This is a genomic window from Pseudomonas sp. BMS12 (assembly GCF_001592875.1).
Taxonomy (GTDB): Bacteria; Pseudomonadota; Gammaproteobacteria; order Pseudomonadales; family Pseudomonadaceae; genus Aquipseudomonas.
In genome coordinates this window covers 1-50106 of the sequence record NZ_LSOF01000008.1, presented here as the reverse complement: position 1 = coordinate 50106, position 50106 = coordinate 1, and the positions used below count along the sequence as shown (strand labels likewise).

Sequence of the window (50106 nt, the reverse complement as noted above, 5' to 3'; positions counted from 1 at the left end):
AAAAAAAAGCCCGGCCATACGGCCGGGCGAGGCACTACTCCGCGGGAGCGAAGGGGATCAGGCAATCTCTGCCAAAACTTGAATCTGTTGTTGCGCCGCCACTTCACCGATCACCAGAATCGCCGGGCTTTTCAGCTGAAAGTCCTGGGCATCCTGCTGCACGGCGGCCAGGCTGCTGCGGCACTCGCGCTGTTGTGGCAGCGAGGCGTTCTCGATCATCGCCACCGGCATGTCGGCGCGCATGCCGCCCGCCAGCAGGCTCTCGCGGATTTCCGGCAGCTTGGCCACGCCCATATACACCACCAGGGTGGTACCACCCTGGGCCAGGGCCTGCCAGTTGAGGCTGCTGTCGTCCTGGGTGTGGGCGGTGACCAGGGTCACGCCGCGAGCCACGCCGCGCAGGGTCAGGGGAATGCCGCAATTGGTGGCGCCGGCCAGGCCGGCGGTGATGCCGTTGACCATTTCCACTTCGATGCCGTGCGCGGCCAGCCAGTCGGCTTCCTCACTGCCACGCCCGAAGATGCACGGGTCGCCGCCTTTCAGGCGCACCACACATTTGCCCTGGCGGGCGTAGCGCAGCATAAGGCGATGGATGAAGGCCTGCGGGGTGGAGCGGCAGCCGCCGCGTTTGCCTACCGGTACCACTCGGGCGGAGGGGCAGTGCTCCAGCACGGCCGGGTTGACCAGGTCGTCGATCATCACGATCTCGGCCTGGTTGAGGGCTTTCACCGCCTTGAGGGTCAGCAGTTCCGGGTCGCCGGGGCCTGCGCCTACCAGCCAGACTTTTGCGCTCATGTCGTTCTCCTCAGGCTTCCACGGCGACGGCCGCCGTATGGCTGTTCAGCAGTCGTTTGATTTCCGGTACGCACGAGCCGCAGCTGGTGCCGCACTTCAGTTCGCTCTTCAGACCGTTCAGGTCAAGGCCACGAGCAATGCCTGCGCAGACGGCGTCCTGGCTGACGTTCATGCAGTTGCACAGGGTTTTGCTGGCCTTGATGCCGCCGCCGGGCGGGGTGGCCAGAGGTGCCAGCAGCCAGCGGCGCAGGTCGGTCTCGGCCTTGCCTTCCTGCCAGAGGCCCTTGAGCCAGTCGCGGGCGGCGGTTTCGCCGGCCAGGCGGATGGCGACGATGCGCCCGTCCTCGATGCGCACGCGCTTGCCTACGGCACGGCGCGGATCGTCGTAGCTCAGCACCGGGCCTTGGTCGACCTTGAGCAGGGCATCGATCAGCGCCAGCTGGGTGGCGTCCGGGGCGCTGGTATTGGCAGCGCGAATCAGCAGCGCCGGGCGTTCTTCGCGGCCGGTCGGCGTCAGGCTGGCGTAGGCGAAGCCTTCGAGCAGCGGGCGCAGAGCGGTGAGGCGGCGCTGTACGTCGCCTTCCACCAGGGCGAAGAGCTGCCAGGGCAGCTCGGCTTTCTCGACCTGCACGCCGCTGAGTTTCAGCTCCGGCTGCTTGGACAGCGGGTCGAAGGCCGGTTGGGTCAGTACGTTGGTGCCCAGTCCCTTGAGGAAGCGGTCGCCCCAGTGCATCGGCAGGTAGGCATGGCCGGGTTGCAGGCTGTCGTCGGCCTGTACCGGCAGGGTTAGGCTGCCACGCCGGCTGCGCAGCTGGACCAGTTCGCCCAGCTGCAGGTCGCGGCTGCGCAGCTCGTCCGGGTGCAGGCCGAGGACAGCCTCCGGTGCATGGCCGAACAACCGTGCGGCGGTGCCGGTGCGGCTCATACCATGCCACTGATCGCGCAGGCGGCCGGTGTTGAGCAGCAGCGGGAAGTCCCGTTCCTGCCGTTCTCTCGCTGGCACGTAGGCATCGGCAACGAACTGAGCACGGCCACTGGCGGTGGGAAAGCGGCCATCCCCGTACAGGCGTGCGGTGCCCTGCTGGGCGCCAGCCGGGAAGGGCCATTGTTGCGGACCTTGGTTATCCAGAATCGCGTAGCTCAGACCGGACAGGTCCAGGTCGCGACCGCTGGTGAGGTGCTTGTACTCCTCGAACAGCATTTCGGCGCTGAGGAAGTTGAACAGGCTTGGCAGGCCGGGGCGGAGCAGTTGTTCGAGGCGACGGGCGAAGTCGGTGGTGATCGCCCAATCCGGCCGCGCCTCTGCGGGCGCTGGCACGGCGCGGCGCACGTGGGTCACGCGCCGCTCGGAGTTGGTCACGCTGCCTTCCTTTTCGCCCCAGCTGGCGGCCGGGAGCAGGAGGTCGGCGTACTTGCAGGTTTCGGTGGTGAAGAAGGCTTCCTGCACCACCACGAAGGGGCACAGGGTCAGGGCCTCGTGGATCTTCTGCTGATCCGGCAGGGACTGGGCCGGGTTGGTGCAGGCGATCCATAGGGCCTTGATCTTGCCGGCACGCACGGCCTCGAACAGTTCCACGGCAGTCAGCCCCGGTCGTTCTGGCAGCTCATCGACGCCCCAGTAGCGGGCGACTTCGCTGCGGTGCTCGGCGTTGCCAGCCTCGCGGTGGCCCGGCAGCAGGTTGCTCAGGCTACCGGTCTCGCGGCCACCCATGGCGTTGGGCTGACCGGTGAGGGAGAAGGGCCCGGCGCCGACCTTGCCGATCTGCCCGGTGGCCAGATGCAGGTTGATCAGTGCGCTGTTCTTGGCCGAACCCGCGCTGGACTGGTTGAGGCCCATGCACCACAGCGACAGGAAGGCGGGCGACCGGCCGATCAGCTCGGCGGTGCGGCGCAGATCGTTCTCGCTGATGCCGCACACTTGCGCCACTTCGCTGGGCGGGTAGTCGGCGACCAGGTTGCGCAGTGCCTCGAAGCCCTCGGTGTGGGCGTCGATATAGGCCGGGTCGTAGTCACCGCCTGCCAGCAGCAGATGCAGCAGGCCGTGGAACAGCGCCACGTCGGTGCCGGGGGCGATGGCCAGATGCAGATCGGCCAGGTCGCAGGTGTCGGTGCGCCGCGGGTCGACCACGATGATCTTCATCTCGGGCCGCGCAGCCTTGGCTGCTTCCAGGCGGCGGAACAGGATCGGGTGGGCGAAGGCCATGTTGCTGCCGGCGATCAGCAGGCAGTCGGCCTGCTCGATGTCCTCGTAGCTGCACGGCGGCGCGTCGGCGCCCAGGCTGCGCTTGTAGCCGACCACGGCCGAACTCATGCACAGGCGTGAGTTGGAGTCGATGTTGTTGGTGCCGACCAGGGCACGGGCCAGCTTGTTGAAGGCGTAGTAGTCCTCGGTTAGCAACTGGCCGGAGATGTAGAAGGCCACGCTGTCCGGGCCGTGTTCGAGGATGGTCTCGGCGAAAATGTTCGCGGCGTGATCCAGGGCGTTGTCCCAGCTGGTGTGGCTCCGGGCCAGCCCCTTGCCCAGGCGCAACTCGGGGTAGAGGGCACGGGCATCGAGGTCGCCGGTCAGGTGCAGGGTCGACCCCTTGCTGCACAGCTTGCCAAAGTTGGCCGGGTGCTCGGGGTCGCCGCGCACGCCGCTGATGCGTTCGCCATCGTGGTCGATCAGTACGCCGCAGCCGACACCGCAGTAGCAGCAAGTCGCGGCGGTGGTGCGCAGGGCGGGATTGGGGGCGGGCAGGGTCATCGGTTCAGACACCCACGCCGCTGGCGGCGCCGAACATCAGGTGGTCGCGGATCGGGCCGATGTTGGCGTTGTCGCGGATCTGCTGGAAGTACCAGCCGCCGTCGAGGGTGTCGCCATACAGGCAGCCGCCGACCAGCACGTCATCCTTGATCACCAGCTTTTTGTAGATGTTGTCGATGGGGTCGTTGAGGGTGATGGTTTCAGTGCCTTCCGCGCCCATGAAATCACCGGCGGAAAACAGCTCGATACCCGTGACCTTGAGCTTGGTGGAAACCACCGAGCCCTTGTAGCGGGCGGTGCCGAGCATGGCCAGGTGGTTGGCGCAGACCTGCGCCTGCTCGAACAGCGGGGCGACCAGGCCGTAAGCGATGCCGCGGTGGTTGGCGCATTCGCCAATGGCGTAGACGCGTGGATCGTAGGTTTGCAGGCAGTCGTCGACCAGGATGCCGCGGTTGCAGGGAATGCCGGCCTTTTCCGCCAGCTCGGTGCAGGGGCGGATGCCGGCGGCCATCACCACCAGGTCGGCGGGAATCACGTCGCCGCTCTTGAACTGCACGGCGCAAACGCGCTCGCTGCCATAGTCCAACAGCTCCTCGGTCTGCTCGTTGAGGCGGAAGCGGATGCCGCGAGCTTCCAGGGCGCTCTGCAGCAGCTTGCCGGCGGTTCTGTCCAGTTGCCGTTCCAGCAGCCAGTCGGCGAGGTGTACCACGGTCACTTCCATGCCGCGCTGGCGCAGGCCGTTTGCGGCCTCCAGACCGAGCAGGCCGCCGCCGATGACTACGGCATGGCTGTGGCTGGCCGCAGCTTCGATCATGCGTTGGGCATCGGCGATGTCGCGGTAGGCGATCACGCCCTTAAGGCGGTTACCGGGGATCGGCAGCATGAAGGGCGTGGAACCGGTGGCCAGCAGCAGGCGGTCGTATTCGGCGGTGCTGCCGTCGTCGGCGGTGACGACGCGCTTCTTGCGGTCGATGCTGACGACCTTGCGGCCCAGGCGCAGGTCGATGTGGTTGTTGCGATACCAGGCCAGGTCGTTGAGCACGATGTCATCGAAGCTCTGCTCGCCGGCCAGCACGGGAGACAGCAGGATGCGGTTGTAGTTGGGGTGCGGCTCGGCACCGAACACGGTGATGTCGTAGAGGTCGGGGGCGAGCTTGAGCAGCTCCTCCAGGGTGCGTACCCCGGCCATGCCGTTGCCTACCAGTACCAGCTTGAGTTTTTTCATGCCGGCCATCTCCTGCATCTCAAATCGCGAAAAACAAAAAAGGCGTCCCGCTAGCTCACTAGCGAGGACGCCTTTGTCCTGGTCCCGATCTGTCGGGAAGCTCGACCCTCTACGTTGAGGGTTGGGCTTTATGTAATGTCAAAACCGATAATGCAGGCAGCGTGCCAATTGTGAGAGAGCCTGATCAGCCCCGAATTAGAGGCATCAAGGAGGCTTTCTGTGGCTTCTGGTGCACTCGTTTAAAGCGGCTCGCGCTGTTGTGGTGCGGTTGGCTTGCGCAGCAGTGGCCGGATCGCTGCCGTTGCGCGGAGCGTTGCTTGCTCGCACTTAGAGCAGGGTGACCAGCAGCACCAGATTGAGCAGCAGCGATATCAGCGCCACGCCACGCCAGACCTTCAGCGGTTCGCCTTCGAGCAGCGGGCGCGCGCGCAGGGTCAAGGCCTGGCGTTCGCCGTGTTCGAGCAGCAGCAACCATTCCTCGGCGGTCTCGAAGCGCTCCTGCGGGTTGCTGGCCACGGCGCGGAGCAGGCATTCGTCGAGCCAGGCGGGCAGGTCGGGGCGGTAGCGACTGGGCGGTGTTGGCTTGCCGAAGCGCGGGTGCTGGAAGGCCTCGATCTCGCCGTAGGGGTAGTGGCCGGTGAGCAGGCGATAGAGGGTAACGCCGGCGGCGTAGAGGTCCTGGCTTCGATCCGGGCTGGCTCCGGCAAAGGCTTCCGGAGCGATGTAGCTGGGAGTGCCGGGCAGGCTGTGTTGTTCATCGCGGGACAGGCCGGGGCAGTAGGCCAGGCCGAAATCGAGCAGGCGCAGCTCGCCGTCGTCACCCCACAGCAGGTTCTCCGGCTTGATGTCGCGGTGCAGGATGTTGCGCCGATGCAGCATGCCCACGGCCTTGAGCAGGCGTGGTGCCAGATCCAGCCATTCCGGCAGGCCCAGCTGACCGCTCAGCCGCAGGTGTTCTTCCAGGGTCTGCCCGGCGTATTCGCGCTGCACGTAATACAGGTGCTGACGCTGCGGCAGCGGGTGCAGCTCGGGGAAGTGGCGGCCGGCGACGCGGCGTAGGAACCATTCCTCCAGTAGCAGCGCGGGCGCGGCCTGTTCTTCGTCATGGCGACTGGCGGGCAGGGTCTTCAGCAGCCAGCGCCGTGATTGGACGTCGCGGACCCGATAGACCAGCGACTGGCGTGACTCGGCCAGCAGGCGTTCGATCTGCCAGCCCTCGAACTCCTGGCCGTCACGCAGTTTGGGCGGCAGAGGCCAGTGACGCAGCTGCGCCAGGGTGTCGGCCAGGTCGTTGTCGGGCAGCGCTTCGACGCAGACCAGTGCTGCGCTGGCGTTGTCCTGGCTGCCGGCCAGGTGGGCGGCCGCAACCAGGGCACGGCAGGCGGCGTTCGGGTCCGCTTCGTCGGCCAGCAGGTTGCGGATGGTACTGTCGCCCAGGGCCGACCAGACGCCGTCGCTGACCAGCAGGTAGCGCTCGCCTTCACGCAACTCGCCCTCCAGATAGTCCACCACCAGGTGCTGATCCAGGCCCATGGCGCGCTTGAGTACGTGCTGCATGCCGGGCTGTTCCCAGACATGGTCCTCGCTCATGCGCTCCAGCTGGCCCTGGTAGCAGCGGTAGACGCGGCAATCGCCGACATGGGCCAGGGTGAAGCGGCGCCCGCGCAAGACCAGGGCGGAGAGGGTGGTGAGCAGCGGCTGGCCGCCACCGTTGGCCTGCAGCCAGCGGTTATGGGCCACCAGCAGGCGATCAAGGGATTGCGCCACGGCCCAGGTCTCCGGCGTGGCGTAGTAGTCCAGGGCCAGCGCCTGCAAGGTGGCTCGGGCCGCCAGGCCGCCATCGGCGCACTGGCTGACGCCGTCGGCCAGGGCGAGCAGGAAGCCTTTGCTGGCCGCCAGGCCGGGGGCCGGGGTGACCACTCGCACGGCATCCTGGTTCTCCGTGCGCGGGCCGGTGGCGGTGGCTTCACCAAAACTCAGTTGCAGGGCCATCTGGACTCTCTACGAGCAAAAGGCGCCCATAGGCGCCCGAAGAAAAACAAGTCGGTTGAGACAAAGGCTGGGTCGGTACGCTATCCCGGCGTGTCGCCACGCCACCTTTCCTGACCAGTGCTTGGGAGTGTGTAGTCGCCCCCGCCTTTGTCGCAACCGACCTGGAACAGGGCCGGATTGGAATCCGGCCCCGTCGCAGGCTTATACGCGGGCGGCGGTTACGGCGGCGCTGCCCCAGGTGGTACGCCAGCGCAGCTTGACGCCATGCAGGCCGAACCAGGCCAGCACGCCGAGGCTGGCGAACAGCCACAGGCCCAACTGGTAGTCGCCGGTGGCCTGCTTGATGGCACCGAGACCGGCGGTGAGGCAGAAACCGCCGATGCCGCCGGCCATGCCGACCAGACCGGTCATCACGCCGATTTCCTTGCGGAAGCGCTGCGGCACCAGTTGGAACACCGCGCCGTTGCCGGCACCCAGGCTGAGCATGGCGGCCACGAACAGGGCCAGGGCGGCATAGGCGCTGGGCAGGTTGAAGCCGACAGCGGCGATGCACAGCGAGGCGCAGGTATACATCATCAGCAGCGAGCGGATGCCACCGATGCGGTCGGCCAGGGCGCCGCCCAGCGGGCGCATCATGCTGCCGGCAAAGACGCAGGCGGCGGTGTACAGGCCGGCTTTCACCGGATCGAAGCCGTACTGGTCGTGGAAGTAGCCGGGCAGGGTGCTGGCCAGGCCGAGGAAGCCGCCGAAGGTGATGCTGTAGAAGAACATGAACCACCAGCTGTCGCGGTCGCCCAGGGCTTTCAGGTAGTCGGCCATGGACTTGGGCGCCGGGCGTTCGGGGGCGTTCTTGGCCACGCTGGCGAAGATGATCAGGGTCAGCACCAGCGGGATCAACGCCAGACCGAACACATTGCCCCAGCCGAACGTGGCGGCGAGAACCGGGGCGAACAATGCAGCCAGCACGGTGCCGGAGTTGCCAGCCCCGGCGATGCCCATGGCCTTGCCCTGGTGCTGCGGCGGATACCACTGCGAAGCCAGCGGCAGGGCCACGGCGAAGGAAGCACCGGCGAAGCCGAGGAACAGGCCGAGCAGCAGGGCCTGCTCGTAGCTGTGGATGCCATGCAGCCAGGCGGCGGCGAGTGCGCCGATAACGACCAGTTGACCGAGCAGGCCGGCGGTTTTCGGGGAAGTACGGTCGGCCAGGGCGCCCATGAACAGGCGCAGTACGGCGCCCGCCAGGATCGGCGTGGCGACCATCATGGCGCGTTGCTGGGTGCTCAGGCCCAGGTCGCTGGCGATCTGTACGCCCAGCGGGCCGAGTACGTACCAGACCATGAAACTCAGATCGAAATAGAGGAAGGCGGCGAACAGCGTCGGTGCGTGGCCGGCTTTCCAGAAACTTGTATTCATCCAACACCTCGTCAGGAGAAAGTCCCGGTGGACGGGCGGCGCCGAGTTCGTGGGCACGTCGCCGGCCGTCTGCCGGGGTGGCCCCGGCTTTTGGCCAGGACCGTGTGGCCTAGGCCACAACCGTTATGAAGAGAGTACTGGTCGACGCCCGGATCACGGCTCGTCCACCCACCCCGATCGCTGGGGCCAAAACGCAAAAGGCGTCGCGCCACCCTGAGGGTGTCGCGACGCCTTTGTCGTATGTGGGGCAACCGCCGTTGGATGCCGATGCTTAGCCTTAAGCAAAGCCTGGGCCAGCTTTGTACAGGCCACTAAATGCGTGGGGAGGGCAGGTGAGTATCGAGTGTTCTGGCTTGCAATGGTGCGCTGCTGGTTGCGAGCGCACTCTATTGAGGCGGCTTACAGCCAGTTGACCTCTGGAAATTTGGTGCGAAAGTCGTCCGGCATTTCTGTCACCTTGCCTGCCAGATAGTCGAAGAATACGAAGCCAGACTTCGCCAGGGCGATCAGGGTGTCGTCTGCCGGGCGGGTGATGCGGAAGATGATGTCGCCGCCATAGCGGTTGAAGTCCATCACCCCGACCTCGAACAGCAACTGGTCACGTGAATGCGATTCGGCGCGATACATGGTGGCCAGGTCCGTGACTATGATGCCGTGCTGCTGGTCGGCCTCACGGATGCCGAAGTCATACAGAAAACGTGCCCTGGCCTCGGAAATCATCGAGATCATGGCGTCGTTGCCCAGGTGATTGCTGGCGTTGATGTCGGTGCTGCGCACGGTCATGTGGGTGCTGTAGCAGAATTGCTGTAGCGAGAAGTCGAGCTGGAGACGGGCCATTACTGCTGCCTGAATTGAAAGCGGGCCGCCAGTCTAACTCCGGCGTATTGGTACGGAAGCATTAGCGCGACGAATAAGAACCTAAGGAGTACGCATGAATTGGGGAATGGTGCTGCAGGCCGGGCTGTGGGGCTGGCTGGCGGCCAGCAGCCTGTTGCTGGGGGCGGCGATCGGGGTGATGTTCAGGCTGCCGCGCAAGGCAGTGGCCTCCATCATGGCTTATGGCAGCGGCGTGCTGATCGCCGCGATCTGCTTCGATCAGTTGCCGGATGCGCTGAAACTGGGCGGCCATCTGCCGACGCTGGGCGGGATGTTCTGCGGCGGTCTGGCGTTCGTGCTGGCTGACCGCTGGCTGGATGGTCTGCAGAGCAGCGGACGGGGCGCCCTGGTCGGCCTGCTGATCGCTGCAGGGGCGTTTCTCGACGGTATCCCCGAATCCCTGGGGCTTGGCCTGGGTCTGCTGCAGGGCGGTCAGGTCAGCCTGGTGATGCTGGTGGCGATCTTCCTCTCCAACCTGCCGGAAGGGTTGGCCAGTGCCGCCAGCCTGCGTGACGAGGGGCGCAGCCGGGCCTGGGTGTTTGGCCTGTGGGGCGTGATCGTGCTGCTCTCGGGCCTGGCGGCCATGGCCGGCCCAGCGTTGTTCACCGGGCTGCCGGACACCTGGCTGGCGTTTGTCCTCGGCTTCTCCGCCGGTGCCGTGCTGTGCATGCTGGTCGACAGCATGATTCCCGAGGCCTTCGCCGAAACCCATGCGCTGACCGGCCTGATCACCCTGGGTGGGTTCATGACCGCGCTGGCACTGGACAAGGTGTTCTGACCGGCGCGAGCGGTTCCGCTACAATGCGCGGCGTTTTCGACTTGCCTGTGAGCCTGCCATGTCCTGCCAGACCCCGATCATCGTTGCCCTCGACTTTCCTTCCCGTGACGCTGCCCTGGCGCTGGCCGAGCGGCTCGACCCCGCGCTGTGCCGGGTCAAGGTCGGCAAGGAGCTGTTTACCCGCAGCGGCCCGGCGGTGGTGGAAACCCTGCAAGCCAAGGGCTTCGAGGTATTCCTCGACCTGAAATTCCACGATATCCCCAATACCACGGCGATGGCGGTCAAGGCCGCTGCCGAGCTGGGCGTGTGGATGGTCAACGTGCACTGCTCCGGTGGCCTGCGCATGATGGCCGCCTGCCGCAACGAGCTGGACAAGCTGAGTGGCGCCAAACCGCTGCTGATCGGCGTGACCGTGCTGACCAGCATGGAGCAGGACGATCTGGCCGGCATCGGCCTGGATATCGCCCCGCAGGAGCAGGTGCTGCGCCTGGCGGGTCTGGCTGCGCAAGCCGGCATGGATGGCCTGGTGTGCTCGGCTCAGGAGGCTCCAGCACTGAAGTCCGCGCAACCGGCCCTGCAGCTGGTCACCCCGGGGATTCGTCCGGCCGGCAGCGCCGCCGACGACCAGCGCCGCATCCTCACCCCGGCCGACGCGATGAAGGCGGGTTCCGACTACCTGGTGATCGGTCGCCCGATCAGCCAGGCCGCCGACCCGGCGCAAGCCCTGGCGGCGATGGTTGCCGAGCTGAGCTGAGATTGGTCATTCCCGCGTAGGCGGGAATCCGGGGTTTGTGCCCCTGGGCTCACGCCTTCGTGGGACCGGAGCTAGATCAGTGAAGTGGCTGGGTGCGCCAGGAACTGGCGCACCGCGTGGCGTTTTTCAGCGAACCTTGAGCACCAGCTTGCCGAAGTTCTCCCCGCTGAACAGCTTGCCCAGGGTCTCCGGGAAGGTTTCCAGGCCTTCGACGATGTCTTCCTTGCTCTTCAGCTTACCTTCGGCCATCCAGCCGCCCATTTCCTTGGCTGCGTCGGCGAACTGCGCGGCGTAGTCCATTACCACGAAGCCTTCCATGCGAGCACGGTTGACCAGCAGCGACAGGTAGTTGGCCGGGCCTTTGACGTTTTCCTTGTTGTTGTACTGGCTGATGGCGCCGCAGATGACGATGCGGGCCTTGGGCGCGATGCGAGTCAGCACGGCATCGAGGATCTCGCCACCGACGTTGTCGAAATACACATCCACGCCTTTCGGGCATTCGCGCTTGAGGCCTGCGTGCAGGTCTTCGTTCTTGTAGTCGATCACCCCGTCGAAACCGAGCTCGTCCTTCAGCAGTTTGCACTTCTCGGCACCGCCGGCGATGCCGACCACGCGGCAGCCCTTGATCTTGGCGATCTGCCCGACCACGCTGCCCACCGCGCCGGCGGCGCCGGAAATCACCACGGTGTCGCCGGCTTTCGGCTGGCCGACGTCGAGGAAGGCGAAGTAGGCGGTCATGCCGGTCATGCCCAGCGCCGAGAGGTACAGCGGCAGCGGCGCACGGCTCGGGTCGACCTTGTAGAAGCCGCGCGGCTCGCCGCAGAAGTAGTCCTGCACGCCGAGAGCACCGTTGACGTGGTCGCCGACGGCGAAGTCCGGGTGGTTGGAGGCCAGCACCTTACCCACGCCGAGGGCGCGCATCACTTCGCCGATACCGACCGGCGGAATGTAGGACTTGGCGTCGTTCATCCAGCCGCGCATGGCCGGGTCCAGGGACAGGTAGAGGTTTTCCACCAGGATCTGATTCGGGCCGGGCTCGCCGACCGGGGTTTCCACGTAGGAAAAGGTGTCGCGGGTGGCGGCGCCGACCGGGCGCTTGGCGAGCAGGAACTGGCGGTTGGTCTGGGACATGGCAGTGACTCCGGAAAGTGAAGCAGTGGTGATAGCCCTCTACAGGCAGGGCGGCAAGGTTTGTTGTCCAACAGAATGCTTTGGTATGAGTTTGGATGATTAGGGTAGTAGTTCTTTATCACTAGTTTGGATGCGTCGCCCAATGCTGTCCTGATAGTGCTGACGCAGGCACCGCCGCACTGGCTAGACTCGTCGCAGATTTCACTCCCGTCGAGGATGCATTGATGAGCATGAGTTTCTCCGGCAAGGTCGCCCTGGTTACTGGTGGCGCCGCAGGTATCGGTCGTGCCACCGCCCAGGCCTTCGCGGCCGAAGGCCTGCAGGTGGTGGTCTCCGACGTCGACGTTGCAGGCGGTGAAGGCACCGCGCAACTGATTCGCGAGGCTGGCGGTGAAGCCACCTTCGTGCGCTGCGACGTGACTCGCGATGCCGAGGTGCAGGCGCTGATGGCGCAGGTCGTGGCCACCTATGGCCGCCTGGACTACGCCTTCAACAACGCCGGCATCGAGATCGAGAAGGGCAAGCTGGCCGAAGGCAGCGAGGCCGAGTTCGACGCGATCATGGGGGTCAACGTCAAGGGCGTGTGGCTGTGCATGAAGTACCAGCTGCCCCTCATGCTGGCTCAGGGTGGTGGCGCCATCGTCAACACTGCCTCGATTGCCGGTCTGGGTGCCGCGCCGAAGATGAGCATCTATGCCGCCTCCAAGCATGCGGTGATCGGCCTGACCAAGTCGGCGGCCGTCGAGTACGGCAAGAAGAAAATTCGCGTCAACGCTGTATGCCCGGCGGTCATCGATACCGACATGTTTCGTCGCGCCTACGAGGCCGATCCGAAGAAGGCCGAATTCGTGGCCGGGATGCATCCGGTCGGGCGTATCGGTAAGGTCGAGGAGATCGCCGCTGCGGTGCTTTACCTGTGCAGTGATGCGGCCGGCTTCACCACCGGCCATGCGCTGGCGGTTGATGGCGGAGCGACCGCCATCTGATGAAAAGGGCGCTCTAGGGCGCCCTTTTTGCATTCTGTAACGAGTACGTGGGAGTTTGGCGCACAAAGCCAGTTACAAGCCTGTCGGGCTCGTCAAGAATCGCAGCAGCCTTAACGTTACGGAGAACAACAATAATGACTGCTTCGCCCTTGCTGACCGCATTCCTCCCTATTGCCCTGGGCATCATCATGCTCGGCTTGGGCCTCTCACTGACTGTCGCCGACTTCGCTCGGGTGGTGAAGTTTCCCAAACCGGTGCTGATCGGTCTGGGCTGCCAGTTGCTGCTATTGCCGCTGGTGTGTTTCTTCATCGCCAAGGGCTTCGGCCTGGCGCCGGCCCTGGCGGTGGGGCTGATGCTCCTGGCCGCCTCGCCCGGCGGTACCAGTGCCAACCTCTATAGCCACCTGGCCCACGGTGATGTGGCACTGAACGTGACGCTGACCGCGGTCAACTCGGTGGTGGCCATCCTCACCATGCCGCTGATCGTCAACCTGTCGCTGGCCTATTTCATGGAAGGCGACCAGGCCATCCCGCTGCAGTTCGCCAAGGTGGTGCAGGTGTTTGCCATCGTGCTCGGCCCGGTGGCCATCGGCATGGTCATCCGCAAGTTGGCGCCGGGCTTCGCCAATGCCATGGAAAAGCCGGTGAAGATCATCTCCGCGCTGTTCCTGCTGCTGGTGGTGGTGCTGGCCTTCGTCAAGGACTGGCAGACCGTGGTCGAGTACGCCCCGGTAGTCGGCCTGGCCGCGTTGCTGTTCAACCTGGTCAGCCTCGGGGTCGGCTATGGCGTGCCGCGCCTGATGAAGCTGCCGCGCCGGCAGGCGGTGGCGATCGGCATGGAGATTGGCATCCACAACGGCACCCTGGCGATTGCCCTGGCGCTCAGCCCGATGCTGCTGAACAACGCCACCATGGGCATTCCGGCGGCGATCTACAGCTTCATCATGTTCTTCACTGCTGCAGCGTTCGGCTGGTGGGTCAACTTCGCCCACGGTAAGGAGCTGGCGGCGGAGGAAGCGCAGGCGGCCTGAGTCACCATCACCCCTGTTGCCGATGCAGAAAAAAACGCCGCGTCCCTTTGCAGGGGCGCGGCGTTTTTCGTAGGCGTTTCGGCTATTTCTTCCAGTTGAGGATCAGCAGGGTCACCGCACCGCCAACCAGGCCCCAGAAGGCCGAGCCGATGCCCAGCAGGGTCATGCCCGAGGCGGTGATCATGAAGGTGATCAGCGACGCGTCGCGCTCGGCCGGCGCCTGCATGGCCTGGGCCAGGCCGTTGCCGATCGAGCCGAGCAGGGCGAGGGCGGCGATCGACAGCACCAGGGCGCTGGGCAGGGCGATGAACAGGGCGGCCAGGGTGGCGGCGAAGATCCCGGCCAGCAGGTTGAATACGCCGTTCCACAGGGCGGCGGTATAGCGCTTGCGCTTGTCCTCGTGGGCTTCCGAGCCGGTGCAGATGGCGGCGCTGATGGCGGCCAGGTTGATGCCGTGGGAGCCGAACGGTGCCAGCAGCAACGAGGCGATGCCGGTGGTGGCGATCAGTGGCGAGGGCGGCAGGTCGTAGCCGTCGGCGCGCAGTACGGCCAGGCCGGGAATGTTCTGCGAGGCCATGGCCACCACGAACAGCGGAATGCCGATGCTGATCGCCGCGCCGAGGGAGAAGCTCGGCGTGGTCCACACCGGCACTGCCACCTGCAGCTCGAACTGGCTGAAGTCGAGCATGCCCAGCAGGGCGGCCGTTACCCCGCCGACCAGCAACGCGGCGAGCACCGCATAGCGGGGCGCCAGGCGCTTGCCGAGCAGGAAGGTGAAGAACATCGCCAGCACCAGCGCGGTGCTGGTCTGCGCGGCGACGAAGATCTCGCTACCGATGCGGAACAGGATGCCGGCCAGCAGCGCGGCGGCCAGCGAACCTGGCAGGTGGCGCATGACCCGCTCGAAGGCGCCGGAGATGCCCAGCAGGCTGAGCAGCAGGGCGCAGACCACGAAGGCACCGATGGCTTCCGGGTAGCTCACGCCCGGCAGGCTGGTGATCAGCAGCGCCGCGCCCGGCGTCGACCAGGCCACCACCACAGGCGCGCGGTAGCGCAGCGACAGGCCGATGGTGCAGATCGCCATGCCTATAGACAGCGCCCACAGCCAGGAGGAAATCTGCGCGGCGCTCAAACCGGCGGCCTGGCCGGCCTGGAACATCAGCACCAGTGAACTGGTGTAGCCGGTAAGGGTGGCGACGAAGCCGGCGACGACCGCCGAAGGCGAGGAGTCGGCCAGCGGGCGCAAGCGCGGGGCGGTGTTCATGGCTTCCGTGCTCATCAGAAGGTTCCCTTGACGTCGATCAGGATAGGGTACAGCGAGGCCACTAGCAGCAAGGCCATGCCGATGTTGAAGCCGCGCAGCACCGCCGGGCGCTCCAGCCAGCGGCGCAACAGGCTACCGGCCATGGCCCAGAGGCCGCAGGTCGGGCAGTTGACCAGGGCGAACAGCGCGGCGATCAGCAGCACGTTGACCAGGAAACCATCCTGCGGCGTGTAGGTGGTGATGGCGCCGATGGCCATGATCCAGGCCTTGGGGTTGACCCACTGGAAGGCCGCCGCCTGGAGGAAGGTAAAGGGCTTGCCCTGCTCGTTGCCGGTTGCATCGGGCGCGCCAGAGCCGGCGATCTTCCAGGCCAGGTACAACAGGTAGGCGGCGCCGCCATAACGCAGGGCGCCGTACAGCGGCGGAAACTGCTCGAACAGCTGGCCCAGGCCCAGGCCCACGGCCATCACCAGGATCATGAAGCCCAGGCTGATGCCAAGCAGGTGCGGCAGGCTGCGGCGCACGCCGAAGTTCACCCCGGAGGCGAGCAACATCATGTTGTTCGGGCCGGGCGTCACCGAGGTGACGAAGGCGAAGAGAACGAAGGCGAGCAGCAGTTCCAGGGTCATGGCGATTCTCCGAAGTTGCTGGCAGCCTATGCGCAGCGCAGGGCGGCGTCGCGGTACAGCGGAATCGACATTCGTCGGTACAGTTGTGGTCGTGCGTTCTGACGAGGAAGACTGTTCCCATTGCATAAGGAAATTCCATGGACCCGAACAACCCCTATGCGGCACCTCAGGTAGCGTTGATCGATGAGCAGGCGCCGCCAGCACTGAGCGGATGGAGCGCCCGGCAACTGCGGCTGCTGGGTTGGCTGAGCCTGGCGTCGATCCTCAGTACGCTGGTGGCACTGGTCGCGGCTTTTCTGGCCGGTGATGCGCCGGGAACTATCGCCGAAAGGGTCGGGGACTGGCTGAGCCTGTTCTCCACGGTGCTGGGCTGCTATCTGCTGCTGCGTCTGGGCGCTTTTCTGCAGCAGCGCTTCGCCGCTGGCGGGCTCGGCGTGCCTATCGGCCTGATCGTATTCTTCAGCCTGTTGAGCGAGCTGCTCGATTGGCTCTGGGGCGATGCGATTTCCACCAGCCTGGGCTGGCAAACCATTAGCTTTTTCGGGGTTCTGCTATTGCTGGGACTGGCGACGTTGTGGCTGGGCATCGTGCTGGTGCGAATCCGCGATCCTTACCCGGCGTTGCGAGCGATGGCCTGGCTGGAGGTCGCCGGGGGTGCCATGTTCGCTTCGGTGGTGCTGGTGCTGCTGGCGATCATTCCCTTGTTGGGCGGCTCGCTGGCCATGGCCCTGGTGTTCTTTCGCGGTGCCCGCGAACTGCAGGGGCAGCCGGCAGGGTAAGCGGCGGTTCAGCCCTCGTTGCTGCTCTGGTGGGCCTTGCCCAGCGCCTGGTTGACCGCCAGCCAGGCCTGTACCGCGGGCTCGCCGGCCTCCTGAAAAACGCGCTCTAGCAGCTTGCTCTGCTCGCGACGCAGTGCCAGCTCCAGCTTGGCACCCTCGGCGGTGAGGCCGAGCAGACGCTTGCGCTTGTCCTCGGCGGCGGCGACGCCTTCCACCATGTGCATTTCCTGCAGCTGGCGCAGGGGAATGTTCAGCGCCTGCTTGCTCACGCCCAGGTAACCGAGCAGCTGGGTCACACTCAGACCCGGGTGGCGGGCGATGAAGAACAGGATGCGGTGATGCACCCGCGACAGGCCACGCCTGGCCAGCATCTCATCGGCCTTGGCGGTAAACGCCTGGTAGCCGAAGAAGAACGCTTCCATGGCGGCCTGCTGAGTGGTCGGCTTTTTCAGGTCAAGCATATTGACGTATCCGCTGCGGCCATCGTAGTTTCGGTCAATCAGTTTGACCCAATTCTCCCTGCCTGTGCTACCGGTGATCTCATGGCCTTCTCCGAACGCGTTGCCCGCCTGAAAAGCTCCCTGATTCGCGAAATCCTCGCTGCGGCGCAGCGTCCGGAGGTGATGTCCTTCGCTGGCGGGCTGCCGGCCGAGCCGATGCTGCCGCAGGTGGACTGGAGCGAAATGCCGACGTCCATCGGCCAGTACGGCATGAGCGAGGGTGAGCCGGCGCTGCGCGAGGCCATTGCCGCCGAGGCCAACAAGCTGGGCGTCAAGTGCGATGCCAGCCAGGTGCTGATCGTCTGTGGCTCGCAGCAGACCCTGGACCTGGCCAGCAAGCTGTTCATCGATCCGGGTACCGAGATTTTGGTCGAGGCGCCGACCTACCTGGCCGCGCTGCAGTCCTTCCAACTGTTCGGCGCCGATTGCATCACCGTGCCCCAGGAGGCCGACGGCCCCGAGCTGGAAGCCCTGCGCGAGCGCCTGCAGCAGCAAAAACCGGCCTTCGCCTACCTGATCCCGACCTTTCAGAACCCGTCCGCCGTGCGCTACAGCGAGGCCAAGCGCGACGCCGTGGCGGCATTGCTGGACGAGTTCAACGTCACCCTGATCGAGGACGAACCCTACCGCGAGCTGGTGTTCGACGCCGGCAGTGCCACGCCCATCGTCAGCCGCCTGCAGCGCGCCAGCTGGATCTACACCGGCACCGTGTCGAAGACCCTGCTGCCGGGCCTGCGCGTGGGCTTCCTGATCGCCAGTCCGGACCTGTTCCCGCACCTGCTGCGCCTGAAGCAGGCCGCCGACCTGCACACCAACCGTATCGGCCAGTGGCAGGCGCTGCAGTGGATCGGCACCGAGAAATACCAGGCTCACCTGGCCGAGCTGCGCGAGTTCTACCGGGTGCGCCGCGATGCCATGCAGGGCGCGCTGGAAGAGCACTTCGGCGAGCTGGCCAGCTGGCAGGTGCCGCAGGGCGGGCTGTTCTTCTGGCTGACCCTGAACGACAAGCTGGATACCCGCACCCTGCTGCAACCGGCCATGGCACAGAACGTTGCGTTCATGCCCGGTGAGCCGTTCTTCGTCGAACCAGACGCCAACCCCGGGCATCTGCGACTGAACTTCAGCCATGTGCCGCCGGAGAAGCTCGGTGAGGGCCTACGTCGCCTGGCGGCGGTTATTCGTGAAGCGCAAAGTGCTCTGCGCGAGCAAGGAGGGCAATAGCCATGCTCAAGGTCTACGGCGATTACCGTTCCGGCAACTGCTTCAAGGTCAAGCTGATGCTCCATCTGCTCGGCCGCGAGTACCAGTGGCTGCCGATCGACATCCTCAAGGGCGAGACGCAGACCGCCGAGTTCCTGGCCAAGAACCCCAACGGCAAGATTCCGGTACTGGAGCTGGAGGACGGCACCTTCCTCTGGGAGTCCAACGCCATCCTCAATTTCCTCGCCGATGGCAGCGAGTTCATCCCCGCCGAGCCGCGTCTGCGTACGCAGATGCTGCAGTGGCAGTTCTTCGAGCAGTACAGCCACGAGCCCTACGTGGCGGTGGCGCGCTTCATCCAGCTGTATCAGGGCCTGCCAGAGGCACGCCTGGCCGAGTATGAGAACTGTCACAAGGGCGGCTACAAGGCGTTCAAGGTGATGGAGCAGCAGGTGCAGCGTACCCCGTACCTGGTGGGCGAGCAGTGCACCCTCGCGGACATCGCCCTATATGCCTACACCCACGTGGCCTACGAGGGCGGCTTCGATCTGGCCGCCTATCCGGCGATCAATGCCTGGCTCGGCCGCGTGGCCAGCCACCCTCGCTATGTGGGCATGTTTGACTGAGTGCCAGGCGGGCAGGTGATGACCTGCCCGCCGCCGGCTCACTGGGCGGCGAAGCGCTCGTTCAGATAGGCGGCGATGGCCTTGGACTCGTAGAGCCAGCGGCTCTGGCCCTGTTCCTCGATACGCAGACACGGCACCTGGATCTTGCCACCTTGCTCCTGCAGGGCCTGGCGGTGCGCCGCATCGTTCTTCGCATCGCGCAGGGCCACTGGCACGTTCAGGCGGTGCAGGGTGCGGCGGGTCTTCACGCAGAACGGGCAGGCATGGAACTGGTACAGCGCCAGGCCGGCGGCCTCGCGCTCGACCTGCTGCTGGGCCTGCGGGCTGCGCTTGAGCTTGCGCGGGCGGGTGATGAAGTCGAGAAAGATGATGATCTGACCGAGGCCGATCCGCAGTGCCTTGAGAAGCATCGCCATGAAATCCTGTGGGAACTGAAGGGGGCGGCAGGGTACCCGAGTTGGCCCTGTTTGGTGTAACCGGATGTCGCCCGCAGCCTGGCAGGCGTGCGCGTGCTGGACTAGTTTTGCAGGCCCACAGGGAGGATTCATCATGACCTATCAGGGCGGTTGCCACTGCGGCAAGATCAGTTTCAGCGTAACGGGAGAGATCGCCAGCCTGACCGAGTGCAACTGCTCGCTATGCAGCAAGCGCGGTGGTTTGCTCTGGTTTATCGGGCGCGAGCAACTGCAGCTGCAGTCGCCTGCTGGCGAGCTACCCACCTACCGTTTCAATACCCGCAAGATCGCCCACCATTTCTGCGACCTTTGTGGCTGTGCGCCGTTCAGCGAGGCACTCGGCCCGGACGGCAAGCCTGGCGCTGCGGTCAATGCACGCTGCCTGGAGGATGTCGATCTGAGCCAGTTTCCGCGGCAGCAATGGGATGGCCGCAGCCACTGAGGGGCTTGTTGCAACCATAAAAAACCGGCCCTGGCGGCCGGTTTTTCATCAGCGCAGTAATCAGCGGATCAGGCTGAGGAACTCGCTGCGGGTGGCGGCGTTTTCACGGAACTGGCCCAGCATCACCGAGGTGACCATGGACGAGTTCTGCTTCTCCACACCGCGCATCATCATGCACATGTGCTGCGCTTCGATGACCACCGCCACGCCAAGTGCGCCGGTGACCTGCTGAACCGCTTCGGCGATCTGCCGGCTGAGGCTCTCCTGGATCTGCAGGCGGCGCGCGTACATGTCGACGATGCGGGCGACCTTGGACAGGCCCAGCACCTTGCCGTTGGGGATATAGGCCACATGGGCCTTGCCGATGAACGGCAGCAGGTGGTGTTCGCACAGCGAGTACAGCTCGATGTTCTTCACCAGCACCATTTCGCTGCTGTCGGAGCTGAACAGGGCGCCGTTGGTGACTTCCTCGAGGGTCTGCTGGTAGCCGCGGCAGAGGTACTGCATGGCTTTGGCGGCACGCTTGGGCGTATCGAGCAGGCCCTCGCGGGTCACGTCCTCGCCGATTTGACCGAGAATCGCGGTGTATTGCTGTTCCAGGGACATGGGTCTTCCTGTGGGGTGTAGATGCACAGGGGCGCAGGGTAGGGCGCGGCCGTGCGGCTGGCAAGGGCAGTGTGCGCCAGTAGCGTGTGCTTATTCGGTCGTGGCTACTCGTCGCGGCCGTCGAGCATGGTGCGTTTGAGCAGCACGTAGACCGCGCCGGTGCCACCATGCCGAGGCAGGCAGGAGGTAAAGCCAAGCACCTGCGGATGTTGGCGCAGCCAGGTATTGACGTGGCTCTTGATCATCGGTCGCTTGCCGTCGCTGCGTACCGCCTTGCCATGGGTGACGCGGGCGCAGCGCACTTCCATGCGTGCGGCCTCGGCGAAGAAGTCCCAGAGGATTTCGCGGGCTTTCTCCACGCTCATGCCATGCAGGTCCAGGCTGCCTTCGAAGGGCACCTGGCCGGCCTTGAGCTTGCGCATCTGGCCGTCCTGCACGCCGTCGCGGGCCCAATACAGTTCGTCTTCGGCGCCCACGTCGATGACGAACTGGTCGGACAGACCGTCGACCTTGACCTCGCCGGTCTTTACCGTCGCCGCCTGGCGCAGGGTGTCGAGGCGCTTGCGATCGCTCTTGGGTTTGCCGGTGTCGGCGCGGTCGTGACGGATGGGCTTGACCCCGCGCACGGCGGACTGGAACAGGGAAAAATCGTCGTCTTGCATGAAGGCCTCCACGGATAGAGGCGAGTTTACCGATTTCAGCCGCGCTTTTTCAGCAGTCGCGGCGACAGGCTCAGGCCGTCGCCATGCCCTCGGCGCAGACGCCGACGGCAGCGGCGCCAGACATTGATGCCGCCCCACAGCAGGAAGAGGCCGAACAGCAGCAGGACGATGGCTGCACCGACACTGTCGTTCAGCGGGCCGAGGGCAGGCGGGCGGCCGAGCAGGGTGGCGGCGCCGGCCATGCTCAGCAATACGCCGCCGGCGGCGAACAGGGCGGCAATAGCGGCCAGCAGGCGCCAGTGCCAGCAGGAGGGGCCGCGGGGGCGCAGGCGGCGTGCGTTGAAACCATCGTCGGACCACTTCATCCCGATTTCCTCTTGGCGTATCGGCGCTATGACCCGGCTCGGCCCGGAGGGTTCCGGCCGGCGGCCATAGCTGTGAGGTGGTTCCGCGGTGCGCGGGTTACGCCTAGATCAGGGCGTGGGCCTGGGGAACCACCATCGCATAGTTGTCGGCCAGCGCGGCCAGGGTCATGCGGTGCAGGTCGCGCGCCGGGATCAGGTCGCCGTCGTAGGGTAGGTCGCGGGTGGCACAGGCGGCATCCACCAGGGTGCAGCGGTAGCCATGGTCCTTGGCAGCGCGCACCGTGGTGCTGACGCTGGAATGGGTCATGAAGCCGCAGATGATCAGGTCCAGATGGCCTCGCTCCTGCAGGCGTTCATGCAGGTCGGTGCCGGCGAAGGCGTTGGGCAGGCGTTTCTCGATCAGCGCTTCGCCCGGCAGTGGTGCCAGGCCTTCGATGAAGTTGCCGCGTGGGCCCTGAGGGTCGAGCAGACCGCCGGGAATCCCCAGGTGGCGGACATGCACCACGGGGGCGCCGCAGTTGCGTGCGGCATGCAGCAGGGTGGTGATCTCCGCGATGGCCGACTCCACGTCCGGCAACTGCAGGGTACCGCTGCGGTACTCCTCCTGGGCGTCGATGACCAGCAGGGTCGCCTTGCTCAAGGTGGCAGGGGCATAACCGCGTCCGAGCAATTGGAACAGGGTTTTCGGGGCGGACATGGCTGGGCTCCTGTAACGGTGATGCGTCTATTCTCTGCTTGCCAGAGCCATCTGTGAACCTTTTGCGCGGTTCCGGCTAGAATCGCGCATCGTTTTTTCGAGGTGTCCTCCGTGTTTCCATCCCGCCTGCGCACTCTGCGCGACCATATCCGCTGGTCCGTCAGCCGCTTTCACGAGGCCGGTCTGTTCTTCGGTCACGGCACCGACAATGCCTGGGACGATGCCCGCCAGCTGGTGCTGGGGGCTCTGCATCTGCCGTTCGAGATCGCCGATAGCTACCTCGATTGCCGTCTGGAGGAGGACGAGCAGCAGCACCTGCTGGAGCTGATCCGCCGGCGTATCGAGGAGCGGGTGCCGACCGCCTACCTGATTGGCGAGGCCTGGTTTTGCGGCCTGCCATTTCTGGTCGACGAGCGCGTGCTGGTGCCGCGCTCGCCCATCGCCGAGTTGATCGGCCAGGGCTTCGAACCCTGGCTGCCGGCCACACCGGCGCGCATTCTCGACCTGTGTACCGGCTCGGGCTGCATCGGCATCGCCTGCGCCTATGCCTTTCCCGAGGCCGAGGTGGTGCTGGGCGACCTGTCCTTCGATGCCCTGGAAGTGGCCAACCACAACATCGAACGGCATGAGCTGGAAGAGCGGGTGTACACGGTGCAGGGTGACGGCTTCGCCGGATTGCCGGGGCAGCGCTTCGACCTGATCGTGTCCAACCCGCCCTATGTGGATGCCGAGGATTTCGCCGACATGCCGGCCGAATACCAGCACGAGCCCGAACTGGGACTGGCCTGTGGCGACGACGGCCTGGACCTGGTGCGACGCATGCTGGCCGAAGCCGCCGACCACCTGACCGAAAAGGGGCTGCTGATCGTCGAGGTGGGCAACAGCCAGGTACACGTCGAGGCGCTATACCCGGAAGTGGATTTCACCTGGCTGGAGTTCGAGCAGGGTGGCCACGGCGTCTTCCTGCTGGCCGCCGCACAGTGCCGCGAGCACCAAGAGCTGTTCCGTTCGCGGGTCAAGGGCTGAGGCGCTCCCTGGGCGCGAGTGCTGCTCGCTAGCCTGCGCTAAACCTCTTCGCGCTTCCTTGGTTGGCTAGCGCGTGGCGATCCAGATCAGCAGGCCCGCCTGGAACAGCGCCAGCGCTACCAGGCAGGCGATGGTGAAGCGCAGGCCGCTGTCCTCGCGCTTGAGTATGCCTATGCGCTGCTCCAGCTTGGTGATCTTCACCTGCTGCTCGTGCAGGTTCTGATCGGCCTGCTGCAGCATCGCGCCGCACTCCAGCAGGTCGAGCAGCTGGACCTTGTCGTGGTTCCATTCCGGGTTGAGGTTGCTGACCCGGGCTGCGCTGTAGCTGGCCTTGACCTGGGCCAGATCCTGGTAGTCCACCGCGAAGCCCTGGATGCGCAGGAAGTGATCGCGGCGCTGGCGGGCATCCTCGCTGAGCACGTCCTTGATCGCCAGGGCGCCGCCTTCCACCGTGTAGCTGCCCCAGCGCTGACGCGCCCAGGCGATGCCCTGGGCCATCAGGAAGCGGCCCAGGCCGCGATTGACGGGCTCGACCTGAAAGCCCTTGTCGGCGCCGAAACGAACCTCGCGGTTGCGGTGGTCGACCCATACCTCCAGCAGATTCTGCTCGCGGCGCAGGCGCTGGCCCGGTAGCTCTACGTTGAGGCGCAACAGACTCTGCTCGTCGCTGTGACGCTCGGCACGCCCAAGGCGCACGAAACGCAGCGGGCGCAAGCCGGTGCTGCGATCTGCCGGCAAGGGGGCCAGGCGCAACAGCTGGAACTGCTCCGCGGCCAGGTTTTCCCAGGGATGCGGCTGTGGCGCCTGTTCGGCTTGGTCTTCGGGGGGCTGGGCGTCGGTTTCCGTCATCGCGGCGTCCTTAAGCATACTTGCAGGCATTATCGGCAGGGTTCTGCACAACTTCAGGCTAGCCATTTACCCGCTGCAGGTGAACTGGCTGGGCGCCGGGGGTATACTCGCCGACCTTTGTTCGAGGCAGATTTCGCGGAGCGCCCTGCATGTCCGGCAATACCTACGGCAAGCTGTTCACCGTCACCACCGCTGGCGAAAGCCATGGCCCGGCCCTGGTTGCCATAGTCGATGGTTGCCCGCCGGGCATCGAGCTGTCCCTGGACGACCTGCAGCGCGACCTCGACCGTCGCAAGCCGGGCACCAGCCGCCATACCACCCAGCGCCAGGAAGACGACGAAGTCGAAATCCTCTCCGGGGTGTTCGAGGGCAAGACCACCGGCTGCCCGATCGGCCTGCTGATCCGCAACACCGACCAGAAGTCCAAGGACTACTCGGCGATCAAGGATCTGTTCCGCCCGGCCCACGCCGACTACACCTACCACCACAAGTACGGCATCCGTGACTACCGTGGCGGCGGCCGCAGCTCGGCGCGCGAGACCGCCATGCGCGTGGCCGCTGGCGCCATCGCCAAGAAGGTACTGGCCGGCCTGGGCATCCAGGTGCGTGGCTACATGAGCCAGTTGGGCCCGATCGAGATCCCGTTCAAGACCTGGGACAGCGTCGAACAGAACGCTTTCTTCAGTCCCGACCCGGACAAGGTGCCGGAGCTGGAGGCCTATATGGACCAGCTGCGTCGCGACCAGGATTCGGTCGGCGCCAAGATCAGCGTGGTCGCCGAAGGCGTGATGCCGGGTCTGGGTGAGCCGATCTTCGACCGCCTGGACGCCGACCTGGCCCATGCATTGATGAGCATCAACGCGGTCAAGGGCGTGGAAATCGGTGCCGGCTTCGCCAGCGTGGCCCAGCGCGGCACCGAGCACCGCGACGAGCTGACTCCCGAAGGTTTCCTGTCGAACAACGCCGGCGGCATCCTCGGCGGCATTTCCAGCGGTCAGCCGATCATCGCCCACCTGGCGCTCAAGCCGACTTCCAGCATCACCACGCCGGGGCGCTCCATCGACGTCGACGGCAACCCGGTGGAACTGATCACCAAGGGCCGTCATGACCCCTGCGTCGGCATCCGCGCCACGCCGATTGCCGAGGCGATGATGGCCATCGTGCTGCTCGACCATCTGCTGCGTCACCGCGGGCAGAATGCCGAGGTCAGTGTCGGCACACCGGTGCTCGGTCAGCTGTGACGGGCACGCCGCTGCCTTACTGGCGGCTGTCCGGCTTCTACCTGTTCTACTTCGCCTTGCTGGGCGCCACGGCGCCCTTCCTGGCGCTGTATTTCGACTACCTCGGCTTTTCCCCGGCACGCATCGGCGAGCTGGTGGCCATCCCCATGCTGATGCGCTGCGTGGCGCCCAACCTGTGGGGCTGGCTCGGTGACCGTAGCGGCCAGCGCCTGCGCATCGTGCGCTTCGGCGCGGTGTGTACCTTCCTCAGCCTGAGCCTGATCTTCGTCGACCAGAGCTACGCCTGGCTGGCGCTGGTGATGGCCCTGCACGCCTTCTTCTGGCACGCGGTGCTGCCGCAGTTCGAGGTCATCACCCTGGCCCATCTGCGCGAGCAGAGTGCGCGTTACAGCCAGATTCGTCTGTGGGGCTCGATCGGCTTCATCCTCACCGTGGTCGGCCTCGGCTGGTTGTTCCAGCACCATAGCCTGGGGCTGTATCCCTGGGTCTTGCTGCTGATCATCGCGGGCATCGCCCTGAGCAGTTTCTGGGTGCCCAATGCCACGCCGGTCGCGCGTGACAACGGCGCGGGCGAGGGCGGTTTCCTCGCTCAGCTGCGCCGCCCCGGCGTGCTGGCCTTCTACCTGTGCGTGGGGCTGATGCAGGTGTCTCACGGGCCGTATTACACCTTCCTCAGCATTCACCTGGAGGCGCTGGACTACAGCCGTGCGGTGATCGGCCTGCTATGGGCGCTGGGGGTATTGGCGGAAATCGTGCTGTTCCTGTTCATGGCACGCATCCTGGCGCGTTTCTCCCTGCGCCAGGTGCTGGCTGCCAGCTTCCTGCTGGCGGCGCTGCGCTGGCTGTTGCTGGGCAACCTGGCCGATCATCTGGGTGTGCTGCTGTTCGCCCAATTGCTGCATGCCGCGACCTTCGGCAGCTTCCATGCGGCGGCGATCCATTTCGTCCAACGCAGCTTCGGTGCCAACCAGCAGGGCCAGGGCCAGGCACTGTACGCGGCACTGGCCGGTATCGGTGGGGCGCTGGGTGCGTTGTATGCCGGCTATAGCTGGAAGAGCCTGGGGCCGAGCTGGACCTTCGCCATCGCCAGTTTGGCCGCGCTGCTCGCGACCTTTATCATTGCCACCCGCCTGCCCGCCGAACCGAACCTGACAAGGACATGCCCATGAGCAGCCTGAGCGTTTACCACCATTCCAACCCGGATGTGCCGGACAAACTGCTGACCCATGGCGAAGACATTGCCGCGACGCTGGCCTCGGTCGGCGTGGCTTTCGAGCGTTGCTCGGGCAGCACGCCCGTTCAACCCGGTTCCAGCCGTGAGCAGGTGCTAGAGGCCTTGGGCGCGCAGCTGGATGAGCTGATGAGTGAGCGGGGCTACAGCGTCCTCGATGTGGTCAGTCTGGACACGGCGCGAAGCTATCAGGAAGAAGTTGCTGCCTCGGTGCTGGAGGAACAGTGCAATGGCGATTCCGAAGCCTATTGGTTCGTGGCAGGCCGTGGCTTGGTCAATCTGCATGTCGGCGACTACGTATACGCCGTGCTGTGTGAGAGGGGAGACTTGATCTCGCTGCCGGCCGGCACCCGTTACTGGTTCGATATGGGCGCTTTCCCGCGCCTGATCGCCCTGTGTCTGCGTCAGGGCACGGCAGAGACTTGTGCCACGGGTGACGCTATCGCCAGTCGTTTCCCGCGCCTGGAAGACTGACGTACTCGGCGCTGTATCCGTCTATAGAAGCAGCAAGGCCGCCCTCGGGCGGCCTTGTCGTTTCAGTGCGCCTGCGGCGCGTCGTTGCGTTGGTGGCGGTAGACGCTGACGGCTTCGTACACCGCCTTGCGCAGGCGGTTGATGCCTCCGATCGGACGGTGCTCCGGCAAGGCATGCCAGGGGTTGAAGGAGAGGTTGTCGCAGAACAGGTTCTGCTCGCGGCTATCGAAGTCCTGGGCCGGCACCTTGATGGTCGCCACCGTCTGGAACGGCGAGATGTCCTCGCTCCATTCCACGCTGGGGTCCTCGATGGGCATGTAGTAGCTCGGATTCTGCAGCTGCACCTGGAGGGCGAAACAGGCCGGCACGCGGTCCAGCGACAGCTGCTGGTATAGCGCGCTGCGCAGGAAGTTGGGCAGGTTCTCGTTCTGTTCGGGCAGCTGATAGGTCGGGCAGCTGCTTGGGTCGGGGATGACCCGGTACTTGATGTTGTGCGGGCCGTATTTGAACGGCGCGATCGAGTTGTAGGTGGTGGCTACCGGGGACTCCGGTGCCGGGCTCAGGGTCTTCAGGGCGATGATCAGGTGGCGAATCTCCCAGGTGCGCGGGTCCCAGCTGGGGAAGAACGCCAGCACCTTCTTGCCGTCGGCCTGGGCGGCGAAGTTCTGTTTGTACTCGGCCACATCGCGAACGAAGAAGTTCGGATTGTTGAACATCACGAAGTCCTGATTGCCGGCCGTGGCCTTGCTGCTGAGCAGCTTGTCGCCAGGCACGTCGAGCAGCTTGATGGCCATGCCGCGAGCGTCGCGGGCGCGGTCGAACTGCGGATAGGCGTTGCCGTTGGATAGGCGCATCCAGGCTTGCCAGGTCTTGCCCGGCTCACTGAACACACCCTGGCGCAGGTTCGGGTCGAGGTCGGGCAGTACGCTGACCTGGGCCTTCACGCAGCCGTGGGCCTTGGCGTGGGCGTCGCGCAGTACGCGGGTGTTGTCGCGATGCTGTTCGACGACGCGAATGGCGTCTTCGATGATGGTCTGGGTCAGGGCCGCTTCGGCCGTGGGGATTTCCTCTTCGGCGGCAACCGGGCCGGAGAACTTCCAGCCGTAGTAGGCCTCGCCCAGGCCCCAGCCGAGCAGGCCGACTATCAGCAGGGTCAACAGCAGCTTGCCCAGTAGACGACCGAGCCAGAGCCAGAAGCGCTTGAACATGACGTTTTATCCTTAATTGTTGTTCTGGCAGCTGGGGCCGGGTGTCCAGGGGCGGCTCTCGGCCGGTTTGAGCTGGCTTTCCAGGCGCTCGTCGCCCATCACCTTGAGATACTCGATCAGCGCATAGCGCTCCTGGGGTTCCAGATAGCGACCGATCACGCCTTCATTGCGGCAGCCATCGCGGAACTCGTGACCACGGTTGCCGTTGCCGGTCACGCTGGTGTCGAACAGGAAGCCACCCTGGAACTCTTCGGTGAGGAAACCTGCGCGCTTGGGGTCGTACTCGAAGTTGCCAACCCAGAAGCTGGTGTCGCGCTCGACGACCGGCGACAGCAACTGGAACAGGTTGGGCACCGAGCCGTTGTGCAGGAAGGGTGGGGTGGCCCAGATACCGTTGAGCGGGCGGGCCTTGTAGCCGCGTTTTTCCTGCACGCCGATGGCCAGGCCGTAGCCGTCCATGCGCCAGCGCTCGCGCGGTTGGATGCCGGCATCCCGATAGGCGCGGTTTTCCACGTAGGCCGTGACGTAGGCCAGGCCCTTGGCGCTGGAAATGCTGGCGAAGTCCACTTCGTCCAGGTTGGTGCCGAACAGCTTGACGTCCAGATTGGCCAGTTCGGCCTTCTGCCAGCCGAGCTTGCGGATATCGAAACGGTGATCGGCGATGTTGTTGGCGGTGGTCGGATCGGTGCCGATGATGCGGGTTGGCACGATGCGCATGTGCCATTCCGGGTCACGGGCCGGCGCCAGACGCTGGTCGCGTGGTACCGGGTTGGGCGCGTGGCAGTAGGCGCAATTCTCGGCGAACAGGGCACGGCCCTCGCTGGCCAGCTCCAGGTCGACCTTGCCGAATACTTCTTCCGGCCAGGTCGGTGGTTTCAGCTGTTTGAGCGTCTCTTCCAGGGTGTACAGGTCGCGCAGGCGCACGCTGGAAGGGTAGCGTTCGCTTTCCGTCATCGGGCTGCCGTTTTCGTCGAACAGATGCAGGGTGGCGCCGACGCCCAGCGCCTCGCCAATGTTGCGGGCCATTGGCTGCATGGCCGAGCCGTTCCACTGTACCCAGTCGAATTTCCAGATATCCCACACCTGCGGATAACTGACCGGGGCGTTGGCCACCCGGTAGTTGCTCGGGTCGATGGCGTCGCCGAACACGCTGTTGGCGATACGGCCGAAGGCGTCGGTACGGCCGAAGCCTTCCTCGGTGGGATAGAGCCCCAGATGCCAGTCATTGAAGGCGGTGCCGAGCAGGCGGTCGAGCACGGCCTTGAACTCTTCGCGCAGTTGCTCCTTGCCCTGGTCGTAGTTGTCGCCCAGCACGTTCTTGGCAAAGCGGCGGAACTTGATCGGGTTGTAATAGGTGAAGGCCATGCTCATGCCCAGCGCCTGGCCAAAGCTGCCGCCCTTGAGCGTCGGTACGGTGGAGGCCAGCGAGTGCAGAGCGGCGCCGCCGTCGATGCGCACCGCCTGGCCCTGGTAGCGCAGCTCGCCGCTGTGGCAGGCGGAACAGGTGATATCCAGATATTGCGCACCGGTTTCCTCGTCCGGGTGGCGGGCGAAACCTACCGGCAGGTTGCCGGGATTGCGTTCGCTGGCCTGTTGCTGCGGATCGGTAAGGAAGCCGAAACGCGCCAGGTAGTCGGGGGCGGCGAATTTATCCTGGGAGAAGGGCAGCTCCAGGGCGGTGAACCAGTCGTAGTGCAGGCCTTTCACCGTGGTGCCCTGAGGGGTGTAGTAGTAGGTCTGGCGCTCCTGTTCGCTCCACTGGTCGAGGTAATGCACCTGCTGCGGCTTGTCGAACAGCGGAAGGTTGGGCCGTGCGATGTAGTAGAGAACGACCGCGAGCACGCCTAGGGCGAGCAACAGGATCAGAGTTAGAGCACGGCGCAGGATTCGCATGACATCAACATCCGTGTGGCGATTTTGTTATGGAGTACGTTTATGCCAATCCGCAAGGGCAATGGCAAGCGGCCATAACCTGTTGACGTGCTGAGAAGTAAATCTTCCGGATTGCCGGGGCGTTATAGGTAATCGTTCCTTGGCAGCGTTCAGGGCTTGCTAGGATTCAGTAGTTGCGCCAAATAATTGTTTTTAATGGCTTTTCGAAAAATTGGCGCCAAGGAATAGTTATGTCGCAAGTATTGGCTGCGGCACCCCGGCGATTGTTGGTGGTGGATCCCTGCCAAGAGTGCGAGCTGCTGTTGCCTCGCCTCCAGGCCAGTGGCTGGGCCGTACAGAGTTGCGGGCTGGCCGAAGCGAATCATGCAAACTGCGACGTCGGTCTGATACGGCTACACCTTCAACACCTGACTCGGCCGGAAAGCCTCAAGGAGTTGATCAGCCAGAGCGGCACGGAGTGGATAGCCGTGCTCAATGCCGAAGCGCTGATGCAACCCGATATCGGTAACTTCGTCGGCGAGTGGTTCTTCGACTATCACACCTTGCCATTCGACCTGGATCGGGTCGGTATTGCGCTTGGGCGTGCCTTTGGCATGGCCAGGTTGCGCGGCAACATCAACCCGTCCGGCGGGGACTCGCAGGGTCATGAGCTTCTGGGCAGCAGTCGCAGCATCTGCGATTTACGCCGGTTGCTGGCCAAGCTGGCGCCGACAGACGCCCCCGTACTGATCCGCGGCGAGAGCGGCACCGGCAAGGAACTGGTGGCGCATACCCTGCACCAGCTCTCGCGGCGAACCGAGGGGGCCTTCGTGGTGGTCAACTGTGGTGCGATTCCCGAGCATCTCATCCAGTCCGAGTTGTTTGGTCATGAGAAGGGCTCCTTTACCGGAGCACATCAGCGCAAGCTCGGGCGCATCGAGTTAGCCGATGGCGGTACCCTGTTTCTCGACGAGATCGGTGATCTGCCGCTGGAGCTGCAAGCCAACCTCCTGCGCTTCCTGCAGGAGATGCAGATCGAACGGGTGGGCAGCCATCGACCCTTCTCGGTCAACGTGCGCGTATTGGCCGCAACCCACATCGATCTGGAAGAAGCTGTGCGCCGCGGGCGCTTTCGCGAAGATCTCTACTACCGCCTCAATGTGTTGCAGGTGCAGACCACGCCGTTGCGCGAGCGGGTGGCCGATATCGGCTGCCTTGCCGAGTACTTTGCCCAACGCTATGCGGTGGAAATTGGGCGACGACCGCGCAACTTCAGCGAAGATGCCCGCCAGGCCATGTTCGAACACACCTGGCCCGGCAATGTGCGCGAGCTGGCGAATCGAGTACGCCGAGGAATGGTGCTCGCCGAAGGCAAGCAGATAGAAGCCGTGGACCTGGGGCTGGCGAAGGAACTGCCGTCACTGCTGCAGGCCCGCACTCTGGATGACTACATATGTCGTGCCGAGCAGCAGGCGCTAAGGGATGTGCTGGCCCGCCATAGTGGCAACATGACCCGCGCCGCCCAGACGCTGGGCGTTTCGCGGCCGACGCTCTACCGCCTGTTGCACAAGCATCAGCTGTTCTGAGCGGGCTTCGCCGGATCAGAAGTAGTAGGGAAACTTCAGGCTGAAACTGAAGTCCGGTGCGTCCGGGGTCAGGCCGATGGCGAGATTGGGCACTATGGTCAGTCGATCCGAGGTGGCGAAAGTCATGCCGATGTTGAAGTACGCCGCATTGGCGTCGCTGCCGGAAACGGTCTGCCAGTCTTGGCCGTCAGGCTTCAGCTTGCTCTTCTGGCTGATCAGCTCGGTGAATGAGAACGACATGCTCATGCGTTCGTTCAGCGCAAACGCTGTGCCTAAGCCGAACTGGAACCAGTTACCGAGCGCGACCTTGCCCGGCACCTTCACACCTTGCTGTGGGCTGATGTCGCTGAAACTTTCGTCGAGGTTATAGGTGTAGGACAGGCTACCGAACAACACGGCCGGATCGACTGTCTTGACCAGTGAAATCCCAGGAGTGATCGACCACACACCGTTACCGGTTGGCAGCTCTTCGGGCACGTTCAGGTTGTCATTACCCGGTACGGGGACGATCTTGATGCCATAGGGATCGTCACCCGTCGGCGCTTTGACTCGCAGACTGAATACGGCGTCGGGCACGCCCGGTGCTTCATCCATGAATTTGTACGAAACCCCCAGGCTGATATCACCCAGGCGCGGGTCGCCGGTGACGGTTTCCTCGCTGACCAGTGAGGTGGAGCCTCCGGCGCCAGCCGATTCGTAAGTGGTCTGCCGATACACGATGGGCACGTTGAGATCGAACTGCCAGCGCTGCCGCAGGTTGTAGCGACCGGTCAGATCCAGGGTGAAGGTGTCGGACTTGATCTGATCCACACCCAGATTGCCGAGAAAGATGGCATCCAGGGCGAGGAATCCGTTGAGCAGCAACTGGCGAGAGTCGTAGTGGCTGTAGGTGATGCCGGGCTCCAGACTGAAGCTGCCGCCACCAAAGAAGCCGCTGGCCTCCTGATAGATGTTCTCGACGCTGGGTGCCGGCTGTCCGTCTTCATAAAGGGAGACACCATAGCCGCTGCCACTCGACGAGCGTGCCGTTGCTCCTCCAGCCTGTCCGGTCTGCGGGTTGGCTTCCAGCTGCAGAAGGCGCTGTTCCAGAACCATCAGGGCACGTTGCTGTTGATCGTAGCGGGCTCTGAGCGTCTCCAGCTGTTCGCGCAGCTCCTGCGTATCTGCGGATTCGGCGCTCGCCAGCGTGGATGCGGTGAGGCCTGCGAGCAGTACTGCGGTCAGTCTTGGCGAGTGACAGTGCATGGTTCTGGCTCCTGGGCAAAGCGTTCGTTCTAGTAACCGCCACGCTGAAGGCCGCGCAGTTGCTCGAAGGCGCAGAAGTTCTTCAGATCAAGGCCCGGGTTGTTGCGCAGTGCCACATCCACGGCTGCCAGGTTGCGCACCTGATTGAGCGAACCACTGATGTTGGCGTGCTGCATCAAGCTGCCACCGCCAATCTGTTGCTGGGCGAAACCCTGCCCGTCGCTGGCCTGCAGAGCTATCCGCAGGCCGCCATTGAACGCCTGTACGCTGACCGTTCCCACCGCGTTGCCATGCTCGTAGCCGCCGGCCTGCCAGGCATCACCCTGTGGAGTGGCTGGGTTGCCGCCGCGGGATATGTTGATGCTGAGGTCGTTGTGGCCGAGGTTCAGATCGCCTGCTGCACGTACGCTTTGTACGATGCCGTTGACTGCATCGAGTCCTGCACCGCCGATAACTTGCCCGGAGTTGCCGCTGCTGGCACTGCCGTTGGCAATGTTCTGCTCGATGGACGTGATGGTCAGGTTGGGTTGCGATTGACCGTTGATATTGAGGTTGATCTGTGCGCCGATGACCTGTCCCGCGCTGTTCTGCCAGAGGGTCGACATGGTGACGCCAAAGCTGATGATGCTGTTGGGCAGGATGTAGCGACCGCGCAACTGGGCGAGTTCAGCATCACTGAGCTCGATGGGTTGCAACGGGTTGCCGGCCTGTGCCTGCAGGCTGCCTAGCAGCAGGCCGGCAAGGAGGAGCTTGCGAGTATCCATGATGAAGGCTCCCGGGGCTGCCTTGCCCCTTTAGAAAAAGTCGCTTTGAATGAAGCCGAACTCCATCAGTTCCGCGTCCTTGACCGGATTGAAACGATCCAGACGATGGCGTGCGGTCAGGGGTTCGGGGGGGCTCAGCAGAGCATTGCGACGGTCATAACCAGGGCCGATGATTGCGAACACGATGCCGTTCCAGCCCTGGCTGAAGTCGTCGATGGTCATCTTCTTGTGGCCGAGGACGGGATCGCCGACATATACCCAGTCGTTGTCCGTGCGCAGCAGAACCACGAAATGTTTGTAGCCTCGAACATTGAGCAGCACGATGGTCGGCACCTTGATGCTTGCCAGTCGCTGTGCCTCGATCCGGTAGCCCCGCGCGCGCATTCCCAGGGACTCGACATAGTTCTTCATGTCCAGCATGGAAAAGCCCTGGCTATGGATCAGCTCGGTGTCGCCGGCGCGCAACATGCCGCGGATCACCATTTCCTCACTCAGCCCCCAGCCATAGGCCTCGTTGAGAATGCTTGCCAGTGCGGCGGCACCACAGCTGAAGTCCGTACGCTGCTCGACCAGGTTGGCGAAGCGACGTTCACGCAGGCTGACGACGGTTTTGAAGGCCAGTGCGCCGCCGGGTAATACCGCGAATGGCTTGGCTCTGTCCTGTGCGCTGACAGGCGCCGGCGGCAGCGTCAGTGCGACAGCCATTGCGACTGTTGCCAGCCACGGAGTGATGGCGGCCATATAGGAATCCTTGCATAGCAGAGGCCGGGGCCTGGGAGCCCCGGCGTCTTCTGTTTACTGCGGTGTATTAGATGGGCAGGCTGTGCAGCCGGCGGCAATGGCCAGTGCATTGGCTTGCTGATTGCCGGAGCCGGCAGCGATGTTCAGGCCGAAGTTGCCTGAGGCGGTGACGCTGCCGCTGAGGGTCGCGTTGTTCACGACAGGTGTCTGCGGGTCGTCATTGCCCCACTGGCCCGGAAATCCGGGGATGTTGAACCCGGCAGTGACAACCTCAAGGCCGTCATCACCTTCGTCCACCGGGTAGACCTTGCCAATATCGTTGTCGGTCTGGTTGTCCTCAAGCTCCTGCTTCATGTTTACCGAAGCAGTTGCGACGAAGGCCGTTTCCGAGTTGGCGATAGCGAGATCGTTTTTCTGCTGGTTGAAGTTGCCCGCGGCAAGGTTGAGACCGAGATTGCCGGTACTGCTCAGATCACTGTTGAGCAGTGCGTTGTTCTGCGTGCCATCGTTGTAGACCTTGTTGTCGTGCCCATCCTGATCGACACCGATCTTGGCTTTGGCTTCGATACCGAAGACGAAGAACGAGTCAGCGGTGGCAATGGCCGCCGCGTTGGCCTGCTGGTTGTTGTCACCGGCCACGACGTTGACGCCAGCGTTACCGGTCATGTCCAGCGTAGCCGCGTCGATGGTGGCGTTGTTCTTGGTCTCGTCGTTGTAGACGGTGTTGTGGTGAATGGTCTGCTCGTCGTTGACTTCCGCGACCGAGCCGTTTGCACGAGTCTGTCCGCGATTATCACGGTCGGCATAAGCGCCCATGGAGACCGCTAGTGCAAGTGCGACTACCAATGGCTTGAGAGGAATTTGCGCATTCATCTGTATATCTCCTTCACTCAGTGTTTCGTCGAGTAGGTCATTCCGTGACCCGGATGCTCAGGTTGTTGGCGGTACGATTGCCAATCCCCGCGCTCTGGTTTAGTTGCACCACGCCACGACTACCCGCGAACGCACGATCATCCAGCTCGACCATGCGTTCGCCGCTTCCTGGTACGCCCATACCGGAGAGGGTTGCTGGAGCCGCGTTCTGTTGCAGAACACTGTCATCCAGGCTTTCCGGCGCGGCGTCGGTCGCCAGGCGGAAAGCATTGATCTGTTGATTACCCACGCCGGCGCTCTGGTTGATGCCGGCCACGCCGCTGCCATTGGTGAATGAGGCGCCAAGGATCCGGGCGCGGGCATCGATCGCGGCGCCGCTGGAAGCCCCATGGCCCTGGACCAGCGAGGTACTGGCGCTGCCGTGGTCGCCCGCACTGATTGCCCGGGCATTGATCTGTTGATGTTGGTCGCCGGCGGCCTGATTGATCATCAGGTTGCCGCGATAGCTTTTGACGGTGTCGTCGATCGACGCATTCATCTGGGGTGGCTGGGCATTCTCCGCCAGAACCGGCACGGTAACGGCCAGAAGCATGGCAAGCCAGGCTGGATGACGAGCACACATGATCATTGCCCTCCCAGCCGCTGCAGCGGACGCAGGCCCTGATCTATGCTGCGACCGATTTGCCCCTCCATGCGCCGTCCGCCGGCACCACCATGAACCGCCGTCGAGCCGGGTAGGCGTTGTAGCTGGGAAGAGCTGGTGTCGAGGTGTGGCTGCAGTGAGCGGAGCGGGAGACTCAAGGCGCTGCCGCTGGAAATGCTGGCGAACTCTCCGTCGCTGAGTTCGCGGCTGCCTGCGGCGTTGCGCAGGGCCAGTGCTCCGGGATTGATGCTGGTGGGCTTGGGATCTGCGGCGAGCGCCGGACGTGTCGCACTGCGAGGTTGCACCTCGCGACTGATGATGATGTCGCCGTCGGCGGCAGGAACATGAACAGGCAGAATCGAGAGGGTAGCCGCCAGCAGCCATTTGCCGGCTATTGCGCAGATTGAGTCCTTTTCGACGATGTCCATTTTTCACCTAACGCACACGGATGTGGATGGAGGTGAAGGCGTACGAGCACATGCTGTGCCGCGAACAGTTATTTCAGTTAAATCAATAACTTGTGGCTTATATTGCGAGAGGAAGACGTTTGTTGTGTAAGGCCCGTGAAACAGCTGAAGCCGGCACCCAGGCACGGATAATTGCTTGTGTCCCTAGGGCGGCATGGGTTGCGGCCTTAATCGGGCAGCTGTTAAGCCAGAGAGACAGGTGGTCGGCCAATGAGGCGGACTGCTCCTGTGGCTAGGCGTTATCCGTCGAAAGAGGTCGTGCGTGCATGCACGGGTTCTCACGCTCCGGACAAGGACAGGCAGGCTGGGTGAGAAACGGGCGTTCGGAGGTGTTTCAAGTGTCGAACAGGCGCGTCAACAGCCCAGCGTATCGGCCTGGCGATACAGCATCAGCAGCTTGCGGGTGATGCTCTGCTGGATATCGTCACGCTCGAAGGCGGACAGGCGGGTGAGCTTCTGTACCTGCAGACGGTGCAGGTGGAGGTAGGGCATCTTCTGGTCGAACTCGCGCAGGTCGCCCTTCATCAGGATCGGTAGAAACACGTCGCCGATCTTCTTCTGGTTGCTGATGATCTGCGCCAGCGCCTGCTTGAACGGCATGGTCTTGGGCGCGGGGCTGCCTTCCTTCATCTGCGTGGTCAGCAACAGGCCGGGTTTGCCCAGCACCACGCCGGGCAGCACGCACAGGCCGGTCTTGCGCACCGCCAATGGCTCGATGCCGTGCAGGGTGTCATGGAAGGCATAGGGGTTGGGCAGCACCACCATCTTGCGCCCGTAGTCGGTAGGGAAGTGCAGGTTGTAGTTGGTGTACAGCTGGCGGGTGGACTCGGAATAGACGCACAGGCGGTTCTCGAACAGCTTGATGAAACGCTCGGCCAGCTCGCGTCGGGCGATGCTGTCCAGGTCCCAGATCAGGTCCTGGTTCTGCTGCTGGCCGAGGTTGACCTCCTGATGCTGCATGTCGCTCATCCACACCTCACACGCGGAATTGATTCAGCAGGCTGCTCAGTCGGCTGGCCAGCTGGCCCAGGTTGTGGCTGGCCTCGCTGGACTGGTCGGCCGCCAGCGCATTTTCATGGGCCAGCGACGCCGCCTGGGTGACGTTGTGATTGATGTCGTCGACCACGTGCGATTGTTGCAGTGTGGCGCTGGCGATGGAAGCGTTCAGACCGGTGATATTGCGCAGTGCGGCGGCAATCTGGTTGAGATTCTCGCCGGCCTGGCGGGCCTGCTCGACGGTCTGCTGGGTGGCCTGGCTGCTGGCGTTGATGACCTTGACCGCGGCTTCGGAATTGCCCTGCAGGCGTTCGATCATGGTCTGGATCTCGGCGGTCGACTGCTGGGTACGCTGGGCCAGCAGGCGCACCTCGTCGGCCACCACGGCGAAGCCACGCCCCTGTTCGCCGGCCCGCGCCGCTTCGATGGCGGCATTGAGTGCCAGCAGGTTGGTCTGTTCGGCGATCGAGCGGATCACTTCCAGTACGCTGCCGATCTGCGTGGTTTCCTCGGCCAGGCTCTGGATCACCTCGACAGCCTGGCCGATGGTCTCGGACAGCTGATCGATCTGCCGCAGGCTGCCGTTGATACTTTCCTGACCCTGCAGGGCACGCTGCTCCGCCTCGCGCACTTCGCTGGCGGCGTGCTCGGCGTTCTTCGCCACGTCCTGCACGGCATAGGACACTTCGTTGATCGCGGTGGCGACCAGCTCCATCTGTTGCGATTGCTGCTGGCTGTGCTGTTGGGCATTGCCCGCGATCACGCCAAGCGATTGCGATGACTTGTCCAGCGTGCTGGCCGCTTCCAGGGACTGGCCGATCACCCCGCGAAGCTTGTTGGTAAAGGCATTGAAGTGGCCGCCCAGGGCGGTGAGCTCATCGCGGCCGCTGTGATCCAGGCTGCGGGTCAGGTCGGCTTCGCCACTGGCGATGTTGGCCATGGCATTGACCGCCTCGTCCAGCGGGCGGGAGATACTGCGGGTGATGAGGATTACCAGCCCCGCGAGCAAACCTATCACCAGTACGAGGATGCCCAGGGCGCGCACCACCTGCTCGCGGAACTCGGCCTGCACATCGTCCACGTAGATGCCCGAGCCGAGAATCCAGCCCCAGGGCTGGAACAGCTGGATGTAGGAAACCTTGGGCACCGGCTCGTCCGAGCCAGGCTTGGGCCAGCGATAATCGACCTGGCCGGCGCCGCTGTTCTTGGCAATGGTCACCATCTCGTTGAACAGAAACTTGCCGTCCGGGTCCTTTAGGCTGGAGAGGTTCTGACCTTCCAGCTTGGGATTGGTCGGGTGCATGACCATCACCGGGGTCATGTCGTTGATCCAGAAATAGTCGTTCTGTTCGTAGCGCAAGCCGCGGATGACTTCCATGGCCTGCTTCTGGGCGTCCTCGCGACTCAGTCCGGAACTTTCCAGCGAGTTGAAGTGCCTGAGTACACCCATCACGCTTTCCACCACGTGACGGGTCTTGAGTGCCTTGGCCTGGTACAGCTCGTCATGGTTCTGCTTGAGCATCAGGCCGGTCAGGGCCAGCAGCATGACGATGGCGGATAGCAGGATGATCCACAACCGACGGCTGATCGGCAGATTACGCAGACTGTTCATGGCAACTCCAAATTCTTGTTATCTGAGTGCAGTCGGTACAGTTAAGTGGCAGTTTAGTATCAGATCAATCGGGCTTTGGACGCAGCGCGTCTGGCCAGGGCTTCTGGTAGCATCCGCATCTATTTTTGTTGCCTGCCCGAGCAGGTTCCCAAGATCCTTATCGGCCGCTCTCACGAAAAGCCCAGTCCGAGGTAGTGCATGGATTTGTTGATCGCCCTGAAAGCCGTGATCCTGGGCGTTGTAGAAGGGCTGACCGAGTTTTTACCGATTTCCAGCACCGGCCACCAGATCGTGGTGGCCGACCTGATCGGTTTTGGCGGCGAGCGGGCCATGGCCTTCAACATCATCATCCAGCTCGGTGCCATCCTGGCGGTGGTCTGGGAGTTTCGCCGCAAGATTCTCGAAATCGTCATCAACGTACCGCACCAGCTACAGGCGCAGCGCTTTACCGCCAATCTGTTGATCGCCGTCTTGCCGGCGGTGGTTATCGGCGTGGCCTTCGCCGATCTGATCCACGAATATCTGTTCAATGCCATTACCGTGGCTGCAGCCCTGGTGATCGGTGGCGTGGTCATGCTGTGGGCCGAACAGCGCCAGCACGAGATCACCGTGCAAGAGGTGGATGACATGAGCTGGAAGGAGGCACTGAAGATCGGCTTTGCCCAGTGCCTGGCGATGATTCCGGGCACCTCGCGCTCGGCGTCCACCATTATCGGTGGCCTGCTGTTCGGCCTGTCGCGCCGCGCCGCCACCGAGTTCTCCTTCTTCCTGGCGATGCCGACCATGGTCGGCGCCGCTGTCTACTCCGGCTACAAGTATCGTGAGCTGTTTCAGCCGGGCGACCTGCCGGTGTTCGCCCTGGGTTTCGTGGTGTCTTTCATCTTCGCCATGATCGCCGTGCGCGGCCTGCTCAAGTTCATAGCCAACCACAGCTATGCGCTGTTCGCCTGGTACCGCATCGGATTCGGTCTGCTGATCCTCGCCACCTGGCAGTTCGACCTGATCGACTGGAGCAGCGCCCGGGCGCATTGAGGTCGGCATGGAACTGCGTGGCACGCTGAAAAGCTGGAATGACGACAAGGGCTTCGGCTTCATCCAGCCCGAAGGTGCTGGGCAGCCGCTGTTCGTACATATCTCCGCCGTGCGCGGAGAGCGCCGGCCGCAGGTGGGCGATGCGGTGCTCTATGTCGCCGGGGCCGATGCGCAGGGGAGGCCTCGCGCGCAGCACATGCGGCATGAGGGGCTGAGTCTCGACCGTCCGGCGATCCGGCGCAAACCGAAGGCTGAGACCAGCGGCAAGTCGTCAACCGCGGTGAAAGCGGCCAATGGCGCCCGAGCGGAGCGCTTGGGCATCCAGCATTTCTCGGCCAAGCTGCTGATGTTCCTGGGGCTGTGCGCACTGCCTGTGTGGGGCAGCCTGCAGTTGCTGGCCGCTGGGTTGTTCTGGTGGGTCTTGGCCTACCCGTTGCTCAGCCTGTTCAGCTTCTGCCAGTACTGGCTGGACAAGCAGCACGCACAGAAGGGCCGCTGGCGGACTCCGGAAAACAGCCTGGATATCGCCGAACTGCTCGGCGGCTGGCCGGGGGCATTGGTGGCGCAGCAGGTGTTTCGCCACAAGACGCGCAAGGTTTCGTTTCAGCTGGTGTTCTGGTCGATCGTCCTGTTGCACCAGGTGTTCTGGCTGGACCGGCTGCTGCTCGGTGGGCGCTATCTTGGACACCTGGTGCCGCTGTAAAGCGGCCGACGCAGCCTGCACCTTGGTGAGTGCTGCTCGCGGTTACGGGACGCTGTCGAGCAGCAGGCCTGCCTGGCGAATCTTCGGCAGTTTGCGCACCACCAGTTGGTGGGAATAGGCAAGAAGCTCGCGCAGCTCGTCATCGCCGAGGGGGCAGGGGAGCGCCATGCTCACCCAGTGGGCGCGGGCCAGGTAGGGGGCAGGGCGGATGCCCGGGCGGTCGACCATGCCAAGGAACAGCTCCGGCCCGACCTTGAAGGACAACCCGGCACTGAGCAAGGCGAACATCTTGTTGCCGGCCACCGAGAACACCCGTACGCCGCCCCATTTGTAGTCTTCCCGTGCGCCCGGCAGTTGCAGGCAGAAGTCGGCAATCTGTTCCTCGGTCATGGCGTTTTTCCTTCTCCTGTCCGGCAATGCGGCTAACCTAGCAGAGTTCTGCCCACTCTCTGCAAGGAGCCCCTGTCATGTCGCTGTCCCTGTACCAAACCTCTATTCCCCAGTTCGTACGCATGTTCGGCAACCTCTCGGCCATCCTCGACAAGGCCGTGGCCTACGCCGAAGAGCGCAAGATCGACCCCTCTGTGCTGCTCAATGCGCGCCTGGCGCCGGACATGCATCCGCTGACCCGCCAGGTGCAGATCGCCAGTGATGTGGCCAAGGGCTGCGCGGCGCGCCTGGCCGGGGTCGAGCCACCGAGCTTTGCCGACAACGAAAGCAATTTCGCCGAGCTGCAGGCGCGCATCGGCAAGACCCTCGACTTCATCAAGAGTGTGACGCCGGAGCAGATCAATGCCGGCGAAGGGCGTGACATCCTGCTCAAGTTCCCCAACTCCGAGTTCAGCTTCAAGGCGCCGGATTACGTGCTGCATTTCGCGCTACCCAACTTCTATTTCCACGTCACCACCGCCTACGCGATTTTGCGCCACAACGGTTTGGGCATCGGCAAGATGGATTACATGGGCGCTGCCTGACGGCACGTTTTGCGTAGAAGTGACTATCGTTGGTGCGGCTGGGTAGTTTTGTCGCACCGCGCGGGTGCGAGTAGCGCCTTTGGGTGCAACCGGTTACCAAAAGTAGACGGAATTTCGCTCAAAAGGTGCAACCCGGTGCGTGGTGAAACCCCGTGGTAGGTTTTTTTACGAGATTTGCTGAAGCCCCCTGGCTCGGTGCATTGAGCTCGTCGCGGTGCTTCCCCGCGAGTCTCCCTCCGACTGACCTGGCATAGGCCTTGCTGACGCAGGATGCCAACCCAAAACTCTCAGGAGCACATCTCCATGTCGCAGAAGTTTTTCAGAAAAGGCTTTCTGGCTCTCGCGGTAGCCTCCGCGATGGGCACTTCTTCCCTGGCCCTGGCCGATGTCGTGATCGGCGTGGCAGGCCCACATACCGGTGCCAACGCCTCCTTTGGCGAGCAGTACTGGCGTGGCGCGACCCAGGCCGCCGAGGACATCAATGCTGCCGGTGGGGTGAACGGCGAGAAGATCAAGCTGGTCAAGGCGGACGACGCCTGCGAACCGAAGCAGGCCGTCTCGGTGGCCAACCGCCTGGTCGACTCGGACAAGGCCGTCGGCGTGGTCGGCCACTTCTGCTCCTCTTCCACCATTCCGGCCTCCGAGGTGTATGACGAGGCGGGCATCATCGCCATCACCCCGGCCTCGACCAACCCGCAGGTAACCGAGCGCGGTCTGGGCGCGATGTTCCGCATGTGCGGCCGCGACGACCAGCAGGGCATCGTTGCCGGTGACTACATCGTCGATACCCTCAAGGCCAAGAAGGTCGCCGTGGTGCACGACAAGGACACCTATGGCCAGGGCCTGGCCGATGCCACCAAGGCGCAGCTGGAAAAACGCGGCGTCGAGCCGGTGCTGTATGAAGGTCTGACCCGTGGCGAGAAGGACTTCAACGCCCTGGTCACCAAGATTCGTGGCGCTGGCGCCGAAGTCGTCTACTTCGGCGGCTGCCACCCGGAAGCCGGCCCGCTGGTACGGCAGATGCGCGAGCAGGGCCTGGATGCCAAGTTCCTTTCCGGCGACTGCGTGGTCACCGACGAGATGGTCACCACCGCCGGTGGCCCGCAGTACACCAAGGGTGTGCTGATGACCTTTGGTGCCGACCCGCGCCTGATTCCCGATGGCAAGGCGGTGATCGACAAGTTCCGCGCCAGTGGCTACGAGCCGGAAGGCTACACCCTGTACGCCTACGCCTCGGTGCAGGCCCTGGCCGCAGCCTTCAACGCCACCGGCGGTACCGATGGCGCCAAGGCCAGCGAGTGGCTTAAGGCCAACCCGGTGGATACCGTGATGGGCAAGAAGGCCTTCGATGCCAAGGGTGACCTGAAGGTGTCCGACTACGTGATGTACGAGTGGGACGACGCCGGCAAGTACCACCAGATGAAGTAAGCGTTACCACGAGACCGGCCGGTGGCGCAGCCCCCCGGCCGGCGCAGTCCGGGAAGGCTGAAACGGCTGCAACTACCGCGTAGGTGCTTCCCGTCTGATTGATGCGCATGGCCGCCTGGTCATGCCCGGACGAGAGTGCGTATGGACGGTATCTTCCTCCAGCAACTGATCAACGGCCTGACCCTGGGCGCCGTATACGGCCTGATCGCCATCGGCTACACCATGGTTTACGGCATCATCGGCATGATCAACTTCGCCCACGGCGAGGTGTACATGATCTCCGCCTATCTGGCGGCCATTGCCATGGCTCTGCTGGCCTACTTCGGCCTCGAATCCTTCCCGCTGATCATCTTCGGCACGCTGCTGTTCACCATCTTCGTCACCGGCGTGTACGGCTGGGCCATCGAGCGCATCGCCTACCGGCCGCTGCGCAACTCCACACGTCTGGCGCCGCTAATCAGCGCCATCGGCATGTCGCTGATCCTGCAGAACTACGTGCAGCTCAGCCAGGGTGCGCGCCAGCAGGGCGTACCGACCCTGCTCGATGGCTCCTTCAAGCTGCATATTGGCGAGGGCTTCGTACAGCTCAGCTACACCAAGGTATTCATCCTCATCGCCGCCTTTCTGGGCATGGCGGTGCTCACCTACATCATCCAGTACACCCGGCTCGGGCGCATGTGCCGGGCCACCCAGCAGGATCGCAAGATGGCGGCGATCCTCGGCATCAATACCGACCGGGTGATCTCCTACGTGTTCGTCATCGGCGCCGCCATGGCCGCGCTGGCGGGCGTGCTGATCACCATGAACTACGGCACCTTCGACTTCTATGCCGGCTTCGTCATCGGCATCAAGGCCTTCACCGCCGCCGTGCTCGGCGGCATCGGCTCGCTGCCGGGAGCGATGCTCGGCGGCATCCTGCTGGGGGTGGCCGAGGCGCAGTTCTCCGGCATGGTCAACACCGACTACAAGGACGTGTTCAGCTTCGGCCTGTTGGTACTGATCCTGATCTTCCGTCCCCAGGGCCTGCTCGGCCGCCCGCTGATCGCCAAGGTCTGAGGAGTGACGATGAGCGAGAAACTGGATATCAAACGCGTGCTGCTCGACGTCGCCCTGGCCGGCCTGGTGGCGTTGATCGTGTTCGGCCCCATCGTCGGCGTGGTACTCGATGGCTATAGCTTCAATCTGGAGCCCAAGCGCCTGGTATTGATCGTCGCTGCGGTGATGCTCGGCCGCCTGGCACTCGGCCTGTTCCTGCAGACCTCCCGCGGCCGCAGCCTGCTCGACAGCTTCGAAGGCAGCGATTCCGGTGTGCACGTACTGCCGCCCGGACATCGCAGCCGCCTGCGCTGGGTGGCGCCTCTGCTGCTGGTGGCGGCGCTGATCTTTCCGCTGTTCGCCAGCAAGTACCTGCTCACCGTGGTCATCCTCGGGCTGATCTACGTGCTGCTGGGCCTGGGCCTGAACATAGTGGTCGGCCTGGCCGGCTTGCTCGACCTGGGCTACGTGGCGTTCTACGCCATCGGTGCCTACGGCCTGGCGCTGGGTTACCACTACCTCGATCTGGGCTTCTGGACCGTACTGCCGCTGGCGGCGCTGATGGCGGCAGTGGCGGGGGCCATCCTCGGTTTCCCGGTGTTGCGCATGCATGGCGACTACCTGGCCATCGTCACCCTGGGCTTCGGTGAGATCATCCGCCTGGTGCTGAACAATTGGCTGAGTTTCACCGGCGGGCCGAACGGCATGTCGGTGCCGGGGCCGACCCTGTTCGGCCTGGAGTTCAGTCGTCGGGCCAAGGATGGCGGGGTGCCATACCACGAGTTCTTCGGCGTCAGCTACGACGCCAACATGAAGTTCATGTTCATCTACGCGGTGCTGTTGGTGGTGGTCATGCTGGTGCTCTACATCAAGCACCGCCTGACCCGGATGCCGGTCGGCCGGGCCTGGGAAGCGCTGCGCGAGGATGAAATCGCCTGCCGTGCCATGGGCCTCAACCATGTCCTGGTGAAGCTCTCGGCTTTCATGATCGGCGCCTCCACGGCCGGCCTGGCGGGGGTGTTCTTCGCCACCTACCAGGGCTTCGTCAATCCGTCGTCCTTCACCTTCTTCGAGTCGGCGTTGATCCTCGCCATCGTCGTACTCGGTGGCATGGGCTCGACCGTCGGTGTGGTGATCGCCGCCTTCGTGCTGACCGTGGCGCCGGAGCTGCTGCGCACCTTTGCCGATTACCGGGTGCTGCTGTTCGGTGTGCTGATGGTGCTGATGATGATCTGGCGCCCGCGTGGGCTGATCCGCATCAGCCGCACCGGGGTCGAACCGCGCAAGGGGGTGGCACCATGAGCGATAAAATACTCAGTGTCGAACACCTGATGATGCACTTCGGCGGTATCAAGGCCCTCAATGACGTCAATCTGGACGTCGAGCGCCACTCCATCACTGCCCTGATCGGCCCCAATGGGGCTGGCAAGACCACGGTGTTCAACTGCCTGACCGGCTTCTACCAGGCCACCGGCGGGCGTATCCAGCTCAATACCCAGAGCCGGCCCACGGACGTGATCAAGGTGCTCGGCCAGCCGTTCCAGGTCGACGACTTCCTCAGCCCGGCGCGCCTTGGCAGCCGTATCTACTACAAGATGTTCGGCGGCACCCACCTGGTCAATCGCGCCGGCCTGGCGCGTACCTTCCAGAACATTCGCCTGTTTCGCGAGATGTCGGTGCTGGAGAATCTGCTGGTAGCCCAGCACCTGTTCGTCAACCGCAACCTGCTGGCGGGCATCCTCAACACGCCAGGCTATCGGCGTGCGGAGAGCGAGGCGCTGGACCACGCCTTTTACTGGCTGGAGGTGGTCGACCTGGTGGATGCGGCCAACCGCCTGGCCGGCGAGTTGTCCTACGGCCAGCAGCGCCGCCTGGAGATTGCCCGGGCCATGTGCACGCGGCCGGAGATCATCTGCCTCGACGAGCCGGCAGCTGGCCTCAACCCTTCGGAAACCGAGGCGCTGAGCCGCATCATCCGCTACCTGCGCGACCATCACGGCCTCACCGTGCTGCTGATCGAGCACGACATGGGCATGGTCATGAATATCTCCGACCATATCATCGTGCTTGATCATGGCGACGTGATCGCCCGTGGCGATCCGGCCGCCATTCGCCATGACGAGAAAGTCATCGCCGCCTACCTGGGTACCGACGAAGAGGAGCTGGTATGACGGTCCCGTTGCTGGAGTTTCGTGAAGTCGATGTGTTCTACGGGCCGATCCAGGCGTTGCACAAGGTGTCGCTGCAGGTGAACGAAGGCGAGACGGTGGCGCTGATCGGCGCCAACGGTGCGGGCAAGTCCAGCCTGCTGATGTCGATCTTCGGCCAGCCGCGCATCGCCGCCGGGCAGATCCTGCTGCGCGGCGAGGACATCAGTCGCAAGACGGCGCACTACGTGGCCTCCAACGGCATCGCCCAGTCGCCGGAAGGGCGCCGGGTGTTCCCCGACATGAGTGTGGAGGAGAACCTGCTGATGGGCACCATTCCCATTGGCACCGCCCATGCGGACGAGGACATGCAACGCATGTTCGAGCTGTTCCCGCGACTCAAGGAGCGGCGCAATCAGCGCGCCATGACCATGTCCGGCGGTGAGCAGCAGATGCTCGCCATCGCCCGCGCCCTGATGAGCAGGCCCAAGCTGCTGCTGCTCGACGAACCTTCGCTGGGGCTGGCTCCGATCATCGTCAAACAGATCTTCCAGACCCTGCGCGAGCTGGCCAAAAGCGGCATGACCATCTTCCTGGTGGAGCAGAACGCCAACCACGCGCTGAAGCTGTCGGATCGCGGCTACGTGATGGTCACCGGACAGATTCGCATGAGCGGCACCGGCGAGGAGTTGCTGGGCAACGAGGAGGTGCGCAGCGCCTATCTCGGCGGCCACTGATGTGGGGGGGCTAGAACCATTGCGGCTAAAGCCGCCCCCACAATAGTCGTGCAATAAAAAGGGCATCCCATGGATGCCCTTTTTCTATCGACGGCGTTTAGGGATATCGCGAACGGCTGGCCGGCGCGCAGCGATTCCGTGCACTTAAACGATCACGCCCTGGCTGCGCAGGTAGTCGTCGTAGGTGCCGCTGAAGTCAGTCACGCCGTTGTCCGACAGTTCGATGATGCGGGTGGCCAGCGAGCCGACGAACTCGCGGTCGTGGCTGACGAAGATCAGCGTGCCGGGGTAGTTTTCCAATGCCAGGTTGAGCGCTTCGATGGATTCCATGTCGAGGTGGTTGGTCGGTTCGTCCATCACCAGCACGTTGGGCTTCTGCAGGATCAGCTTGCCGAACAGCATGCGGCCTTGTTCACCACCGGAAATCACCTTGACCGATTTCTGGATCTCGTCGTTGCTGAACAGCATGCGGCCCAGGGTGCCGCGAATGACCTGCTCGCCGGTCGTCCACTGGCCCATCCAGTCGAACAGGCTGACATCGTCCTCGAAATCGTGGGCATGGTCCTGGGCGTAGTAGCCAACCTCGGCGCTCTCGGTCCATTTCACCGCGCCGGCATCTGGGGTCGTTTCACCGACCAGGGTGCGTAGCAGGGTGGTCTTGCCGATGCCGTTGGGGCCGATGATGGCGACGCGCTCGCCGGCTTCGACGGTGAAGCTGAAGTTCTTGAACAGCACCTTGTCATCGAAGGCCTTGGACACCTTCTCGATGGTCACGGCCTGGCGGTGCAGCTTCTTGGTCTGCTCGAAGCGGATGAAGGGGCTGACGCGGCTGGACGGCTTGACCTCGGCCAGCTGGATCTTGTCGATCTGCTTGGCACGGCTGGTGGCCTGCTTGGCCTTGGAGGCGTTGGCCGAGAAGCGGCTGACGAAGGTCTGCAGCTCGGCGATCTGCGCTTTCTTCTTGGCGTTGTCGGCCAGCAACTGCTCGCGCGACTGGGTCGCGGCAGTCATGTACTCGTCATAGTTGCCGGGGAACAGGCGCAGCTCGCCGTAGTCCAGGTCGGCCATATGGGTGCAGACCGAATTGAGGAAGTGGCGGTCGTGGGAAATGATGATCATGGTGCTGTTGCGCTGCACCAGGATGTTTTCCAGCCAGCGGATGGTGTTGATATCCAGGTGGTTGGTCGGCTCGTCGAGCAGCAGCACTTCGGGGTCGGAGAACAGCGCCTGGGCCAGCAGCACGCGCAGTTTCCAGCCGGGGGCGACTTCACTCATCGGACCGAAGTGCTGCTCCAGCGGAATGCCCAGGCCGAGCAACAGCTCGCCGGCACGGGATTCGGCGGTGTAGCCGTCCATCTCGGCGAACTCGCCTTCCAGTTCGCCCACCTTCATGCCGTCTTCTTCGCTCATCTCCGGCAGCGAGTAGATGCGGTCACGCTCGGCCTTGACCTTCCACAGCTCCTCGTGACCCATGATCACGGTATCGATCACGTTGAATTCTTCGTAGGCGAACTGGTCCTGGCGCAGCTTGCCCAGGCGCACGTTCGGCTCGAGCATCACCTGGCCGGCCGACGGCTCCAGATCGCCGCCGAGGATTTTCATGAAGGTCGACTTACCACAGCCATTGGCGCCGATCAGGCCGTAGCGGTTGCCGTTGGTGAACTTGACGGAAACGTTCTCGAACAGCGGCTTGGCGCCGAACTGCATGGTGATGTTTGCGGTGGAGATCAAAGGGTTTACCTATCAATAACTTAGCTGTGGTCTGGGCGGCTGATAGCAATTTTCAGCTTTTCCAGTTCGCTCCATTCGGAGCTTGAGTTAATCCAGCGGGCGTACGTAGTCAGCAGCATCTGCACGCTATGGCCGAGCTGCTGGGATATGAAAGCGGGGTTCATGCCAGGCATAAAGCATATTGTCGCATAGGTATGGCGGCAGTTGTACGGAGGCCGATAACGGCCGCCCAAAGCGTTCAACACAGGTCACGAGGGTGATGCAGGTCATAGGTCTGTTTTACATGCGCGTTTGGCGACGGGAAGGCTTGGATCGTCTCACCCTTGGTCTGCGGCACTCTGAGTGGTCAACCCTTTCCGGGCTGCGGGTTAAGTTTTTCTTCGGCCACCGCAGGTGGTAACCCATGGATGAATTGATGTGGCCTGAGTTAGCTGTAACGGGGCATTAGGTAATGGCTGATCGGCGGGACTCCCAGTCGTGCATTGAAGGAGTAGTTGATCGCTACAAGTCAGCTTGTTAGGGCGAATTTTTTGAGTTGCGTCTCCATGTTGAGAGCATCGATAATCCGCCGTCTTTTTCAGTGCGTATCCTTCTCGTGCCTGTTTTGAGTTGTCGGTTGCGCTCCTAGTTTTAGTCTCAAGAACAAAAGGATTTGCTTGATGGAGTTCAGGGGGATCGCGCGTTCCTGCCGCCTTGCGGTGTGGGTCGGATTGCTTTGTGTTGGGGGTGTTTTCAAGAGCCTGTTGGCACGCCTGGCCGCAGCCTCTACCTCCATCTTGGTGGTGAGTAGCAGGGGAAGGGCTTCCGATTTTCGCCCATGGCCCTCACTTTCAATAACTTCACTAGGTTTAGGTGCGCCAGCAAGGCAGCCTCTTGGGTTGACCCTGGCAGGCTATTTTTTTGCGCTCTGCCTACCTTCTTGGGCAGTGGCGCAGGAGATTGTGATTGATAGCAATCTCACTCTGCCGAGAGACAGCCAGCAGTACGCTGGCGATGATGTGATCGTCGAGGGCGCCACACTGACCCTCTACGGTGCTACTCGCTTCGGCAGCCTGACTTTGCGCACTGGTGCGCGTGTCATTTCGCCAACGGGATACAGCCTGAGCATAAGTGCAGACAGCATACGCATTGATGCCAGCTCCCGTATTGACGTAAGCGCCAAAGGCAACGTGGCCAATACTGGCCTCAACACCAATTATTACAGTGGCGGCAGTTATGGTGGGCGTGGTGGCGGCTATTCCACGGGTAGTACCAATTATTATTCATTGGCTAGCTACGGCGATTACCGTCTGCCGCGAGATTTGGGTACGGGGGGGCGCAACAGCTCATCATCAGTAACGCGTGGTGGCGGTGCTCTGGAGTTGATTGCGGACAGCCTGAGTCTCGATGGTCTGATTCTCGCTGATGGTCAGACGATCGCTGGTTCAAGCTACGGCTCAGGTAGCGGTGGCTCCGTATTATTACAGGTGGGCAGCCTGGGCTTGGGCGAGCAGGCCCGTATCCAGGCCGATGGTGGCGGTAGCACATCTGCGCAAACCT

49 protein-coding genes and 2 pseudogenes are annotated in these 50106 nt (G+C 63.7%); 22 read left to right on the top strand and 29 right to left on the bottom strand.

Annotated elements, in window-relative coordinates:
* Window positions 1-57 precede the first annotated feature (57 nt).
* The 6 genes and pseudogenes from cobA to AYB31_RS08725 all read right to left on the bottom strand — a co-directional run bounded on the left by cobA (window position 58) and on the right by AYB31_RS08725 (window position 9008).
* Window positions 58-795 carry a uroporphyrinogen-III C-methyltransferase gene (cobA, locus tag AYB31_RS08750; protein WP_068827773.1) on the bottom strand — a complete coding sequence of 246 codons (738 nt, stop codon included), beginning with the start codon at window positions 793-795 and terminating at the stop codon, window positions 58-60.
* A gap of 10 nt (window positions 796-805) precedes the next feature.
* Window positions 806-3541, bottom strand: coding sequence for a nitrate reductase (locus AYB31_RS08745; protein WP_068827771.1), 2736 nt, complete (start codon window positions 3539-3541; stop codon window positions 806-808).
* Between the two features lie 28 nt (window positions 3542-3569).
* A pseudogene (locus AYB31_RS08740) lies at window positions 3570-4766 on the bottom strand (NAD(P)/FAD-dependent oxidoreductase); the annotation flags it as partial.
* A 327-nt stretch (window positions 4767-5093) separates the two neighbouring features.
* Complete coding sequence (locus tag AYB31_RS08735) at window positions 5094-6758, bottom strand: bifunctional protein-serine/threonine kinase/phosphatase (RefSeq protein WP_068827769.1); 1665 nt, start codon at window positions 6756-6758, stop codon at window positions 5094-5096.
* Window positions 6759-6959: 201 nt separating this feature from the next.
* Window positions 6960-8171 (bottom strand): nitrate/nitrite transporter, encoded by a 1212-nt coding sequence (locus AYB31_RS08730; protein WP_068827767.1) that lies wholly within the window; start codon window positions 8169-8171, stop codon window positions 6960-6962.
* Window positions 8172-8570: 399 nt separating this feature from the next.
* Window positions 8571-9008 (bottom strand): thioesterase family protein, encoded by a 438-nt coding sequence (locus AYB31_RS08725; protein ID WP_068827763.1) that lies wholly within the window; start codon window positions 9006-9008, stop codon window positions 8571-8573.
* Window positions 9009-9102: 94 nt separating this feature from the next.
* Between AYB31_RS08725 and AYB31_RS08720 the strand changes: the two genes are divergently transcribed.
* Together AYB31_RS08720 and pyrF are read left to right on the top strand one after the other, a co-directional pair.
* Window positions 9103-9825: a ZIP family metal transporter gene (locus tag AYB31_RS08720; protein ID WP_068827760.1), complete on the top strand. Its 723-nt coding sequence runs from the start codon at window positions 9103-9105 to the stop codon at window positions 9823-9825.
* Between the two features lie 58 nt (window positions 9826-9883).
* On the top strand, window positions 9884-10579 hold the full coding sequence (gene pyrF / locus AYB31_RS08715) for an orotidine-5'-phosphate decarboxylase (RefSeq protein WP_068827758.1): 696 nt from the start codon (window positions 9884-9886) through the stop codon (window positions 10577-10579).
* 126 nt (window positions 10580-10705) lie between these two features.
* Here the strand turns inward: pyrF and AYB31_RS08710 are convergent, their stop codons facing one another.
* Entirely contained in the window at window positions 10706-11710 is a 1005-nt protein-coding gene (locus tag AYB31_RS08710; RefSeq protein ID WP_068827757.1) for an NADP-dependent oxidoreductase, read from the bottom strand.
* A 224-nt stretch (window positions 11711-11934) separates the two neighbouring features.
* Here AYB31_RS08710 and AYB31_RS08705 point away from each other — a divergent pair, with 224 nt between their 5' ends.
* A complete protein-coding gene (locus AYB31_RS08705) occupies window positions 11935-12696 on the top strand; it encodes an SDR family oxidoreductase (RefSeq protein WP_068827756.1) in 762 nt (253 codons plus the stop codon).
* 134 nt (window positions 12697-12830) lie between these two features.
* On the top strand, window positions 12831-13727 hold the full coding sequence (locus AYB31_RS08700; RefSeq protein ID WP_068827754.1) for a bile acid:sodium symporter family protein: 897 nt from the start codon (window positions 12831-12833) through the stop codon (window positions 13725-13727).
* A gap of 82 nt (window positions 13728-13809) precedes the next feature.
* On the opposite strand, the gene AYB31_RS08695 is transcribed toward AYB31_RS08700, so the two are convergent.
* Window positions 13810-15006 (bottom strand): benzoate/H(+) symporter BenE family transporter, encoded by a 1197-nt coding sequence (locus tag AYB31_RS08695; RefSeq protein WP_153020674.1) that lies wholly within the window; start codon window positions 15004-15006, stop codon window positions 13810-13812.
* Window positions 15006-15620, bottom strand: coding sequence for a LysE family translocator (locus AYB31_RS08690; protein ID WP_068827752.1), 615 nt, complete (start codon window positions 15618-15620; stop codon window positions 15006-15008). The genes AYB31_RS08695 and AYB31_RS08690 overlap by 1 nt, the downstream gene beginning before the upstream one ends.
* Before the next feature lie 137 nt (window positions 15621-15757).
* Between AYB31_RS08690 and AYB31_RS08685 the strand changes: the two genes are divergently transcribed.
* Entirely contained in the window at window positions 15758-16399 is a 642-nt protein-coding gene (locus AYB31_RS08685; RefSeq protein ID WP_068827750.1) for a hypothetical protein, read from the top strand.
* Window positions 16400-16407: 8 nt separating this feature from the next.
* Here the strand turns inward: AYB31_RS08685 and AYB31_RS08680 are convergent, their stop codons facing one another.
* Window positions 16408-16860, bottom strand: a complete 453-nt coding sequence (locus AYB31_RS08680) for a MarR family winged helix-turn-helix transcriptional regulator (RefSeq protein ID WP_068827748.1) — start codon at window positions 16858-16860, stop codon at window positions 16408-16410.
* 81 nt (window positions 16861-16941) lie between these two features.
* Between AYB31_RS08680 and AYB31_RS08675 the strand changes: the two genes are divergently transcribed.
* Both AYB31_RS08675 and AYB31_RS08670 read left to right on the top strand, forming a co-directional pair.
* A complete protein-coding gene (locus tag AYB31_RS08675) occupies window positions 16942-18120 on the top strand; it encodes an aminotransferase-like domain-containing protein (RefSeq protein WP_068827747.1) in 1179 nt (392 codons plus the stop codon).
* 2 nt (window positions 18121-18122) lie between these two features.
* Complete coding sequence (locus AYB31_RS08670; protein ID WP_068827746.1) at window positions 18123-18725, top strand: glutathione S-transferase family protein; 603 nt, start codon at window positions 18123-18125, stop codon at window positions 18723-18725.
* A gap of 38 nt (window positions 18726-18763) precedes the next feature.
* Here AYB31_RS08670 and AYB31_RS08665 read toward each other — a convergent pair whose 3' ends face one another.
* On the bottom strand, window positions 18764-19135 hold the full coding sequence (locus AYB31_RS08665; RefSeq protein WP_068827742.1) for a glutaredoxin family protein: 372 nt from the start codon (window positions 19133-19135) through the stop codon (window positions 18764-18766).
* A 139-nt stretch (window positions 19136-19274) separates the two neighbouring features.
* Between AYB31_RS08665 and AYB31_RS08660 the strand changes: the two genes are divergently transcribed.
* A complete protein-coding gene (locus tag AYB31_RS08660) occupies window positions 19275-19622 on the top strand; it encodes a GFA family protein (RefSeq protein WP_068827740.1) in 348 nt (115 codons plus the stop codon).
* 60 nt (window positions 19623-19682) lie between these two features.
* Here AYB31_RS08660 and folE read toward each other — a convergent pair whose 3' ends face one another.
* From folE to AYB31_RS08640, 4 genes are all read right to left on the bottom strand, one after another.
* Entirely contained in the window at window positions 19683-20228 is a 546-nt protein-coding gene (gene folE / locus AYB31_RS08655) for a GTP cyclohydrolase I FolE (RefSeq protein WP_068827738.1), read from the bottom strand.
* Window positions 20229-20332: 104 nt separating this feature from the next.
* Window positions 20333-20890, bottom strand: coding sequence for a Smr/MutS family protein (locus tag AYB31_RS08650; protein ID WP_068827737.1), 558 nt, complete (start codon window positions 20888-20890; stop codon window positions 20333-20335).
* A 35-nt stretch (window positions 20891-20925) separates the two neighbouring features.
* Window positions 20926-21255, bottom strand: a complete 330-nt coding sequence (locus AYB31_RS08645) for a hypothetical protein (protein ID WP_068827734.1) — start codon at window positions 21253-21255, stop codon at window positions 20926-20928.
* Window positions 21256-21358: 103 nt separating this feature from the next.
* Entirely contained in the window at window positions 21359-21952 is a 594-nt protein-coding gene (locus AYB31_RS08640) for a cysteine hydrolase family protein (protein ID WP_068827732.1), read from the bottom strand.
* Window positions 21953-22063: 111 nt separating this feature from the next.
* Between AYB31_RS08640 and prmB the strand changes: the two genes are divergently transcribed.
* Window positions 22064-22978, top strand: a complete 915-nt coding sequence (gene prmB / locus AYB31_RS08635; protein WP_068827729.1) for a 50S ribosomal protein L3 N(5)-glutamine methyltransferase — start codon at window positions 22064-22066, stop codon at window positions 22976-22978.
* Window positions 22979-23044: 66 nt separating this feature from the next.
* On the opposite strand, the gene AYB31_RS08630 is transcribed toward prmB, so the two are convergent.
* Window positions 23045-23827, bottom strand: coding sequence for a hypothetical protein (locus tag AYB31_RS08630; RefSeq protein ID WP_068827727.1), 783 nt, complete (start codon window positions 23825-23827; stop codon window positions 23045-23047).
* A gap of 149 nt (window positions 23828-23976) precedes the next feature.
* Between AYB31_RS08630 and aroC the strand changes: the two genes are divergently transcribed.
* The 3 genes from aroC to AYB31_RS08615 are packed head-to-tail and all read left to right on the top strand — an operon-like array spanning window position 23977 to window position 26773.
* Window positions 23977-25068 carry a chorismate synthase gene (gene aroC / locus AYB31_RS08625; protein WP_068827725.1) on the top strand — a complete coding sequence of 364 codons (1092 nt, stop codon included), beginning with the start codon at window positions 23977-23979 and terminating at the stop codon, window positions 25066-25068.
* A gap of 11 nt (window positions 25069-25079) precedes the next feature.
* Window positions 25080-26237 carry an MFS transporter gene (locus AYB31_RS08620; protein WP_442961798.1) on the top strand — a complete coding sequence of 386 codons (1158 nt, stop codon included), beginning with the start codon at window positions 25080-25082 and terminating at the stop codon, window positions 26235-26237.
* Window positions 26234-26773: an acireductone dioxygenase gene (locus tag AYB31_RS08615; RefSeq protein ID WP_068827721.1), complete on the top strand. Its 540-nt coding sequence runs from the start codon at window positions 26234-26236 to the stop codon at window positions 26771-26773. The genes AYB31_RS08620 and AYB31_RS08615 overlap by 4 nt, the downstream gene beginning before the upstream one ends.
* 62 nt (window positions 26774-26835) lie before the next feature.
* Here the strand turns inward: AYB31_RS08615 and AYB31_RS08610 are convergent, their stop codons facing one another.
* Window positions 26836-27981, bottom strand: coding sequence for a catalase family protein (locus tag AYB31_RS08610; RefSeq protein ID WP_068827719.1), 1146 nt, complete (start codon window positions 27979-27981; stop codon window positions 26836-26838).
* Window positions 27982-27993: 12 nt separating this feature from the next.
* Window positions 27994-29874 carry a di-heme-cytochrome C peroxidase gene (locus tag AYB31_RS08605; RefSeq protein ID WP_068827718.1) on the bottom strand — a complete coding sequence of 627 codons (1881 nt, stop codon included), beginning with the start codon at window positions 29872-29874 and terminating at the stop codon, window positions 27994-27996.
* Window positions 29875-30104: 230 nt separating this feature from the next.
* Here AYB31_RS08605 and AYB31_RS08600 point away from each other — a divergent pair, with 230 nt between their 5' ends.
* Complete coding sequence (locus AYB31_RS08600) at window positions 30105-31439, top strand: sigma-54 dependent transcriptional regulator (protein WP_068827716.1); 1335 nt, start codon at window positions 30105-30107, stop codon at window positions 31437-31439.
* A 15-nt stretch (window positions 31440-31454) separates the two neighbouring features.
* Here AYB31_RS08600 and AYB31_RS08595 read toward each other — a convergent pair whose 3' ends face one another.
* From AYB31_RS08595 to AYB31_RS08560, 8 genes are all read right to left on the bottom strand, one after another.
* On the bottom strand, window positions 31455-32684 hold the full coding sequence (locus AYB31_RS08595) for a transporter (RefSeq protein ID WP_068827714.1): 1230 nt from the start codon (window positions 32682-32684) through the stop codon (window positions 31455-31457).
* A 29-nt stretch (window positions 32685-32713) separates the two neighbouring features.
* The gene (locus AYB31_RS08590; RefSeq protein ID WP_068827713.1) at window positions 32714-33448 is read right to left on the bottom strand and encodes a hypothetical protein; all 735 of its coding nucleotides are present in this window, start codon (window positions 33446-33448) and stop codon (window positions 32714-32716) included.
* Between the two features lie 30 nt (window positions 33449-33478).
* Window positions 33479-34153, bottom strand: coding sequence for a C39 family peptidase (locus AYB31_RS08585; RefSeq protein WP_153020675.1), 675 nt, complete (start codon window positions 34151-34153; stop codon window positions 33479-33481).
* A 90-nt stretch (window positions 34154-34243) separates the two neighbouring features.
* Window positions 34244-35062, bottom strand: a complete 819-nt coding sequence (locus AYB31_RS08580; protein WP_068827711.1) for a hypothetical protein — start codon at window positions 35060-35062, stop codon at window positions 34244-34246.
* A 37-nt stretch (window positions 35063-35099) separates the two neighbouring features.
* Entirely contained in the window at window positions 35100-35684 is a 585-nt protein-coding gene (locus AYB31_RS08575; protein ID WP_068827882.1) for a hypothetical protein, read from the bottom strand.
* Window positions 35685-35686: 2 nt separating this feature from the next.
* Complete coding sequence (locus AYB31_RS08570; protein ID WP_068827709.1) at window positions 35687-36133, bottom strand: hypothetical protein; 447 nt, start codon at window positions 36131-36133, stop codon at window positions 35687-35689.
* 393 nt (window positions 36134-36526) lie between these two features.
* A complete protein-coding gene (locus AYB31_RS08565) occupies window positions 36527-37141 on the bottom strand; it encodes a hypothetical protein (protein ID WP_068827707.1) in 615 nt (204 codons plus the stop codon).
* A gap of 7 nt (window positions 37142-37148) precedes the next feature.
* Window positions 37149-38780, bottom strand: a complete 1632-nt coding sequence (locus tag AYB31_RS08560) for a methyl-accepting chemotaxis protein (RefSeq protein WP_068827705.1) — start codon at window positions 38778-38780, stop codon at window positions 37149-37151.
* A 198-nt stretch (window positions 38781-38978) separates the two neighbouring features.
* Between AYB31_RS08560 and AYB31_RS08555 the strand changes: the two genes are divergently transcribed.
* Together AYB31_RS08555 and AYB31_RS08550 are read left to right on the top strand one after the other, a co-directional pair.
* Entirely contained in the window at window positions 38979-39812 is an 834-nt protein-coding gene (locus tag AYB31_RS08555; RefSeq protein WP_068827703.1) for an undecaprenyl-diphosphate phosphatase, read from the top strand.
* Between the two features lie 7 nt (window positions 39813-39819).
* On the top strand, window positions 39820-40515 hold the full coding sequence (locus tag AYB31_RS08550; protein ID WP_068827701.1) for a DUF1294 domain-containing protein: 696 nt from the start codon (window positions 39820-39822) through the stop codon (window positions 40513-40515).
* Window positions 40516-40557: 42 nt separating this feature from the next.
* On the opposite strand, the gene AYB31_RS08545 is transcribed toward AYB31_RS08550, so the two are convergent.
* Window positions 40558-40905: an MmcQ/YjbR family DNA-binding protein gene (locus AYB31_RS08545; protein WP_068827699.1), complete on the bottom strand. Its 348-nt coding sequence runs from the start codon at window positions 40903-40905 to the stop codon at window positions 40558-40560.
* 77 nt (window positions 40906-40982) lie between these two features.
* Between AYB31_RS08545 and AYB31_RS08540 the strand changes: the two genes are divergently transcribed.
* The 6 genes from AYB31_RS08540 (at window position 40983) to AYB31_RS08515 (ending at window position 46836) form a co-directional block, all read left to right on the top strand.
* The gene (locus AYB31_RS08540; protein WP_068827697.1) at window positions 40983-41489 is read left to right on the top strand and encodes a DUF1993 domain-containing protein; all 507 of its coding nucleotides are present in this window, start codon (window positions 40983-40985) and stop codon (window positions 41487-41489) included.
* A 303-nt stretch (window positions 41490-41792) separates the two neighbouring features.
* Window positions 41793-42917, top strand: a complete 1125-nt coding sequence (locus AYB31_RS08535) for a branched-chain amino acid ABC transporter substrate-binding protein (protein WP_068827695.1) — start codon at window positions 41793-41795, stop codon at window positions 42915-42917.
* Between the two features lie 141 nt (window positions 42918-43058).
* Entirely contained in the window at window positions 43059-43973 is a 915-nt protein-coding gene (locus tag AYB31_RS08530; protein WP_068827693.1) for an ABC transporter permease subunit, read from the top strand.
* Window positions 43974-43982: 9 nt separating this feature from the next.
* Window positions 43983-45254, top strand: a complete 1272-nt coding sequence (livM, locus tag AYB31_RS08525; RefSeq protein ID WP_068827692.1) for a high-affinity branched-chain amino acid ABC transporter permease LivM — start codon at window positions 43983-43985, stop codon at window positions 45252-45254.
* Window positions 45251-46123, top strand: a complete 873-nt coding sequence (locus AYB31_RS08520) for an ATP-binding cassette domain-containing protein (RefSeq protein ID WP_068827690.1) — start codon at window positions 45251-45253, stop codon at window positions 46121-46123. The genes livM and AYB31_RS08520 overlap by 4 nt, the downstream gene beginning before the upstream one ends.
* On the top strand, window positions 46120-46836 hold the full coding sequence (locus tag AYB31_RS08515; RefSeq protein ID WP_068827688.1) for an ABC transporter ATP-binding protein: 717 nt from the start codon (window positions 46120-46122) through the stop codon (window positions 46834-46836). The genes AYB31_RS08520 and AYB31_RS08515 overlap by 4 nt, the downstream gene beginning before the upstream one ends.
* A gap of 144 nt (window positions 46837-46980) precedes the next feature.
* Here AYB31_RS08515 and AYB31_RS08510 read toward each other — a convergent pair whose 3' ends face one another.
* Both AYB31_RS08510 and AYB31_RS21990 read right to left on the bottom strand, forming a co-directional pair.
* Window positions 46981-48567 (bottom strand): ABC-F family ATPase, encoded by a 1587-nt coding sequence (locus AYB31_RS08510; protein ID WP_068827687.1) that lies wholly within the window; start codon window positions 48565-48567, stop codon window positions 46981-46983.
* 20 nt (window positions 48568-48587) lie between these two features.
* Window positions 48588-48868: pseudogene (locus AYB31_RS21990) on the bottom strand (hypothetical protein); the annotation flags it as partial.
* Window positions 48869-49445: 577 nt separating this feature from the next.
* On the opposite strand from AYB31_RS21990, the gene AYB31_RS21415 reads away from it, so the two are divergent.
* Window positions 49446-50106: hypothetical protein (locus tag AYB31_RS21415; RefSeq protein WP_201787426.1), on the top strand; the 661-nt coding region annotated here is incomplete at its 3' end.

Excerpts from the sequence above, each read along its gene's own strand:
- cobA (WP_068827773.1), bottom strand. The coding sequence starts at position 795 with ATGAGCGCAAAAGTCTGGCTGGTAGGCGCAGGCCCCGGCGACCCGGAA.
- AYB31_RS08745 (WP_068827771.1), bottom strand. The coding sequence starts at position 3,541 with ATGACCCTGCCCGCCCCCAATCCCGCCCTGCGCACCACCGCCGCGACT.
- AYB31_RS08735 (WP_068827769.1), bottom strand. The coding sequence starts at position 6,758 with ATGGCCCTGCAACTGAGTTTTGGTGAAGCCACCGCCACCGGCCCGCGC.
- AYB31_RS08730 (WP_068827767.1), bottom strand. The coding sequence starts at position 8,171 with ATGAATACAAGTTTCTGGAAAGCCGGCCACGCACCGACGCTGTTCGCC.
- AYB31_RS08725 (WP_068827763.1), bottom strand. The coding sequence starts at position 9,008 with ATGGCCCGTCTCCAGCTCGACTTCTCGCTACAGCAATTCTGCTACAGC.
- AYB31_RS08720 (WP_068827760.1), top strand. The coding sequence starts at position 9,103 with ATGAATTGGGGAATGGTGCTGCAGGCCGGGCTGTGGGGCTGGCTGGCG.
- pyrF (WP_068827758.1), top strand. The coding sequence starts at position 9,884 with ATGTCCTGCCAGACCCCGATCATCGTTGCCCTCGACTTTCCTTCCCGT.
- AYB31_RS08710 (WP_068827757.1), bottom strand. The coding sequence starts at position 11,710 with ATGTCCCAGACCAACCGCCAGTTCCTGCTCGCCAAGCGCCCGGTCGGC.
- AYB31_RS08705 (WP_068827756.1), top strand. The coding sequence starts at position 11,935 with ATGAGCATGAGTTTCTCCGGCAAGGTCGCCCTGGTTACTGGTGGCGCC.
- AYB31_RS08700 (WP_068827754.1), top strand. The coding sequence starts at position 12,831 with ATGACTGCTTCGCCCTTGCTGACCGCATTCCTCCCTATTGCCCTGGGC.
- AYB31_RS08695 (WP_153020674.1), bottom strand. The coding sequence starts at position 15,006 with ATGAGCACGGAAGCCATGAACACCGCCCCGCGCTTGCGCCCGCTGGCC.
- AYB31_RS08690 (WP_068827752.1), bottom strand. The coding sequence starts at position 15,620 with ATGACCCTGGAACTGCTGCTCGCCTTCGTTCTCTTCGCCTTCGTCACC.
- AYB31_RS08685 (WP_068827750.1), top strand. The coding sequence starts at position 15,758 with ATGGACCCGAACAACCCCTATGCGGCACCTCAGGTAGCGTTGATCGAT.
- AYB31_RS08680 (WP_068827748.1), bottom strand. The coding sequence starts at position 16,860 with ATGCTTGACCTGAAAAAGCCGACCACTCAGCAGGCCGCCATGGAAGCG.
- AYB31_RS08675 (WP_068827747.1), top strand. The coding sequence starts at position 16,942 with ATGGCCTTCTCCGAACGCGTTGCCCGCCTGAAAAGCTCCCTGATTCGC.
- AYB31_RS08670 (WP_068827746.1), top strand. The coding sequence starts at position 18,123 with ATGCTCAAGGTCTACGGCGATTACCGTTCCGGCAACTGCTTCAAGGTC.
- AYB31_RS08665 (WP_068827742.1), bottom strand. The coding sequence starts at position 19,135 with ATGCTTCTCAAGGCACTGCGGATCGGCCTCGGTCAGATCATCATCTTT.
- AYB31_RS08660 (WP_068827740.1), top strand. The coding sequence starts at position 19,275 with ATGACCTATCAGGGCGGTTGCCACTGCGGCAAGATCAGTTTCAGCGTA.
- folE (WP_068827738.1), bottom strand. The coding sequence starts at position 20,228 with ATGTCCCTGGAACAGCAATACACCGCGATTCTCGGTCAAATCGGCGAG.
- AYB31_RS08650 (WP_068827737.1), bottom strand. The coding sequence starts at position 20,890 with ATGCAAGACGACGATTTTTCCCTGTTCCAGTCCGCCGTGCGCGGGGTC.
- AYB31_RS08645 (WP_068827734.1), bottom strand. The coding sequence starts at position 21,255 with ATGAAGTGGTCCGACGATGGTTTCAACGCACGCCGCCTGCGCCCCCGC.
- AYB31_RS08640 (WP_068827732.1), bottom strand. The coding sequence starts at position 21,952 with ATGTCCGCCCCGAAAACCCTGTTCCAATTGCTCGGACGCGGTTATGCC.
- AYB31_RS08630 (WP_068827727.1), bottom strand. The coding sequence starts at position 23,827 with ATGACGGAAACCGACGCCCAGCCCCCCGAAGACCAAGCCGAACAGGCG.
- aroC (WP_068827725.1), top strand. The coding sequence starts at position 23,977 with ATGTCCGGCAATACCTACGGCAAGCTGTTCACCGTCACCACCGCTGGC.
- AYB31_RS08615 (WP_068827721.1), top strand. The coding sequence starts at position 26,234 with ATGAGCAGCCTGAGCGTTTACCACCATTCCAACCCGGATGTGCCGGAC.
- AYB31_RS08610 (WP_068827719.1), bottom strand. The coding sequence starts at position 27,981 with ATGTTCAAGCGCTTCTGGCTCTGGCTCGGTCGTCTACTGGGCAAGCTG.
- AYB31_RS08605 (WP_068827718.1), bottom strand. The coding sequence starts at position 29,874 with ATGCGAATCCTGCGCCGTGCTCTAACTCTGATCCTGTTGCTCGCCCTA.
- AYB31_RS08600 (WP_068827716.1), top strand. The coding sequence starts at position 30,105 with ATGTCGCAAGTATTGGCTGCGGCACCCCGGCGATTGTTGGTGGTGGAT.
- AYB31_RS08595 (WP_068827714.1), bottom strand. The coding sequence starts at position 32,684 with ATGCACTGTCACTCGCCAAGACTGACCGCAGTACTGCTCGCAGGCCTC.
- AYB31_RS08590 (WP_068827713.1), bottom strand. The coding sequence starts at position 33,448 with ATGGATACTCGCAAGCTCCTCCTTGCCGGCCTGCTGCTAGGCAGCCTG.
- AYB31_RS08585 (WP_153020675.1), bottom strand. The coding sequence starts at position 34,153 with ATGGCTGTCGCACTGACGCTGCCGCCGGCGCCTGTCAGCGCACAGGAC.
- AYB31_RS08580 (WP_068827711.1), bottom strand. The coding sequence starts at position 35,062 with ATGAATGCGCAAATTCCTCTCAAGCCATTGGTAGTCGCACTTGCACTA.
- AYB31_RS08575 (WP_068827882.1), bottom strand. The coding sequence starts at position 35,684 with ATGTGTGCTCGTCATCCAGCCTGGCTTGCCATGCTTCTGGCCGTTACC.
- AYB31_RS08570 (WP_068827709.1), bottom strand. The coding sequence starts at position 36,133 with ATGGACATCGTCGAAAAGGACTCAATCTGCGCAATAGCCGGCAAATGG.
- AYB31_RS08565 (WP_068827707.1), bottom strand. The coding sequence starts at position 37,141 with ATGAGCGACATGCAGCATCAGGAGGTCAACCTCGGCCAGCAGCAGAAC.
- AYB31_RS08560 (WP_068827705.1), bottom strand. The coding sequence starts at position 38,780 with ATGAACAGTCTGCGTAATCTGCCGATCAGCCGTCGGTTGTGGATCATC.
- AYB31_RS08555 (WP_068827703.1), top strand. The coding sequence starts at position 38,979 with ATGGATTTGTTGATCGCCCTGAAAGCCGTGATCCTGGGCGTTGTAGAA.
- AYB31_RS08550 (WP_068827701.1), top strand. The coding sequence starts at position 39,820 with ATGGAACTGCGTGGCACGCTGAAAAGCTGGAATGACGACAAGGGCTTC.
- AYB31_RS08545 (WP_068827699.1), bottom strand. The coding sequence starts at position 40,905 with ATGACCGAGGAACAGATTGCCGACTTCTGCCTGCAACTGCCGGGCGCA.
- AYB31_RS08540 (WP_068827697.1), top strand. The coding sequence starts at position 40,983 with ATGTCGCTGTCCCTGTACCAAACCTCTATTCCCCAGTTCGTACGCATG.
- AYB31_RS08535 (WP_068827695.1), top strand. The coding sequence starts at position 41,793 with ATGTCGCAGAAGTTTTTCAGAAAAGGCTTTCTGGCTCTCGCGGTAGCC.
- AYB31_RS08530 (WP_068827693.1), top strand. The coding sequence starts at position 43,059 with ATGGACGGTATCTTCCTCCAGCAACTGATCAACGGCCTGACCCTGGGC.
- livM (WP_068827692.1), top strand. The coding sequence starts at position 43,983 with ATGAGCGAGAAACTGGATATCAAACGCGTGCTGCTCGACGTCGCCCTG.
- AYB31_RS08520 (WP_068827690.1), top strand. The coding sequence starts at position 45,251 with ATGAGCGATAAAATACTCAGTGTCGAACACCTGATGATGCACTTCGGC.
- AYB31_RS08515 (WP_068827688.1), top strand. The coding sequence starts at position 46,120 with ATGACGGTCCCGTTGCTGGAGTTTCGTGAAGTCGATGTGTTCTACGGG.